General features: G+C 39.1%; 33 protein-coding genes, 17 tRNA genes, 4 rRNA genes and 2 riboswitches (2 of these 56 cut by a window edge). Of the genes, 4 read left to right on the top strand and 50 right to left on the bottom strand.

The window, feature by feature from the left end; translation table 11 throughout:
• The 15 genes from LJY09_RS02400 to LJY09_RS02330 all read right to left on the bottom strand — a co-directional run.
• Positions 1-778 (bottom strand): 23S ribosomal RNA (locus LJY09_RS02400); it reaches 2,158 nt to the left of the window's first position.
• A 225-nt stretch (positions 779-1,003) separates the two neighbouring features.
• A 16S ribosomal RNA gene (locus LJY09_RS02395) occupies positions 1,004-2,555 on the bottom strand.
• Together the 16S and 23S rRNA genes form the textbook arrangement of a ribosomal RNA operon.
• Positions 2,556-2,929: 374 nt before the next feature.
• On the bottom strand, positions 2,930-3,943 hold the full coding sequence (locus LJY09_RS02390; protein WP_028412667.1) for a C40 family peptidase: 1,014 nt from the start codon (positions 3,941-3,943) through the stop codon (positions 2,930-2,932).
• Positions 3,944-3,975: 32 nt separating this feature from the next.
• Positions 3,976-5,049 carry a dipeptide epimerase gene (locus LJY09_RS02385; RefSeq protein ID WP_028412668.1) on the bottom strand — a complete coding sequence of 358 codons (1,074 nt, stop codon included), beginning with the start codon at positions 5,047-5,049 and terminating at the stop codon, positions 3,976-3,978.
• A 59-nt stretch (positions 5,050-5,108) separates the two neighbouring features.
• Positions 5,109-6,275, bottom strand: coding sequence for a DUF819 family protein (locus LJY09_RS02380; protein WP_028412669.1), 1,167 nt, complete (start codon positions 6,273-6,275; stop codon positions 5,109-5,111).
• A 93-nt stretch (positions 6,276-6,368) separates the two neighbouring features.
• Entirely contained in the window at positions 6,369-6,692 is a 324-nt protein-coding gene (locus tag LJY09_RS02375) for a DUF3870 domain-containing protein (RefSeq protein WP_028412670.1), read from the bottom strand.
• Between the two features lie 223 nt (positions 6,693-6,915).
• A complete protein-coding gene (locus tag LJY09_RS02370) occupies positions 6,916-7,653 on the bottom strand; it encodes a glycerophosphodiester phosphodiesterase (protein WP_098112429.1) in 738 nt (245 codons plus the stop codon).
• Between the two features lie 86 nt (positions 7,654-7,739).
• Entirely contained in the window at positions 7,740-9,080 is a 1,341-nt protein-coding gene (locus LJY09_RS02365; RefSeq protein WP_154974788.1) for an ABC transporter substrate-binding protein, read from the bottom strand.
• Positions 9,081-9,093: 13 nt separating this feature from the next.
• A complete protein-coding gene (locus LJY09_RS02360) occupies positions 9,094-9,906 on the bottom strand; it encodes a carbohydrate ABC transporter permease (RefSeq protein WP_028412673.1) in 813 nt (270 codons plus the stop codon).
• The gene (locus tag LJY09_RS02355; RefSeq protein WP_028412674.1) at positions 9,903-10,838 is read right to left on the bottom strand and encodes a carbohydrate ABC transporter permease; all 936 of its coding nucleotides are present in this window, start codon (positions 10,836-10,838) and stop codon (positions 9,903-9,905) included. Before LJY09_RS02355 ends, LJY09_RS02360 begins: the two co-directional genes overlap by 4 nt.
• Positions 10,835-11,950, bottom strand: a complete 1,116-nt coding sequence (locus LJY09_RS02350) for an ABC transporter ATP-binding protein (RefSeq protein WP_028412675.1) — start codon at positions 11,948-11,950, stop codon at positions 10,835-10,837. Before LJY09_RS02350 ends, LJY09_RS02355 begins: the two co-directional genes overlap by 4 nt.
• 20 nt (positions 11,951-11,970) lie before the next feature.
• Complete coding sequence (locus LJY09_RS02345) at positions 11,971-12,549, bottom strand: glycerol-3-phosphate responsive antiterminator (RefSeq protein ID WP_028412676.1); 579 nt, start codon at positions 12,547-12,549, stop codon at positions 11,971-11,973.
• 244 nt (positions 12,550-12,793) lie between these two features.
• Positions 12,794-13,789 carry a biotin synthase BioB gene (gene bioB / locus LJY09_RS02340; RefSeq protein ID WP_034264346.1) on the bottom strand — a complete coding sequence of 332 codons (996 nt, stop codon included), beginning with the start codon at positions 13,787-13,789 and terminating at the stop codon, positions 12,794-12,796.
• Positions 13,790-14,203: 414 nt separating this feature from the next.
• Positions 14,204-16,429, bottom strand: a complete 2,226-nt coding sequence (locus tag LJY09_RS02335; RefSeq protein WP_033580863.1) for an alpha-galactosidase — start codon at positions 16,427-16,429, stop codon at positions 14,204-14,206.
• A gap of 19 nt (positions 16,430-16,448) precedes the next feature.
• Positions 16,449-16,994 carry a hypothetical protein gene (locus LJY09_RS02330; RefSeq protein ID WP_228307767.1) on the bottom strand — a complete coding sequence of 182 codons (546 nt, stop codon included), beginning with the start codon at positions 16,992-16,994 and terminating at the stop codon, positions 16,449-16,451.
• A 321-nt stretch (positions 16,995-17,315) separates the two neighbouring features.
• Here LJY09_RS02330 and LJY09_RS02325 point away from each other — a divergent pair, with 321 nt between their 5' ends.
• Positions 17,316-18,629: an APC family permease gene (locus LJY09_RS02325; RefSeq protein ID WP_028412680.1), complete on the top strand. Its 1,314-nt coding sequence runs from the start codon at positions 17,316-17,318 to the stop codon at positions 18,627-18,629.
• 334 nt (positions 18,630-18,963) lie between these two features.
• On the opposite strand, the gene LJY09_RS02320 is transcribed toward LJY09_RS02325, so the two are convergent.
• The 5 genes from LJY09_RS02320 to LJY09_RS02300 all read right to left on the bottom strand — a co-directional run bounded on the left by LJY09_RS02320 (position 18,964) and on the right by LJY09_RS02300 (position 24,393).
• Positions 18,964-19,755, bottom strand: coding sequence for an EcsC family protein (locus tag LJY09_RS02320; RefSeq protein WP_028412681.1), 792 nt, complete (start codon positions 19,753-19,755; stop codon positions 18,964-18,966).
• A 24-nt stretch (positions 19,756-19,779) separates the two neighbouring features.
• On the bottom strand, positions 19,780-20,385 hold the full coding sequence (locus tag LJY09_RS02315) for a DedA family protein (protein ID WP_013055189.1): 606 nt from the start codon (positions 20,383-20,385) through the stop codon (positions 19,780-19,782).
• A 159-nt stretch (positions 20,386-20,544) separates the two neighbouring features.
• Positions 20,545-21,576 (bottom strand): sporulation integral membrane protein YtvI, encoded by a 1,032-nt coding sequence (gene ytvI, locus LJY09_RS02310; RefSeq protein ID WP_013055188.1) that lies wholly within the window; start codon positions 21,574-21,576, stop codon positions 20,545-20,547.
• A gap of 213 nt (positions 21,577-21,789) precedes the next feature.
• On the bottom strand, positions 21,790-23,049 hold the full coding sequence (locus LJY09_RS02305) for a glutamate/proton symporter GltT (protein WP_028412682.1): 1,260 nt from the start codon (positions 23,047-23,049) through the stop codon (positions 21,790-21,792).
• Positions 23,050-23,155: 106 nt separating this feature from the next.
• Positions 23,156-23,295: riboswitch (cyclic di-AMP (ydaO/yuaA leader) on the bottom strand.
• A 273-nt stretch (positions 23,296-23,568) separates the two neighbouring features.
• Entirely contained in the window at positions 23,569-24,393 is an 825-nt protein-coding gene (locus tag LJY09_RS02300; protein WP_033580867.1) for an undecaprenyl-diphosphate phosphatase, read from the bottom strand.
• Between the two features lie 458 nt (positions 24,394-24,851).
• Between LJY09_RS02300 and LJY09_RS02295 the strand changes: the two genes are divergently transcribed.
• Both LJY09_RS02295 and thiC read left to right on the top strand, forming a co-directional pair.
• A complete protein-coding gene (locus LJY09_RS02295; RefSeq protein ID WP_014461804.1) occupies positions 24,852-25,142 on the top strand; it encodes a hypothetical protein in 291 nt (96 codons plus the stop codon).
• Positions 25,143-25,223: 81 nt separating this feature from the next.
• A riboswitch (TPP riboswitch) is annotated at positions 25,224-25,338 on the top strand.
• A 113-nt stretch (positions 25,339-25,451) separates the two neighbouring features.
• Positions 25,452-27,221 carry a phosphomethylpyrimidine synthase ThiC gene (gene thiC, locus LJY09_RS02290; protein WP_028412684.1) on the top strand — a complete coding sequence of 590 codons (1,770 nt, stop codon included), beginning with the start codon at positions 25,452-25,454 and terminating at the stop codon, positions 27,219-27,221.
• A gap of 167 nt (positions 27,222-27,388) precedes the next feature.
• On the opposite strand, the gene LJY09_RS02285 is transcribed toward thiC, so the two are convergent.
• From LJY09_RS02285 to queG, 11 genes are all read right to left on the bottom strand, one after another.
• Entirely contained in the window at positions 27,389-27,844 is a 456-nt protein-coding gene (locus LJY09_RS02285; RefSeq protein WP_228123026.1) for a VanZ family protein, read from the bottom strand.
• 199 nt (positions 27,845-28,043) lie between these two features.
• Positions 28,044-29,153: a Ger(x)C family spore germination protein gene (locus LJY09_RS02280; RefSeq protein WP_154990985.1), complete on the bottom strand. Its 1,110-nt coding sequence runs from the start codon at positions 29,151-29,153 to the stop codon at positions 28,044-28,046.
• Positions 29,143-30,234, bottom strand: a complete 1,092-nt coding sequence (locus LJY09_RS02275) for a GerAB/ArcD/ProY family transporter (RefSeq protein WP_155010765.1) — start codon at positions 30,232-30,234, stop codon at positions 29,143-29,145. Before LJY09_RS02275 ends, LJY09_RS02280 begins: the two co-directional genes overlap by 11 nt.
• Positions 30,227-31,756: a spore germination protein gene (locus LJY09_RS02270; RefSeq protein WP_154990987.1), complete on the bottom strand. Its 1,530-nt coding sequence runs from the start codon at positions 31,754-31,756 to the stop codon at positions 30,227-30,229. Before LJY09_RS02270 ends, LJY09_RS02275 begins: the two co-directional genes overlap by 8 nt.
• A gap of 104 nt (positions 31,757-31,860) precedes the next feature.
• Positions 31,861-32,757 (bottom strand): cation diffusion facilitator family transporter, encoded by an 897-nt coding sequence (locus LJY09_RS02265; RefSeq protein ID WP_014461808.1) that lies wholly within the window; start codon positions 32,755-32,757, stop codon positions 31,861-31,863.
• A 143-nt stretch (positions 32,758-32,900) separates the two neighbouring features.
• The gene (locus LJY09_RS02260) at positions 32,901-33,932 is read right to left on the bottom strand and encodes a DUF3231 family protein (protein ID WP_028412690.1); all 1,032 of its coding nucleotides are present in this window, start codon (positions 33,930-33,932) and stop codon (positions 32,901-32,903) included.
• 104 nt (positions 33,933-34,036) lie between these two features.
• Positions 34,037-35,215: a sporulation protein YhbH gene (yhbH, locus tag LJY09_RS02255; protein WP_028412691.1), complete on the bottom strand. Its 1,179-nt coding sequence runs from the start codon at positions 35,213-35,215 to the stop codon at positions 34,037-34,039.
• 324 nt (positions 35,216-35,539) lie between these two features.
• Positions 35,540-37,435 (bottom strand): PrkA family serine protein kinase, encoded by a 1,896-nt coding sequence (locus LJY09_RS02250; RefSeq protein ID WP_013055179.1) that lies wholly within the window; start codon positions 37,433-37,435, stop codon positions 35,540-35,542.
• A gap of 458 nt (positions 37,436-37,893) precedes the next feature.
• Entirely contained in the window at positions 37,894-38,367 is a 474-nt protein-coding gene (gene trmL / locus LJY09_RS02245; RefSeq protein ID WP_016762878.1) for a tRNA (uridine(34)/cytosine(34)/5-carboxymethylaminomethyluridine(34)-2'-O)-methyltransferase TrmL, read from the bottom strand.
• 64 nt (positions 38,368-38,431) lie between these two features.
• Positions 38,432-39,319 (bottom strand): amidase domain-containing protein, encoded by an 888-nt coding sequence (locus LJY09_RS02240; protein WP_028412692.1) that lies wholly within the window; start codon positions 39,317-39,319, stop codon positions 38,432-38,434.
• A 72-nt stretch (positions 39,320-39,391) separates the two neighbouring features.
• Positions 39,392-40,528, bottom strand: a complete 1,137-nt coding sequence (gene queG, locus LJY09_RS02235) for a tRNA epoxyqueuosine(34) reductase QueG (RefSeq protein WP_033580873.1) — start codon at positions 40,526-40,528, stop codon at positions 39,392-39,394.
• A gap of 129 nt (positions 40,529-40,657) precedes the next feature.
• Here queG and LJY09_RS02230 point away from each other — a divergent pair, with 129 nt between their 5' ends.
• A complete protein-coding gene (locus tag LJY09_RS02230) occupies positions 40,658-41,323 on the top strand; it encodes a B3/B4 domain-containing protein (protein ID WP_028412694.1) in 666 nt (221 codons plus the stop codon).
• 115 nt (positions 41,324-41,438) lie between these two features.
• Here LJY09_RS02230 and LJY09_RS02225 read toward each other — a convergent pair.
• The 19 genes from LJY09_RS02225 to LJY09_RS02135 form a co-directional block, all read right to left on the bottom strand.
• Positions 41,439-41,512: transfer RNA gene (locus tag LJY09_RS02225), tRNA-Gly, on the bottom strand.
• Between the two features lie 72 nt (positions 41,513-41,584).
• Positions 41,585-41,666, bottom strand: a tRNA-Leu gene (locus tag LJY09_RS02220).
• Between the two features lie 30 nt (positions 41,667-41,696).
• Positions 41,697-41,785: transfer RNA gene (locus tag LJY09_RS02215), tRNA-Leu, on the bottom strand.
• 14 nt (positions 41,786-41,799) lie between these two features.
• Positions 41,800-41,873 (bottom strand) — tRNA-Cys (locus LJY09_RS02210).
• Positions 41,874-41,910: 37 nt separating this feature from the next.
• Positions 41,911-41,985: transfer RNA gene (locus LJY09_RS02205), tRNA-Gly, on the bottom strand.
• 5 nt (positions 41,986-41,990) lie between these two features.
• A tRNA-Gln gene (locus LJY09_RS02200) sits at positions 41,991-42,065 on the bottom strand.
• Between the two features lie 28 nt (positions 42,066-42,093).
• Positions 42,094-42,169 (bottom strand) — tRNA-His (locus LJY09_RS02195).
• A 30-nt stretch (positions 42,170-42,199) separates the two neighbouring features.
• Positions 42,200-42,273 (bottom strand) — tRNA-Trp (locus LJY09_RS02190).
• A 5-nt stretch (positions 42,274-42,278) separates the two neighbouring features.
• A tRNA-Tyr gene (locus tag LJY09_RS02185) sits at positions 42,279-42,362 on the bottom strand.
• Between the two features lie 10 nt (positions 42,363-42,372).
• Positions 42,373-42,448, bottom strand: a tRNA-Thr gene (locus LJY09_RS02180).
• Between the two features lie 25 nt (positions 42,449-42,473).
• A tRNA-Phe gene (locus tag LJY09_RS02175) sits at positions 42,474-42,549 on the bottom strand.
• Between the two features lie 15 nt (positions 42,550-42,564).
• Positions 42,565-42,640: transfer RNA gene (locus tag LJY09_RS02170), tRNA-Asp, on the bottom strand.
• Between the two features lie 3 nt (positions 42,641-42,643).
• Positions 42,644-42,720: transfer RNA gene (locus LJY09_RS02165), tRNA-Met, on the bottom strand.
• An 11-nt stretch (positions 42,721-42,731) separates the two neighbouring features.
• Positions 42,732-42,807, bottom strand: a tRNA-Val gene (locus LJY09_RS02160).
• A gap of 23 nt (positions 42,808-42,830) precedes the next feature.
• Positions 42,831-42,905 (bottom strand) — tRNA-Glu (locus LJY09_RS02155).
• Positions 42,906-42,926: 21 nt separating this feature from the next.
• Positions 42,927-43,018, bottom strand: a tRNA-Ser gene (locus tag LJY09_RS02150).
• 3 nt (positions 43,019-43,021) lie between these two features.
• Positions 43,022-43,096 (bottom strand) — tRNA-Asn (locus LJY09_RS02145).
• A 9-nt stretch (positions 43,097-43,105) separates the two neighbouring features.
• Positions 43,106-43,221 (bottom strand): 5S ribosomal RNA (gene rrf, locus LJY09_RS02140).
• A 110-nt stretch (positions 43,222-43,331) separates the two neighbouring features.
• Positions 43,332-45,000, bottom strand: a 23S ribosomal RNA gene (locus LJY09_RS02135) (it continues 1,267 nt past the right edge of the window).

Raw genomic sequence — 45,000 nt, 5'->3', positions numbered from 1 at the left:
CGGGCCTCCATTCAGTGTTACCTGAACTTCACCCTGGACATGGGTAGATCACCTGGTTTCGGGTCTACAACCACATACTAAACGCCCTATTCAGACTCGCTTTCGCTACGGCTCCGCCTTATCAGCTTAACCTTGCATGGGATCGTAACTCGCCGGTTCATTCTACAAAAGGCACGCCATCACCCGTTAACGGGCTCTGACTACTTGTAGGCACACGGTTTCAGGATCTCTTTCACTCCCCTTCCGGGGTGCTTTTCACCTTTCCCTCACGGTACTGGTTCACTATCGGTCACTAGGTAGTATTTAGCCTTGGGAGATGGTCCTCCCAGCTTCCGACGGAATTTCACGTGTTCCGCCGTACTCAGGATCCACTCAAGAGGGAACGAAGTTTCAACTACAGGGTTGTTACCTTCTTCGACGGACCTTTCCAGGTCGCTTCATTTACTTCGTTCCTTTGTAACTCCGTATAGAGTGTCCTACAACCCCAAGAGGCAAGCCTCTTGGTTTGGGCTAATTCCGTTTCGCTCGCCGCTACTCAGGAAATCGCATTTGCTTTCTCTTCCTCCGGGTACTTAGATGTTTCAGTTCCCCGGGTCTGCCTTCAATATCCTATGTATTCAGATAAAGATACTGTTCCATTACGAACAGTGGGTTTCCCCATTCGGAAATCTCCGGATCAAAGCTCACTTACAGCTCCCCGAAGCATATCGGTGTTAGTCCCGTCCTTCATCGGCTCCTAGTGCCAAGGCATTCACCGTGCGCCCTTTCTAACTTAACCATTAGCGAATAAATGGTACAACATAAAGTTGTGTTATTTATTGGTTTGATTAAAGAAAAGTTTCACTTTTCCTCAGCAATTACTGTTATCTAGTTTTCAAAGAACAATCGCAACCAAAATTCTTCTTATCTAATAAGAAGAAAGTAGTGTGCTTTCTATAATTGAGAGATTGAACTCTCAAAACTGAACAAAGTGTCAAAACGTACGTCATGTAAAAATCCTTAGAAAGGAGGTGATCCAGCCGCACCTTCCGATACGGCTACCTTGTTACGACTTCACCCCAATCATCTGTCCCACCTTAGGCGGCTAGCTCCTTACGGTTACTCCACCGACTTCGGGTGTTACAAACTCTCGTGGTGTGACGGGCGGTGTGTACAAGGCCCGGGAACGTATTCACCGCGGCATGCTGATCCGCGATTACTAGCGATTCCAGCTTCATGTAGGCGAGTTGCAGCCTACAATCCGAACTGAGAATGGTTTTATGGGATTGGCTTGACCTCGCGGTCTTGCAGCCCTTTGTACCATCCATTGTAGCACGTGTGTAGCCCAGGTCATAAGGGGCATGATGATTTGACGTCATCCCCACCTTCCTCCGGTTTGTCACCGGCAGTCACCTTAGAGTGCCCAACTAAATGCTGGCAACTAAGATCAAGGGTTGCGCTCGTTGCGGGACTTAACCCAACATCTCACGACACGAGCTGACGACAACCATGCACCACCTGTCACTCTGTCCCCCGAAGGGGAACGCTCTATCTCTAGAGTTGTCAGAGGATGTCAAGACCTGGTAAGGTTCTTCGCGTTGCTTCGAATTAAACCACATGCTCCACCGCTTGTGCGGGCCCCCGTCAATTCCTTTGAGTTTCAGTCTTGCGACCGTACTCCCCAGGCGGAGTGCTTAATGCGTTAGCTGCAGCACTAAAGGGCGGAAACCCTCTAACACTTAGCACTCATCGTTTACGGCGTGGACTACCAGGGTATCTAATCCTGTTTGCTCCCCACGCTTTCGCGCCTCAGCGTCAGTTACAGACCAAAAAGCCGCCTTCGCCACTGGTGTTCCTCCACATCTCTACGCATTTCACCGCTACACGTGGAATTCCGCTTTTCTCTTCTGCACTCAAGTTCCCCAGTTTCCAATGACCCTCCACGGTTGAGCCGTGGGCTTTCACATCAGACTTAAGAAACCGCCTGCGCGCGCTTTACGCCCAATAATTCCGGATAACGCTTGCCACCTACGTATTACCGCGGCTGCTGGCACGTAGTTAGCCGTGGCTTTCTGGTTAGGTACCGTCAAGGTACGAGCAGTTACTCTCGTACTTGTTCTTCCCTAACAACAGAGTTTTACGACCCGAAAGCCTTCATCACTCACGCGGCGTTGCTCCGTCAGACTTTCGTCCATTGCGGAAGATTCCCTACTGCTGCCTCCCGTAGGAGTCTGGGCCGTGTCTCAGTCCCAGTGTGGCCGATCACCCTCTCAGGTCGGCTATGCATCGTTGCCTTGGTGAGCCGTTACCTCACCAACTAGCTAATGCACCGCGGGCCCATCTGTAAGTGATAGCCGAAACCATCTTTCAATCATCTCCCATGAAGGAGAAGATCCTATCCGGTATTAGCTTCGGTTTCCCGAAGTTATCCCAGTCTTACAGGCAGGTTGCCCACGTGTTACTCACCCGTCCGCCGCTAACGTCATAGAAGCAAGCTTCTAATCAGTTCGCTCGACTTGCATGTATTAGGCACGCCGCCAGCGTTCATCCTGAGCCAGGATCAAACTCTCCGAAGAAATGTTTGACTTGCTCAATTAAAAAATAAAAATTAACGTTGACGTTTGTCGCTTTGTTCAGTTTTCAAAGTTCAACCGCCGCTCTTAAGCGACTTTATTATCTTATCAAGTTACCGACGTAATGTCAACAACTTTTTAAAATTCTTTTTTTTAGCTTCATTGTTACTGTTATGTCTCAACGACGCTTTATAATAATATAATGCCCTGCACATAAAGTCAATATGTTTCGAGAAGAAAAACGTTTTTTTCTTACTTTACTTCTTCCCCTACTGAGAAGTAGTTAAACATAAATAATCTAAATTTTCTAATTTTTATTTATACCTATATTAAAAAAGAAGCCCTTCACAAAAAGAGCTTCTTTCTTATCTTACTAATTAAGGTAAATAACGACGTGCACCTGCATACTCTTCAATATACCCCTTCGTGTTTAAAGGAATAATCTCTACTGTCCGCTCGGAGTTCGGCGAATGAATCATCATACCATCTCCCGCATACATTGCTACATGGTGGACGCTTCCTTTTCCTTGGTTATAGGCAAAGAATAATAAGTCTCCGGGTTGAAGATTGTTCATCTCTACTGGTTTCCCTGCTCTAGACTGTGGGCCTGAGTCACGTGGAATTGTAATACCATGGGACTGGTACATCGTAAACGTAAATCCAGAGCAGTCAAATCCAAAACCACTCATGCCAGCCCATAAATATGGAAGGTTTAAAAATGCCTTTCCGCTTTCAACAAGCTCCGTGCCAGTTGGTACAGGAATATCTTTTTGAGAAGCGTAGATTTTTCCTGCTTTTGCAGAAACCCATGCTGTCTTTCCATTTGGTTTTAATACTTTATATGCACTCTTTGATTTTACCAAAAGAGGTAAGCGCGTATTATAGCTAACTTCAATACCTTTCTTTTTCAAAGAAGGCGAATGATATAAATAAGTAGTCGGAGCCGTCACCATTATAAAAGGCTTCTTTGCATACTGTTCGTACCTTTTGCTATAGGTTAATTGTTTAGTAGGCATCCACCCGGGATATCCTAATTCATTTCGAGAAGTAGGCTGTCCGTCTACAGCTACTTTGACCCAATCTCCTTGTCTCTCTAAAACCGTTACTTTGTTTCCATATAACGCTTGTGTCTCAAGCATCCCGTCACTAGATAACTGCTGCTTCTGTTTCAAATTCATCGATGTGGTCCACTTCTTCATATCTACAGGATTAGTAGCTGACGGAGCGTCCACTTCACGCAAGATGTTTGGTGCTGTCCAAAGAGTAGCTGCTGCGACATCTATATAAGCAGTTTCTTTTTCTTCAGAAGCATGAACAGAAGGAACTGCACTGACTCCAAATGTAGCTAAAATAACTGTTGTTACCGTCAAAAGCCAACGTTTTATATTCATCGTCTCTCTCCTTCTACTATATTACTATCTTTTTATTTTGAGATAGGAACGGTGATTTCTCCTATTCCAGGAAGATCTGATAAGAAAACCTCTTGACCGCTGTACTTTAACACATCCAGTTCAGTTGAAAGCCAAAGAGGAGCATCTAAGTCAAAATACGTGATATTTGGATGAGCGGCTGCCAGATGAGCAGCTGCTCCCACGGAAAGTGATGGTTCCATCATGCTTCCAATCATACACGCAACACCGTTCGCCTCAGCAATACTCGCGATTTTTCTTGCTTCATTAATGCCTCCGCACTTCATTAGCTTAATATTTAAAAGATCCACGTACCGCCCGCTTACAAGCCTTAATGCATCTTTGGCAGAAAATAGACTCTCATCTGCCATAATGGGTATGTTTACTCGTTCAGTCACAAACTTTAACCCTTCCCAATCATGAGCAACGACAGGCTGTTCTACCAGTTCAATACCGAAATTGAGAGCTTCCATTTCATTAATTAATTGCACTGCTTGTTTTGGAGTCCATCCTTGATTTGCATCCAACCGAAGTTTTACATGATCCGGAATGACAGATCGAATATGTTTAATACGCTCAAGGTCTAGCTCAGGAATTGAACCTACCTTCACTTTTAAAATGTCAAATCCGTCCGCTGCACTTTTTTGTGCGTCTTCAGCCATTTTTTCAGGTGTATCAACACTTATCGTCATACACGTAGAGATAGGCTGCTTATCGCCCAAGAAAGCATATAAAGGAATGTTGAGAAACTTTGTATAAGCATCATGCAAAGCGATATCAGCAGCCGCTTTAGCACTTGAATTGTGAATACAGCAGCTTTGAATTTTTTTTAAGAGTTTTTGAAACTGACGTATATCCTCCCCTATTAGCGCTAGTTTAATAGGTCCTTGAAGTGCAGCTTGAATGCCTTCTAAAGAATCGCCTGTAATAACATATGTTGGCGAAGCCGCTCCTTTTCCTTTTATTCCGTTTTCTAACTGAATCTCTACACTTATGCTGTCTATCTCTGTTGCTGTTCGAAGCGCTGTTTTAAACGGAACGAGCAGTGGAACGGTTTGATGCTTTACAGTTATGTCTTTAATTATCATTTCAATCGCTTCCTTTCGATTCAGCACACATGTTCTTTTATACCTATTTTGGTTTATTCTTAGATCGCCCCTAAAATTTTGGCGATCATCATACCAAAATAAGTACCTAAGAAGGAACCCATCAGAGCCATAATGACTCCTACCGGAATCAGTGCACGGTTATAAGCAGCTGCAAGCATTGGAGCAGACGCCATTCCGCCAATATTAGCTAAACTGGCTACCCCGAGCGTAAATAAATCATATTTAAATAGTTTAGCTAGCAACAGCATGATCACTAAGTGGACGAACATAATGAGAAAACCAGATACTAAGTAAATAGGAGCCTGAACTAAATTTGAAAAATCTGATTGAGAAGCAATTAACGCTACAACGATGTATAACATAACGTTTGATACATCGAGCGTACCTGGAATTTTTGCCGCTGGAGTTACAGCAAGCACTAAACCAACGACAGAAGCAATCATAATCGTCCAGCTCGTTGCATTAATAACGGCTCCCACTTCAGGCAAACGCCCTCCGATAAATGTAGACAATGCCGAAACGAACAAACCTAGCCCAAGCAAATAAAGAAGATGCTGAAACTGAGGACCTTCTTTTTCGCTTTCAGATGTTGCTGCGACTTCATCTATACTATTCTCAATAAAGCTGACGTCTGCTTTTGTCCATTTATTAAATTTAGATGCAAATGGTACAAGCCAAAACATAAACATAACCCATACGGCATAGTTAATCGTATCCATCATAAGAGCGTAGCCAAATATATTTTCTGGAACATCCAAAATCCCTTGAAGGGCAACCATGTTAGCTGACCCACCGGTCCAACTTCCTGATAAAGCACCAAAAGCTTTCCACGTATCCTCTACATAGAAATTCTTAAAGATGGCATAGACGAGGAAAAAGCCTATCATTATACTAAAAACCGCAACGATGAATCCTCCCAGCATTCTTGGACCAAGTTTAATTACACTTCGAACATCACACTTTAACAGCATAAGCATCAGCATAGCAGGAAGAAGTGCATTTTTAACGCCTGCATACATGGCGGCATTTGACTCGCTATCCCCAAATAATCCTGCCGTTTGCATAAGAGCCGCTCCTATATAAATAAGTACAATACCTGGAATAAACTTAAAAAATCCATTGGCTTTAAATCGTTTTTCAATCCCTACCATGAGCGCAGCAAAGGCAGTTAACACACTCACATACATAAATCCATCTTGAATCATTTATTCTTCCCCCTTCATCTCCCCGAAAATGTTTTTATGCAAAACAAAATCCAGCCCAACGTTTGAAAACGTCAGGCTGGATTTCGTCTAGGTCTATGTAGACAAAGCAGCTGTTATTTGCTGATATTTTTTCTGTGCATCATGAAACGCTACCACCAGCGCTTTTTGGGAAGACCCGAAGTAGCGGCTGTTAATGTCGTCTATAAGGGTGGGATCACTTATATGACGTCCAATAAAAATTGATTGAACAAATCGAACGGTTAACTCAATCGTCGCTGAGCATTCCACATCAATAATTTTTCCATTTGTTTTATCAACTACCAATCCTAAAAAATACTGATTGAACTTTTTAGTAATCGGATTGCTTTGAGGAGCTTTGGCATCTCCAATAATATAGATAGTATCTTGATCATACATGATTTTTTATTCCTCCTAAAAGAGATAACAGACGATGCTAGGGACCGGCAAATGAACGTTTGCGGAGCTACGCAACATGTATTCGCTTTCATAAGGAACATTATAATCTACTCTCAATATATCATCTATAAAACAATTTCACAATATAAATTTTATACTATTCAGAATAAAATAATATTTACCCTATAAAAAAGGCCGTACGAATACATACGGCCTTTCTTCGTCATCCTTTGAACATTGTAGAGGAAAAACGGTTAGGGTAATCTGTCATCACTACTTTTACTGAAGCCTGCTGGAGCTTCAAAAAGTCATTCAGTTCATTAATTGTATATACTCGTAAGTCTAATCCTTCTTGCTTTGCTTTTTTCCCGTACGAAGAAAGAGCAAACGACATATCACAGTGCAGGTGCGCACCTATCGATTTTGCTTTTCCAATCGCATCTTCACTCACGCCTTCAAATAAAAAACCTGTTGATATATATGAATGGAGAGATCTCACTTTAGCCAAGCTATCATAGTTAAAAGATGACAAAATAACTTGATCTTCTAAATCAAACTCATCGATTAGACGAAGAACTTTTTCCTCAAGTTTTGGATAGTAAATTTGGTCATTTTTTAATTCAATGTTCACGGTCATTTCTGTCTTTTTGTCCATCATCCACTCAAACACTTCTATTAACGTGGGAATTGATTGTTTAGAAAAACGAGAATCATACCAGCTTCCAGCATCGAATAACCGCAGCTGTTTATATGAAAATTCTTGAACATATCCCATTCCATTCGTCGTTCTGTCAATTCGTTCATCGTGAATCACTACTATTTCTCCGTCTTTGGTTAGTTGTACATCCAATTCAATACCTGAAACTCGCATTTTTCTAGCTTCTTCAAATGCAATCATTGTGTTTTCAGGATATCGTCCGCTAAAGCCGCGATGCGCATAAAGATCAATTGAATTATTCATTGTCCTCTATCTCCCCTAACTAGTCATTCACTAAATAAAAAGCTCGTCCTCAAAATAACTTGAAAGACGAGCTTCGTAATCATACGTTATTTTTGATTGGCTACTTCTAATGCTCTATTCGTTTCTTTTGCTGCTTGATCAAGTGCTTGTTTCGGCTTTACTCCCTGGTACAGGCTTTCCATTCCTGTTACTACCTTTTGGCGTGATTCCGGAAATACCGAAATTAAAGCGCCTTGTGTTGCCGGAGTTGATTTAGTTTTATGAAGCTGATCAACCGTCACTTTTAGTTGAGGATATTTTTTCCATTCCTCCTTTACGATTTCTTGATCATATGCTTTAGGATTAACCGCAAAATAGCCACTTTCCACGTGCCATTTTGCCTGAACTTCTGGTGTTGCTAAATATTTCATGAAGTCCCACGCCGCTTTAGATGTTTCATCACTAATTCCTTTAGACATCCATAAAGATGCTCCCCCGATAGCTACTCCTTGGCGATCCTCTTCTTTTGGCACAGGAAGATCTGATACACCCACATCAAATGGAGCATTGTCTACTAATGTTTTAATACCTGCTGATGAATCTAAAAACATTGCAATTTTTTTAGATTGAAATGCTGCGCGCATATCGTCCCAGTTTTGCCCTACATTGTAGAAAGTACCTTCTTTGTACATGTCATTGATTAAATTAAATGCGTTTTGTCCTTCTTTTCCATTAAATACTGCCTTCTCGGCATCCCCTTTACGACCGTTTTCGTGATCTACATACAAACCGCCTTGAGAAGCAACTAGCTCTTCAAAGAACCATCCGTAATTTAGAATTGAAAAACCGTATTGTGATGTTTTATTTCCTTGTTTCTCTGTTAGTTTCTTTGCAGCTGCCTTTAATTCATCATACGTTTTTGGTGGATTTTCAGGATCTAACCCTGCTTTTTTAAAGGCATCTTTGTTGTAAACTAACACAGGTGTTGAAGAGTTAAACGGCATTGAATATTGCTTTCCATCTACTTGGTAATAGCTTGAAATATTTTTCTCCCACTGTGAAGTATCGTAGTGGTCTTCATCAATGAATTTTTGAACAGGCTGAACCTTACCACTGTCTATCATGAATTTCGTTCCTACTTCGAACGTTTGCATGATAGCCGGTGCATCTTTAGTTCCTGCTACCGTATTAAATTTTGTTTGTGCTTCCTCATACGTTCCTTGGAAAACGGGCTTTACTTCAACTTTATCCTGAGATTTATTGTACTCATCGACTATTTTATTGAGTGATTTTTCAAGGTCACCGCTCATGGCGTGCCAAAAAACGACTTCTGTTTTACCTGATGCTGTTTTTTTAGTTTCTTGCGCTTCCGAAGAACCAGTTGAGTTTGAGCAAGCGCCTAGAATGACTAGCAAGCATGCCGTTACGATAGCCAATATCTTTTTCATCACATTCACTCTCCTATTTAATTGCACCTTGTGTTAATCCTTTTTGAAGACGTTTTTGACCTAGGAATAATAGTAATAATGTCGGTATAATAACAACTACGACAGCGGCCATAACCACTCCCCAATCAGTTGAAATCTCCTGCGTTTGCATTTGTTTTAAACCAATCTGAACGGTACGAACATCCTCTGTATTTGTAACTAACAGTGGCCATAAATACATATTCCATGTTGTTAAAAAGCTATATACGCCAAGCGTAACTAGACTTGTTTTAGAAACAGGAAGCACAACATTCCAAAAGAAACGAAAGCGGCTGATCCCTGCGACTTGAGAAGCTTCATACAGCTCGCCCGGAATGGTTTTAAACTGTTGACGCAATAAAAATGTTCCAAATGCTAAGGCGAAAAAAGGAATTGTTAATCCCAAATAGTTATTAATCCAGCCTAGCTTTTGTGCTGTTAAAAAGTTAGGAACCATCGTTGCTTCCCATGGAATCATCATCGTAGAAATAAAGAGAAAGAAAATAGCATCTCTTCCTTTAAATTTAATAAATACAAATGCAAAAGCAGCCAAACTTGAAACTAACAGCTGCCCAGCCATGACAAAAATAGATACAGCAAAACTATTAATTAAATAATGAAGCAGCGGAACTTTTTCAAAAGCATCCCGATAGTTTTCAAATGAAAAAGATGATGGCCAAATCTTCCCTTCCAACACTTCCGCTCCACTCATAAAACTAATGGAAAAAGCGTATAGAATAGGAAACATCAATACTAAAGTAGCTGCAATGAGTAACAAATAAGTTGTCCATTTTCTCGTGATGCTCATTGATAATGTACCTTCCTTTCTCCAAGCTTAAATTGAAGAGCCGTAACCAGTAGAATACAGAAAAACAAAATTGTAGCTTGAGCACTTGCAGAGCCAACATTATAGTTTACAAATGCATCTTTGTAGATTGAATAAACAATGACATTTGTGGAATCTGTAGGCCCGCCTTTTGTTAAAATGTCAATTTGTCCAAACGTTTGAAACGCGTTAATAAACGAAACGGTGATAATAAAAAACAGCGTTGGCGAAAGCATAGGAAGCGTAATTTTACGGAGCTGATACCAATAGCTAACTCCAGCAATACGCGCGTTTTCATACAGCTTTTCATCAATATTTTGTAACCCGCCAAGTAAAATTAAAAAGGTAAACCCAATGTTCATCCAAATCGTAGAGATGGACACAGCAATCAGCGCATACTTAGGATCTAATAACCACTGCACATCATGAATGCCTACAAGATTTAATACTTTATTAATAACACCGATTGTCGGGTTATACATAAACATCCAAATTACAGAAGAAGCCGCTACGCTCATTCCCATCGTAGATGAAAACATTGTTCTGAAAAAACCAATTCCTTTTAGCTTTTCATTTGCGATTAGCGCTAGGAATAATGCAATAATTAAGCCAATAGGCACCGTGTATAGTACAAATAAAAAAGTGGCTTTCATACTTTGTAAAAAGTTTGGATCTGTAAATAGATAAAAGAAATTTTGTAATCCTACAAATTTCAAGGGATTTCCCTGTGTGTCTGTAATAAAAAGACTTAAATATAAGGTCTTAATCATTGGGTAGAAAAGAAATACACCAAATAACAATAATGATGGCAGCAAGTAAGATAATCCTACCAATAGGTTAGGCATTGACTTCTTTTCTTGTGGATTTGATGAAACAGAAACAGGCGAGTTTGCTGTTTTGGTAACAGCACTCATACAAATGCCCCCTTTACAGTTAAATCTTCCGTTGATGGTTCATAGTGCAAGCATGAACCTGTATCACTATCAAATAAAAACAGGTGTTTTGGATCGATAAAAATAGGGACGCGCTCTCCCACTTTTATATTCCATTGACCGTTCCACTTAGCCATCCACTGTTTGTCTCCCATTTGAAATGTAAGCAGTGTTTCCGTTCCTAGAATTTCGACATTATCTACCTCTACGATAAAGCTGGTGTTGTCGTTTGTCGCAAGCTGAACGTGCTCAGGTCTTACTCCAACCACAACTTCCTTTTTACCGCTAAGGTTGTTGTATGATGCACTCATAGAAATAGCTCTTCTATCTTCAAAAACGAGTAAGTTATTTTCTATAGAAACGTTTGATAAGTTCATAGGGGGCGAACCTATAAACGACGCTACGAACGTGTTTGCCGGTGCATTGTAAATATCGAGCGGACGCCCAACCTGCTGAATATTACCTCCATTTAAAATCATCATTCGATCCGCCATCGTCATCGCTTCCGTTTGATCATGCGTGACATAAATCATCGTAATACCTAACTTACGCTGAATCTGGCGAATTTCTGATCTCATCTTTGCTCGCAGCTTCGCATCCAAGTTGGATAACGGCTCATCCATCAGGCAAATAGGTGAATGAGTAACTATAGCACGTGCGAGTGCTACACGCTGACGCTGTCCTCCCGAAAGCTGTCTAGGCTTTCGTTTTAAATATTCACTTAAACCAAGCATTTCTGCTGCTTCCCTGCAGCGCTTGTGCTGTTCTTGCTTTGAAATCTTCTTTGTATGCAGACCAAAAAGAATATTTTGTTCTACTGTCAAATGCGGATATAAAGCATAGTTTTGAAACACCATGGACAAATCGCGCTGACTTGGAAGCAGTTTATTTGCTTTTACATCCCCGATTAGCAACTCTCCCTGTGTGACTTCTTCTAATCCGGCAATCATTCGCAGCATTGTACTTTTCCCGCACCCTGAAGGACCTACTAATACGAAGAATTCTCCAGGTTCAATTGTGACATTAATATCTTGAATGACATTTGTTTTTTGATCGTATGACTTTCCAACGTTAACCAACTCTACTTTTTTCATTAAAAACGCTCCTTTCTCGCTCATTCATATTTTTTCCACAGCCATGATTTTCCTGTAGAAACTGCCGTAGCCCCTGCTTTTAAAGCAGCTTGGATATGGCTTTCATTTTGAATGAGTCCACCTGTAATAATAGGGATACTTGTTTTTTTAACGATTTTCTCTATCATCTCCGGAATCAATCCTGGCATTAGTTCTAATGCATCCGGTTTAATATCTTGAACGGTTTTTAACCCCTGTGCTACTGCGTCTGTATCCACTAAAAACAGCCGCTGAATAGCAACCAGCCCTTCCTGTTTTGCGTAATTAATGAGTGAACTTTTAGTGGTTACGATACCTGTGGGCTTTACAAACTTAGCGAGAAATTTAAGCCCTTCCCGGTCATAGCTAATTCCCGGAATTTTTTCAATGTGTAAGAAAACCGTTCGATTATGCTGTTTGAGTAAATCTACATAGCGTTTAATTACACTGATGTTTCCCGTTAATAAAAAGGCGGCCTGGATCTCTGTTTCTAAAAATTGCTCTAAATTTTTCGGACTTTTAATGGATGCAATTAAACGATCTTGTCCAAGCTGTTGTAAGAAATCTGCTTCCTTATTCAAAACGATTCCTTCCTTTCATTTATAAAAAAACCACAAAAAACGCATAGGATGTTTATATAGACCTATTGTTTTTTGTGGTTTCTCAATTTCATAACCTTAGTAACTATTCACTTATCGTTCACATGTTTTATAATAATGGTTATTTGTGAAGGCAATATAAAGAAGCTGTTGAGTTTTGTAAAGTAAACGTATAGTTCCTGTAAATCTGCTGAAGATAAAAAAAGCCGTTGATTTCTCAACGGCTTCACAGTGCACATTCTTCGATTTCAAATCCTAAATCTTCAATTAATCCCCAGTCAGCTGTAGGTTCTTGACCTTGAGTCGTTAAATAATCGCCTACAAAAATTGAGTTTGCAGCAAACAAACCAAGCGGCTGAAGTGATCTGAGGTTAACTTCTCTGCCTCCTGAAATTCGAATTTCTTTGGTTGGATTTACAAAACGCATCATCGCTAACAGCTTTAAGCATTGCATTGGCTTTAACGCCTTTTTGTCTTCTAGAGGCGTTCCTGGAACGGCAACAAGAAAATTGCATGGAATAGAATCTGCATCTAACTTTTTAATTTGAAAAGCTAATTCAACGGCTTGTTCATTTGTCTCGCCCATTCCAAAAATTGCACCGGAACAAGGTGACAAACCTGCTTTTTTAGATGTAGTAACCGTATCGACTCGATCTTCATAGCCATGCGTAGAACAAATATTGTCATAGTTATCAGCGTGAGTATTTAAATTATGATTATAGCGATGAACACCCGCCTCGACTAGTTCGTGTGCTTGATCATCTGTTAAAAATCCTAGACAGGCACAGATTTTCAAGTCTGTCTTTTGACGAATTTCTTTTACCGCTCCCACTACGTGCGCTACTTCTTTATCAGTAGGGCGGCGGCCTGACGCTACGATACAATATGTACCTGCTTTTCTTTTTTGAGCTTCAAAAGCACCTTCTACAATTTTCTCTTTTGTTAACCACGCATACTTATCAATCGGCGCTTCTGATACAATCGACTGCGAACAATATCCACAGTCTTCTGGGCATAAACCCGATTTAGTATTAATAATCATATTAAGCTTTACTTTTTTTCCATAATGATGATGACGAATTAAGTACGCGGCATTCATGACCTCTAACACTTCTTCATCCGGTACATAAAGAAGTTGAAGCGCTTCTTTATATGTAATTTCTTTCCCTTTAATAATAGACTGAGCAAGTGCTTTCCAATCTCTTAAACTTGTGGTTTCCATCGATTCCCCTCCACTTTAGTAAACTAAAAAAATATAAAGTTAACAATTATAACTAAAAGTTACCATTATCACGCCTTTTATGTCAACACTTCATAAATAATAGTTAACTTAAAGAGACTGGGACAAAAGTAGTTGAGCCCAAGTAAAAAACGAACCATTCATCAACCTGTTTGATGAGTGGTTCGTTTTTTTTTTGGATGATGCATATCGTTTTATTTGTTTCGTTCCTTCTAGCAGTTGATTGGAGGGCAAGGCGAAGACTCCTGCGGGAAAAGCGGAACAGGTGAGACCCCGCAGGAGCAAAAGCGAAGCCTTGCACGGAAATCAATTGCGGTGTCATAAGCAGTCCAGCTCATGTATCTCATTTGTTCATCTTTCGATTGGATTTATTTCGTTATGTCCCAGCCTTTTTGCTTATTGCGCTTGCAGTGTGTAAATAACCGATACAAAGTCTCCAGATTTTTTATCGTATGCTTCAACACCCGGATATTCATGAGTTAGAGCAATTCCTGCGTACATGAGCTCATCTCCATAAGCTGTTTGGTCTGTTTCCATCACTGTATATTCATAATCAGGATGAAGCCCTTTTAGCTCAATGCGTTCATAAGAAGGATTTGATCTAGCTAATACTTGATAATAACCGATGATTGCCTGCTTTTGATCGGATGAAACAACCATCCAGCTCGTCACATTTCCATCTTGTTCAAACGGACTTTTTAATCGATAGAATCTTCCATTTTGAATAAGAGATCGGTATTTTTTATAATACTGAATTTGTTTTTTTACCGTTTCTTTTTCATCTTCTGTCATCAGCGTAACATCTAACTCATAACCGAATGCGCCAAAATACGCAACGTCTCCTCTTGTTTCTAGACTTGTTACTCTGCGTACTTGATGATTTGGTACGGCTGATACGTGTGCTCCCATTGAACTGATTGGATAAGCAAAAGACGTGCCGTACTGAATTTTCAGACGTTCAATCGCGTCCGTGTTATCGCTCGTCCAAGCTTGAGGAGCATAATAAAGCATTCCCGGATCAAATCTAGCGCCCCCGCTTGCACACGATTCAAATAAAATATCCGGAAACTTCTTTGTTAGTCGCTCATACAAATCATATACTCCTAAAATGTAGCGATGTACTACTTCAAACTGGCGATTCGCGGGTAGCCCAACAGATCCAATCTCCGTTATATTTCGGTTCATATCCCATTTTATATACGAGATAGGTGCCTCACTTAAAATAGCTTCCATTCGTTCATAAATATAATTCACTACTTCTTCTCGTGAAAAATCAAGCACATATTGATTTCGTCCATGAGACTGATGACGATTTGGCACATGAATCAACCAATCTGGATGCTTTTCATACAAGTTGCTTTGCTTTGAAATCATTTCAGGTTCAAACCATAATCCAAAGTCCATACCTAAATCCGTTACTTTTTGAGCCAATGATTTCATACCGCCCGGAAGCTTATTTTCATCTACAAACCAGTCTCCAAGAGAAGTTGTATCATCATTACGTTTACCAAACCAGCCGTCATCCAATACAAAAAGTTCAACGCCCAGCTTTTGTGCTTCTTTGGCAATGTGTACAATTTTCTCTTCGTTAAAATCAAAATACGTCGCTTCCCAGTTATTAATTAAAACTGGTCGCTCTAAATCCCGCCATTTTCCTCTAGCGAGACGCTTGCGATAAAGCTCATGATACTCTTGGCTAAGACCGTTTAGCCCGTTATTTGAATAAGCCAATACTAGTTCTGGTGATTGAAAAGTTTGTCCACTTTCTAGTCGCCACTGAAAATCAAAAGGATGAATACCCATAGTTATTCTTGATACATTATAGTGATCTACTTCCACTTGTCCAAGAAAGTTTCCGCTGTATACAAGACTAAAACCGTACGCTTCTCCACTGTGTTCAGTTGCAGCTGGATTCTTTAAAATTAAAAATGGGTTTTGCTGACTGCTGCTTGTACCTCTCGCACTAGAAATACTTTGAATACCCGGCTGAAGCATTCTTGTTTTCACGTGTCTCTCTCGAATCCAAGCACCGGAAAGCTGAACCATTTCATAGTTTGATGTGGGCAAATCAATGCTGCCGCTCATGATACGCAAAATATCGACTGGTTCTTCTCCTCTATGTTCAAATCGTGCGTGACGCGTAATAATATTTCGGTCTTCGTAAACGGTATACGTTAAAATAAGTGATGCATTGAGCAATTTATCAATCAGTTCAACTTCTACACTCGTGGCTTCACTCTCTTCTTCTACGTATGTAGCAGGTAAGCCGTTTAATGGCTTCTTGCCCTTGTAAATTTTATGGTTATCGTATTCAAAATTGGTGACTCGGCTTCCGTTTTGCTGAAGAAGTTGGTAGGCTGGCTCTCTGAAGTCTGTTGTCCCATAAGAAGGATACTCTTGTTTGATTGTTTCAAGAGAAAATGCTAGTTCTCCTTCATAGACCGAAGCGCTAGCTCCTCTTGTTTCCACACGTAAAAAATGCTGAAAAGACGGACGGTGCTTAAGCTTTTTTCCATAGTATAAGTGACCAAGCTGCTCGTTTCTCAACACTGAAAAGATATAACTTACATCGCGGCCCTGCAGGTGAAACTCCTTTGTACGTTCATTAAATAAGATCCCCACTTTATCTCTCTCCTCACCATCAAATATCTAACGAGACATTTCCTTTTTCATCTATTGCCGTTGCATGCTCAACAGTAGATGCTAGATTAATCTCTTTTCTTTCATACCATTTCGCTAAATCTTTGAATAACTCTTCTGTTTCAATCATTCTTGTATCTACTCGCAGTTCAGTTTCGTAGCTATGAAGAGACCAAGTGCTTTCACTAAATAAGTTCATCTCCACATCTAGACACATTTCCTTCCAATTGGGGGCACACCGAATAGGGTGAAGTATGTCTGAACATGCAATAGTGTAGCGGTTAGAGCCATTTTTATTCATAAAACAATGAACAGAAGAGGTACTCACATGTCCCTGACTAGTTTGTATAGATTTATATAGCTGGATATCTAACAACGGAACGCTCCATTTTAACGCCATTTTTGGAAGACTTCTTTTTTTAATCGACTTGACCGTTAATTTAATAAAATAAACACCATCTTTTTTTGTTTCATCCAATACAACATGCACACCTGGTCCCTTGTTTATCTCCAAGTTTATATAGGGTGTAGCAATCACTTCCTTCATCTCCTTTATCATCATTATAAGTTTATACACCCGCAAAAATGTAACCGCATTCAAAATTTTGTTTTCGTATTTATTACAAGTAGATCATACTAATCGAAAGCTTTTTTACTTTCTTTCATTTTATGTAAAATGCTTTCTAGACTCAATGGTAAAAATCAAAGTGAAAAAAAGCATTTTTTTGCTTTATCTAGTAATTAACTAAACGCTCTTTATCTCTTAGCGCGCAATTTTCTCTTCTTTTTCAAAAAAAGATGACAAATCTAACAATATAGTATAATAATAAATATTGCAGAATGATTATACACAGAAAGGATGACAAATATGAATCATGGACCTTCTCTTCTTAAACAACTAAAATTATGGCATATCGTCGTGATAGGATTAGGCTACATGGCACCCATGGCCGTTTTCGATACATTTGGCATTGTAACTGAATCCACAGATGGACATGTTTCAGGTGCTTATGCATTCACGTTGATTGCTATTTTATTCACAGCCATTAGTTATGGAAAAATGGTAAAAGCTTTTCCTGGAGCTGGTTCTTCTTATACATACGCACAGCAAGTAATGAATCCAAGCATTGGTTTTTTGGTAGGATGGACGGCTCTTCTTGATTATCTATTTCTACCGATGATTAATGCACTTTTGACAAATATTTACCTAAGCTCTCTGTTTCCAGGTGTTCCAAAAGCCGTATGGATTATCAGCTTTGTGGTCATCATGACCATAATGAATATTTTTAGTGTTCATTTAACCGTTTCTTTTGGTACGCTATTAGTTGCTTTTCAAATTTTAGTAGCTATCATCTTTATTATTTTAAGTGCTACAACTCAAGGGCAAGAGCTATCATTTAAACCGTTTATAAGTGAATCGGCTTCTATATCTCTTTTATTAAACGGAGCAGCTATTTTATGCTTTTCTTTTTTAGGGTTTGATGCTGTAACCACCATGGCTGAAGAAACACTTAAGCCTGAGAAAACCATTCCCAAAGGGATTCTCATTATTGCATGTACGGGAGGCGCCTTATTTATTACGGTTTCTTACTTTGCTCAGCTTCTTTTCCCTTCAGCCTCTTTGTTTCATGATTTAGAAGGTGCATCGGCTGAAATCGCTTATAAAATTGGCGGCCAGCTGTTTCAATCTATTTTTGTAGCAGCAGCCTTAACATCAACTATTGCTTCTGGACTTGTCTCACATATGAGTGCATCAAGACTTCTCTACGCAATTGGGAAAGATGGTTATCTGCCGCGGAGAATTTTTGGCTATATTCACCCTAAAACAAAGACGCCTGTTTGGAACGTAGTCATTATTGGTGGTCTCTCTTTAATTTCACTAAGTCTGTCTCTTGAAAAAGCTACCTCTTTAATTAATTTTGGTGCTTTAATTGCGTTCAGTTCAGTTAACATAGCGGTTTTTATCCATTATTTTATTCAACAAAACAAACGATCTCTCAGTGGATATATTTCATATGTACTTATGCCTTTACTCGGCAGTTTATTTTTATTTTTTATGTGGCTTAACTTAGAAAAAACATCCTTATTTATCGGTATTGTATGGAGTATAATTGGAATTATTTATTTACTGATTGCCAGACGAAAAAATACTATTACCATTCCTACTTTTCATTTTGATTAAGAAAATAGGCTTAACACACCTCGACATATTTCCCCAGAAATAATGTCGAAAAAAAGTAATTGAGACATAAACAAATCAATCCCATCTACACACGAACAAAAAGGTAAACGATCTAATATGAATCGCTCGTTACACCGCTGTTGATTTCCGTGCAAGGCTTTGCTTTCCGCGGGAGTCTTCGCCTTGCCCTCCAATCAACACCTAGAGGCAACTAAATACATGAAAGCTACATTTACTATATCAGTAAAAAAATCCGAACGTATTTGATTCTCAACAAAGAATCAAACTCGTTCGGATTTTTTTTCAACTAAAATACTTTCATACCAGCCTATTTTTATTTTTTAGATTGTGAGACTTTTTCTAAAATGCGTCTTTTACGGTAAAGCATCATTCCAACTTCTCCTATATCGCTAATCGCTTGTTTGTTAATATACGCCCCAAATACCATCCCTGCTATAGGAATCATTTGAAATAGCTTTTTCCATCCCAAGTTGTCTCTATAGGTTAGAAACACTTCTCTCCAACCTTGGAGCTGCTGCAAGCTCTGCGTTCGATTGCCGCTTGCTAATTCTTCTAAAATCGCACGCTTTCCTACAATATCAGAGGATGAAAACTGCATGCATTTGACCATAAAAATGCGTTCCTCTTGCTCAGTGGGATCGTAACCATAAGAAACAGCCACTTCTTGCAGTGTCTTAAGCGTAAGTCCCAATACAAAAGGAATATCAATCGCCAGTGTGAAAATTCCACCTACTCCGGTTGTAGCTCCTTGCAGCTGCGCATTCTTTTTTCGGACTTCAATAAAATACTCCGCCAACTCATCCATTTCCTGCAGAGATAAATGCTGAACATCCTCTATTGACAGCTGCTTATTTTCTTGTAATTGGGCTGATGCTTTCTCTAGCGTGGCAGACGTATTAGCTAAATACTGGCCTCCATTATCAACATACTTAGCAATTTCATCTAATAATTTTTCTATTTTTTGATGAATGAACTTTGGCGTTACTTTATCTAAAGCTGAAAAAGGCAAGCGAGCCAGCCGCTCCCAGAAAAAAAGTCCTTTTTGGTCTTTCTCCCACTTTTCAATTTTTCGTAATTCTATTCTCAATTGTTCATGCTCTGACATATCCTCACTCTTTTCCTCGATTTATCAGCTCTGTCCTACTTGTTTATTCCGCACATATTTAATGATAAAAAACAACGCAATTAAAACAACAATTCCGATTCCAATAGGCTGCATGTATTGAGAAACAATCGGACCCACCTCTTTCCACTTAGGTCCTAACTTATATCCTAAATATACGTAAATAGCCGTTACTGGAAGCATCGCAACAAATGTGTAAATAGAAAACAGCCATACATTCATTTTTGCCATCCCGCATGGAAAAGAGATAGCCGTACGCACTCCTGGAATAAACCGTCCAAAAAAAGCGACCCCGCTGCCGTACTTATTAAAAAAGCGATCGGCAGCGTCAATTTCTTTTTCTTTCACCAAAAAATATTTTCCATATTTTAAAACTAACGGTCGTCCACCGTAACGTCCCAGTGCGTAAAGAGTCAACGGTCCACATACACCGCCTACTGTACCTGCAAGGATAGCCAGATACAAGTTCATATCACCTTGGTACACCCAATACCCTACTAAAGGTAAAACAAGCTCTGCGGGGACAAACTCAAACGTTAATGCTAAAATTACGCCAAAATAAGAGAGCTGTTTTAGCGCTTCAATTAAAGAAAGTAAAACCGACTCTAACAAAAATTCTCCTCCTCATGTCATTAAATCTAAGACTGCAAAACTATAATTTAGCCGATTGATAGATAAAAACCAACGCGACATAGTTTTTTCCTTTCCCTCTTTACGTATGACGTACTACAAAAGTTTCAATAAAAAAAGCGCTAGTTTTATCCAGCGCTTTTATAGTTTAAAGTTAATTTGAATAATACCTACTTTACGAAGAGCATCGTATAAAATAACTAAAGCCGGTCCTAAAAACAACCCGACAAAACCTAAAAGTTTAAATCCAATGTACAAACTAACTAGTGCAGCCAAAGGTGAAATACCCATATTTGTAGAAAACACTTTTGGTTCTACTACACGTCTTACTACCGTAATCACTCCAAATAGAATAAATAAGCCGATTGCTAATGAGTCATGCCCTTGCGTAAGAGCAAAAATCCCCCATGGAACGAGCACCGAGCCCGTCCCAAGGATTGGTAAGATATCGACAATTACAATTAATAAACTAAGCAGCGCGGTATACGGAACATCTAATAGCCAAAGCCCTACATAAGCCATTACAAACGTCATGACACTTAAAATAATTTGTGCCTTAATAAAACCAACCCCCGCTTGGATAAGCTGAGTGATGACAACTTGTAGCTTATATTTCGTTTCTTCTGTTAAAAATGACTTAATTTTATTTTTAATAGCAGGCAGCTCAAGGCTGATAAATACAAGCGCTACTAAATAAATAAGAAACTCTAGTAGAAATCCAGGAACAGTAGCAGCAAAGCTAATGATGATTTCCACGGTACTTTTTAATAGAGAATCTAATGAATTTACGGTTTTTTCAAGCGTGCGCTCGATAGAAGAAATCACTTCTGTAGGAAGAGCGTTTGAATAGTATTTCCACTTGATAATAGTTGGATAAATCGCGGTTTCATAGATTTCTTTTACAAATGAAGGCGCTATCTTTGAAAGAGCTACCACTTGCGTAACGATTGTCCGAACAATAAAAAATCCAATAAGTATGAGCGAAACAACATATAAAATGAAGGTCATAAGCACTGCGTAGACTCTCTTCATTTTAAAAGATTGATGCAATTTTTGAACAATACCCTCAAGCGCTAATGCTGTTAATAAAGCAAACACAATCGGTAAACTGTAAGGGATTAACAAACATACGATTACTATCGAGGCAATGACCCATATTCGCTTTTTCCACATACTCTACTATCCCCCAACTAGCTAAGCTATCTCTATATTTATTGATAAAGAAAGGAACCAGTGACTGCTTTTATGTAAGAATAAAATTTGGATATATTTATACCTGATGTTACATATTATAGGGTCAATTTCCATAATAATAAAGGAATTATTATGAAAAAAGCTACTTATTCTAATTTTTTGAATAGAATAAGTAGCTTTTTAATTTATAAATTAGCCGGCTCTCATGACCTCTGTACCTTTTTTAGGGTCAAATTTGCCTTCAGATTTAGACATCACAATTGCTGCTAGTGTGTTTCCTACTAAGTTAACAACCGTACGTGCCATATCCATGATTCTGTCTACTCCCGCAATGAAGGCTAATCCTTCTGCCGGAACGCCGATTGTTCCAAGAGTAGCCAGTAATACAACAAATGATGTTCCTGGCACCGCAGCCATTCCTTTAGATGTAACCATCAATACCAGAATGAGCGTCAGCTGTTGAACGATTGTTAAATCAATACCATACACCTGCGCTAAGAATAACGCTGCAATCGCTTGATAGAGAACAGAACCATCTAGGTTAAATGTATAACCAATTGGTACAACGAACGATACGATAGCTTTTGGACAGCCCATCTTTTCAAGTTTTTCCATAATTCGCGGAAGAACTGTCTCAGAACTAGATGTACTGTATGCTAACAACAGTTCATCTTTCATATAGCGGAATAAGTGGAAAATGTTAATTCCTGCCCATTTCGCAATTCCTCCTAATACAACAAGTAGGAAGAAAATTAACGCTAAGTAAACTAAGATAACAAGCTTTCCTAATGAAAGAAGTGACTCTAAACCGAATTTCGAAACTGTTACACCAATTAAAGCAAATACTCCAATCGGAGCCACTTTCATTACTAGGTTTACCACGTGAAACATTGCGTGAGAAACGCCGTCAAAGAATTGAACAACAGGCTTTCCTCTTTCTCCAATTGCCGCTACTCCAAGTGCGAACAATACTGTAAAGAAGATAATTGCTAGCATGTCCCCTTCAACAATTGACTGGAAAAAGTTTGTCGGAACAATGTGTAAGAACGTTTCAGCCACTGACTTTCCTTCTTGCTGTTCGGATGTTTCAACGTATTGTGAAATATCACTCTTCTGTGCTGAATGAATGTCTACACCTTGTCCAGGATGAAAAATATTAGCAATCAATACACCGATTACAATTGCGAAAGTTGTAATAATTTCAAAATAGAGAATGGTTTTAACGCCAAGCTTTCCGACCTGTTTACCGCTACCTGCTCCTGCAACTCCAACGACTAAACTTGAGATAACAATTGGAATAACAATCATCTTAATCAATCTTAAGAACAAGTCTCCCAGCGGCTGCAGGTATGTTACTACACGCGGATCGTTAAACCAAATTACTCCTACAAGAACACCGAGGATTAAACCGGTAAAAATCTGCGTAGCCAAACCAAAACGAATTTTTTTCATAGATGTACCTCCCCAAAGATGTATGACATTTGTATATACTTTTCTGAAAAAACAAAAAAAGACTATTCTTAAGAAAGAACAGCCTTTTACTTACGCTATTTTGGGCTCTTTCTCTCAATAAAGCAAACGAGGTTAACTGTCGGATTCGGAATTGAGAGTTTCCTACCTTTTGTAAGGATTCACCCCAAGGCAGCTTTACTGCCGATAATGATTCCCCCGCTCTATACGATTAAGCTTATTATTCAATTTTTATAAAATTAAAACGATCTATACGTTGTCATACGTTTTTTACAGTCAATAAAACTAAACAGAAGTCTTACTTTTACTTAACTTTATACTGCACAAATATTAATTTACTATTTTTCGACACGTTTTGTCAATACCCATGTTTATAAAACGCTTTCAAAAGACAATAATATATATTTATGCAAAAAAGCTATTGCAATGTTGCAATAGCTTTTTCTTGCTTTTTAAGTCTTTATCAGAAGTTTAAATGGCTATAAAATACGCTTATTTATTTTATAAAAATACAAAATATAGAATAGCCGCTAAAATAATTCGATAAATGGCAAACGGAACTAATTTAATGCGGTTGATTAATTTTAAGAAAAAGCGAATCGATATAAGCGCAAAAATAAAGGCGCTGATAAAACCAGCAATAAAAAACGGTAGTGCATCTGATGTGAAATACTGCCAGTTTTTAACCAATGAAAGTCCACTTGCTCCTGCCATAATTGGCACTGCCATAATAAATGTAAAATCTGCGGCTGCCTTATGGCTCATTCCAAGAAGAACCCCTCCTGAAATCGTTGAGCCTGAACGAGAAAAACCTGGCCAAAGAGCAATACATTGAAACAGTCCTATACCTAGTGCTTGTCCATAAGACATTTGGTCCACCGTCTCTACACGCGGACGTTTAGGTCCAAACAAATCTGCTAGAATCATTAATACAGCTCCGACCACTAAGCCAATTAGCACCGTATTTAAAGAAAACAAATGTTCATCAATGTAATCATCAAACAAAAGTCCTAACACTCCTGCGGGTAACAAACCAACAATTACCTGCATTAAATTTAAGCGATTTGTCGGTCCAATTGCAGCAGCTGGTTTTTTTCCCAATCCTAATAAATTAATAAAACGATCTTTAAAAATAACAACTACTGCTAAGATCGACCCTAGCTGAATAACAATCTTAAATGTATTAGCTACTGGAGATGAAAATAATTCTTTTGAATTTAACCACAGGTCATCCACAATAATCATATGCCCAGTTGACGAAACGGGAGCAAACTCTGTTAAACCTTCTACAATCCCTAAAATGATTGCTACAATAATTTCCCACATAAAGCTATGTACCTTGCCTTTCTTTCAAATTAATAAGCTTATCGCTTCGTTTTACATGCTCAACTATTTTCCTATTTTGACACTTGCTTTTTTATCATAATTGTTAAAACTATGAAATACAATGTGTATTTGCAAAAAGATAAGAATCTTTAATAATTTGTAATAAAAAGCTTACATGCTACAACCAAAAAACACGATATCAGCTTTTATTTATTTTAAAAAGCAGTCACTATGTTCAGTATAAATTCTGGTCCCTTAGCTAAAAATGAATCATCTAGACTATTTTTCTTTAGTGTGAAAAAATGACTAAATCATTATGTTTTTTCCATCCCCCTTTACTGTCATCTATCATTTTAATCCAATAGGGCTGACTTATACGACATATCCCCTAAGTAATTTGAAACTTTTTTCTCTCTTTTCTCGTATATAGTAGTATCTTTTTTAGGAGGCTTTTTACTATGAATGGAAATGTACGTACAATGAAATGGGTCACTGCTGGGTATGAAGCCTTGCTGGGAATTCCTTTAATTGGCGCGGGAATTGTTATGGGCTTTAGCTATACTCCTCTTTTTATTGGATTTATTCTTCATGCTATCACACTCATTTTAGCTAATAGACGAGGGTTATCTGCTTATGGAAACATACTAGGGCTTGTTACCTCACTGGTTGCTTGGATTCCATTTTTGGGATTTATCATGCATATTATTACAGCTATTGTGATTGCAATCGATGCTGCTAGACAACGCTAATTGTCTAGCTTTTTTTATTTAAGGGTTGATTTTTTACCGAATGATGGTAAACTTAAGCCGTAAATTGAATAATTTGAATGTTATTTCTACTAGGGGTGTCTGATAGCTCAGACTGAGAGAAGAGTGCAATAAAACTCTTTAACCCTTTGAACCTGATTTGGGTTATACCAGCGGAGGGAAGTAGTCTTGAAAAGAATAGTATAGTTTTATTCTTTTTTTGCCTATTCCATCGGGTTCTGTCTATCACAGAACCCGATTTTTTTATGGTTCGGTATAGCTACACTTTATGCGAAACCGGAGGAATATGTAATGTCAAAACAAAATGTATCAGTTTCTATGAAAAAGCCTTTTCCAAACAGTCACAAAGTATATGTCCAAGGATCCAGACAAGACCTTAAAGTACCTATGCGTGAAATTCATCAGTCTCCTACTACAGGGTCTTTTGGTGAAGAAGAAAATAGTCCCGTACGTGTATACGACACGAGCGGTGTTTATACAGATCCCTCTTATGAAATTAATTTACAAAAAGGATTACCGGCTCTGCGCGAAAAGTGGATTGCAGAACGAAACGATGTAGAAACATATCAAGGCCGTACGGTTCAGCCACAGGATAACGGTTATTATGACGGTGATCCAAGAGATCAGTACGAGCGCTTTATCACTAAACGTTTACCTTTGCGCGCGAAAAAAAATCAAAATGTAACGCAAATGCACTATGCGAAAAAAGGAGTCATCACGCCCGAAATGGAATTTATCGCTATTCGTGAACAGATGAATCCTGAAATTGTGCGTGAAGAAGTAGCAAGAGGACGTGCGATTATCCCTAATAATATCAATCACCCTGAGAGCGAACCGATGATTATCGGCCGCAAATTCCATGTGAAAATTAATGCTAATATCGGAAATTCAGCTATTCGTTCAGCTATTGAAGATGAAGTAGAAAAAATGACATGGGCAACGCGTTGGGGAGCCGATACAATTATGGATCTATCAACAGGAAAGGATATCCACACAACACGCGAATGGATTATCCGCAACTCGCCTGTTCCTGTAGGGACCGTTCCTATTTACCAAGCGCTTGAAAAAGTAAAAGGCGTAGCAGAAGATCTAACGTGGGAAGCATACCGCGATACATTAATTGAACAAGCAGAACAAGGTGTTGATTACTTTACTATTCACGCAGGTGTTCTTTTACGTTATATTCCTCTGACAGCGAAACGTACGACAGGTATTGTTTCACGCGGAGGATCCATCTTGGCGCAGTGGTGTTTAGCTCATCATGAAGAGAATTTTTTATATACTCGCTTTGAAGAAATCTGTGAAATCTGTAAAGCATACGATATTGCTATTTCGCTTGGCGATGGGCTACGTCCTGGTTCCATTGCAGATGCTAATGATGAGGCACAGTTCGGTGAATTAGAAACGCTTGGTGAATTAACTAAAATTGCTTGGAAACACGATGTTCAAGTTATGATTGAAGGTCCTGGACATGTTCCAATGCATCTCATCAAAGAAAACGTAGATAAACAAATGGAAATATGCCAGGAAGCTCCCTTCTATACTCTTGGACCGCTTACAACCGACATCGCTCCAGGCTATGACCATATTACATCAGGTATTGGTGCTGCAATGATTGGCTGGTTTGGGACAGCTATGCTTTGCTACGTAACGCCAAAAGAACATTTAGGACTCCCGAATAAAGAAGACGTTCGCGAAGGCGTTATCACCTATAAAATTGCTGCGCATGCTGCTGACCTAGCAAAAGGCCATCCAGGAGCACAAAAACGCGATAATGCTCTGTCTAAAGCAAGATTTGAATTTAGATGGAATGATCAATTTAACCTGTCACTAGATCCAGAGCGCGCAAAAGAATATCACGATGAAACACTTCCCGCTGAAGGTGCTAAAACAGCCCATTTCTGTTCAATGTGTGGACCTAAATTCTGTTCGATGCGTATTTCTCAAGATATTCGTAACATGGCTCAAGAAAATGAAAAAGATGTAAACGAAGTAAGAAAAGAAGGAATGAAAGAAAAAGCTAAAGAGTTTGTTAACAGTGGTTCAAATATCTATCAATAATGAAGTAGAACAGCTAAAAAAACAAATTAAGCAGCTTGAAGGAAAGTTATTATTTGTTCAGCAAAATTGTCAGCACATTATCGTTGAATCCTCACATTCTTCCGTAAGACGCTGCATTAAGTGTTTCTATCAACAAGATGCAAAAAGGACTTCGTAAAGAAGTCCTTTCATCTTTTTTTGAAACGTGCTTTCAGCATGTTCTTGATCCAATATAGTATTTTAATAATAACCCAGCCTATAAATGTACCTAGCGTATTCAAAAAGATATCATCAATATCAAATACTCGTTCCGTTAGCTTGTACTGTAAAATTTCAATCAGAAAACTGATTAAGAAACCAGTCGTAAAGACTTGAATAAAACCGTCAAACCACTTCATAAACAACGGAATAAACATTCCAAGCGGCGCAAACATCACGATATTTCCCAGTATATTTGTCAGAGTGAGCATTATATTACCGCTGTCCCACATCAGACGGATTGTACTAAATAAATCCAAGTTCATTGCTTTTCCGTAAACATGTTCGTTTTCCCGTATGAGAGTAGCATAAATGACCACTGCCCCGTACGCAATAAATAGAATGAACATGACTTTTTTAACGATTGACCTGATGCTTACATTCACTTCAACATCACCTTCTTTGACTCCCCAAACCATTTATTATTATCTATATGTATATGTCCACTGCTTTCATTCGTAGTGAATGGATTTACATGCTTTTTTTATCCTATCACATCAATAAATAAATACAATTCCCTTTTTATTATTTTGTAAACTAACATTTTTCCACTTAAAAAAAGCCATGCGTTTCGCATGACTTTTTTTAATTAATAATTCCACGATGGATAATTTCCACTTGTACTTTCGGATTAATCGAGATGTTTTTATAGTCCTGTCTCCATTTAAGCCTTTTCCATATACTCGGATGATAAGCAGCTGCTTCTCTTCCTATTTCCAGAAAATCACAGTTAGCTTTTTGTAGCTTTCCAACTACTTTTTCAGCTTTTTTTTGTAGAATCTTTTCAATTTCTTCCTGCACCTTTTTTGTCAATGCAGGAGATGACATTTCATTTTTGGTAAATTCATTAATGCTTACTTTTACATGTAGCGGTATGGTTACTTTCGCTCCGTACATCGCATCCGGTTTAAGGTGCATTTTTGCTTTAGCGCCTGACACATCATACGATACTACATACTGTTGATCATGTATGGTAATTTTGTGACTCATAATCATATATTTACCTTTTTGATTTCCTAATAAAAGAAGCACCTTGGATTCCTCAGGATTTAATGTAATGCCTGAAAATTTATCTTCATTAAATAAAGCTGTACCGATTACATCAACGGTCTTATTTTCAGTATTTAATTTCACATAAGGGAGTGCTAGTCCTTTTCCTTCATCAAATAAAACGGTACAAAGTGACTGAAGAGTTTCAACAGGCACTAAAGAATTGACTTCAGCCGTATGAACAACTCCGTCTAAATACTCTCCAATTAGCTCTTCTCCTACTTGCTGTAATTCAACTATGGTACTCGGCTTTCCTTCTACAATGACATACTTAGCTGTCAAAGGACTTTCTGATGTGCGATATAAAACGTCGGATAATTCTAATACACCCTCCTTAGCTAATTGATTTTCAAATAAAACAATTCTTTTTTTAGCAGACATAACAATTCCAGAAACCTGCTGGTTAATTTTTGTACGATCGTCTCGAGGTGAATCCCCTGCTACATGATAGGTTTTATTCACTAATGTCCCTTCTTTAGACGTATAGGAACGGATCGCAATAGTAGAAATCACCTTATCTTTCTTTTTTTCATAAGCCACTGTAGACAAAAACATCGTATCTTTTAACAATTTTTGATCCCAACATCCTGTTAGAAAACTTAAAATTAAACATATGCTCAATACCTTGATAAGTTTATACTTCATTTTTTACTGTTCCTTTTCTTATCCATGATAGAATTAACAAACAAATAGGAATACAGAAAATGAATACGTAAATTAAGTAGTTAGTTGCCTGTGACAAAGCTGCCACAAGATTATCCGTTCTTGAAAAATAAATAGAAAGACCTGTTACGAATATCAATACAATTGGAACAAACGGACGGTGAGTTTTCTTTTTGAATATTTCCTGCATGCCTACACTTGAAATATACACGTACATAATAAGGGACGTAATAACAGAAATAATCCAAAAAGTAATAAAAACCAAATCGATTCGTTCAATCACTGAGTTTTGTGTCGCCTTCAAAATGTATAAAACCGGTTCTGGTACGATTAAAATTTCATCTGGGCTAAAAAACAAATAACAAGCAATGATGATATAAACATATAAAACGGTAACGATACAATTACTAAGCATGACCATTTTCAATGTCATAGTGGATTTTGCCTTTACAAACGGTGCTAAAATCAAAATGGCTTCAAAGCCTAGCATTGAGATACTTCCTTCTTTTGACGCTAGCAAGATATTTTGAATACCGCTGTGCCCAATCGGAAATAGATACCGGACATCAGCCTCTTTATAAGCATTTGACACCAGTAAGACTAAAATGATTAAAAATACAGATACAATTGTAAAAAAACGCCCTATGTTTCGAACATTCTCTTTTGCAAAATATAGGGCAATAACAACTAATAAAAGGACCAAAACATATGCTGGGGTTAAGTGGTACAGCCAGCGCTTTAACACGTTTACATACAAAACAGTAATAACACTTGAAACAATGATGTAATAAAATACATATCCTACATTTAGAAAATTCCCTATCCACTTACCAAGCAGCTTGCTGGTCATTTGATATAAAGTTAGACCTGGCAACCGATGCGTTAGTCCCCAGTGGAACAATGTAATGACTTGAATTATACACCCGCTAATTAACATGGAAATCCAGCCGTCCGTATGCGCCGTCTTAAATAAGTTATAAGGTAACCCTAAAACACCAATACCAATTTGAGTTTGCAAAATGATAAAGAACAGCTGGCTGGCTGAAATACTATTTTTATTCATTTGAATCCCAATTCCTTATCGCTTTTTGACGTTGGCGTTTTTGAGGCTTAGCGTTAGCAGGCCTTTCATTCAAATAGAGCTGATGCATCCTTATAAAAACATCCTTTAAGCCAGAAAATTTAAATGGCGCAAAAGGGATTAAGTAAGGCATCGTAATAGACTCTAAAATAACTAAATGCATAACAATAAGAACTAGTACAAAAACAATACCCAAATAGCCAAAAGCGGCTGCTCCGATCATCATAGGAAAACTTAAAATTCGCAGCGTTGTGCTCATTTCGTTTGATGGCACAACAAAGGAAGAAACGGCTGTTAGAGCAATAACAATAATCATCATATTTGAAACTAAACTCGCTTCAACAATTGCTGTGCCGATAACTAATCCTCCAACTACCCCGATGGTTTGAGCAATGGATGAAGGCAGCCTGAGCGATGCTTCTTTTAATAGTTCCAATATCAATACCATAATAAATGCCTCTACTATCGGAGGAAACGGAACGTTCTCAAGAGATCCTTTTACCGTAAATACTAAGTCCAAAGGAATTAACTCGTAATGAAAAGAAATCGTTGCAATATAAATCGCAGGTAAACTCATGGCAACAAAAAAACTGAACACGCGTAAAAGTCGAAAAAATGAGCCATAAAGTGCACGTGTATTGTAATCTTCAGGCGATTGATAAAAAGTAAAAAAGTTAACAGGAGCAATTAACGCAGAACTATTTCCATTTGTTAAAACGGCCATTCTGCCTTCTAACAGATTACCCATTACCCGGTCCGGCCTTTCTGTGTTCAACAGCTGAGGAAAGGGTGAAAGAGGCGAATCTTCTAAAGCCTCTTCAATGATGCTCCCACTATCTACTCCATCCACTTCAATTTGTTTGATACGATCAATAATCATATTACAAATTTCTGCGTTTGCTATATTTTTCAAATATAAAACTGCCACTCGAGTGCGTGAAATACTGCCTACTTCGATATAGCGTACAATAAGGCTTCCATCTAAAAATTTTTGCCTCATCATGTTTAGATTTTTGTCCAAGCTCTCGACAAAACTTTCCTGTGAACCCCTAATCACTTTTTCATTCAGCGCTTGATTAACTTCTCTTGTAGCCGTTTTGGTAGAATCAATTGCATAAACAAACGGATCATTCTCTATTAATAAAACAGACGCACCTCGGCTCATTAAACTAATCATTTCATTCAAATCTTTTGTAGGAGTAATTGAAGCGGCCTGAATAATTTCACTTATCTTTCCTTCTTTTTCGATTAATAAAGGTTTGATCACATGCTCATTTAATTTCACTGAATCCATAAGAGGAACAAAATAAACTAAAAGCGCACGCTCATAATTGAACTTTAGCCACCTTTTCCCTATATCGCTCGTATAGTCTAACCGTTCTTCTAGCACATTTAGAGTTTCTTCTATGTTTGTACCAAGTTCAATTTCTATTTTTGGCTCCTTTTCTTCAAGGGAGATAGGACTTTTTTTTCGCTTAGGCCTTCGTTTAATTAACAGTGCCACTCACCTGCCTCGATGTCTCTTGTTAATATTCATTGTTTCTAAAAAAATAAATAGTATGTAAAAAAATGCAAAAAGACGCAGCGAAAAATTTTCGCTGCGTCTTTTTAATCTGGATAATAAGGATTCAAATGGATTAATACTTCCTGAATATTATCATGCTTTTTCATAAGTGTAGCTTTGATTTCTCGTCCTAAATCATGACCTTCCTTAATTGTTTTAAAGTGGTCAATTGAAATACGTACATCCACTAATATGTAATGGCCATGTTCTCTTGCTCGGACGCGATCAATCCGCTTCACATCTTCAAATTCATAAATACTTTCTTCAAGTTCTTTCAGTAGCTCTTCATCAATATTGCCTTCCATTAAGATTTGAAAAGACTCTCCCATCATTTGTCTGGCAATGTTAAAAATTAAATAAGCAACAAAGATACTTGCTATTTTATCTCCGTATAACAGCAGTTGAACATCCATTTTATCACCAATAATGGATAATAAAACACCAATTGCCGCTGCAATAGAAGCAACAATATCTGCTTTATGATCAAATGCAATTGCCTCAATTGCCTTACTGTGGTGCTGCTTGGCTACGTTTAAAGAATAACGGTACAATAATACCTTTGCTATGTATGAAATAACAGCAATCCACATGGCTAAAATATTTGGAGATTCAACCGGATGGAATAAACCAACGACTCCTTCAAATACCACATAAAATGATACAAGCAATAAAATAATTCCTACAATTCCTGAGACAATTACTTCTGCTTTTCCATGCCCGTATGGATGATCATCATCTGCTGGCTTATTTGCTACTCGTATAACCAACAAGACAATAATAGAGGCAAATACGTCCGCTGCAGAGTGAATACCATCAGCAAATACGGCATCACTATTTCCAATCCATCCTACTATTACTTTTCCTAGCGTAAGGGCAATATTGCTCCATACGCTAATCCATGCTACTTTTTTCGCAATGGACTCCCTTATACTATTATTCATTTGCACACCTCGACTTACTTCTTGAAAAATCAGCTTTTTTATCTTATCACTGTTCATTCAAGTGGGTCTAGAGCAACCTATTTTCATTTAGCTATATATGTTTCAGCACCGCAAAATTACTGATAATCCACAACATATCTTTCTTATTTCTCTGCCAACTTCTTACGATCAGTTGCCATTGGAGGTTCTTCCATCCACCCTTGCTCAATCATAATTCGAATTCCATCTTTTCCGTACTTCCCTATACGCCCAATTAGCTGAGAAAATTCTACTGCTACATCCGAACGGAAGGCCATAGACAAACCAGCACCGCAGTTATCAATAGCGATCGTCACCGCTGTAGAAGTATGATACATCATCAGCTTATCTGAAAACGGTGAAATCGTTGAGTTGGTTACATATGCATCAAGCAACCTCGGACTTGGTAAATCAGCTTCAGACAGTAATTCGGTGAAGTGCTTGATTTGCTTACTTGCAAGCTTGACTCCATCAAAAAAATAAGAGCGTAATTTTTGTGTGGTAGCTACTTGACTAAAGGCCAGCATCAGCGTTTTACCTAATACATTTGTATTAACAATTTCTTGAATAGCGGTAACCTCTAAAGAAGTTAAAGGATGCATTTGAGAGAAAAATGGTGATATAAATGTTTTTTCGTCCACAAAATTCACTTTTACAGGATAAGGAATAACCGGAGGTCTCATCAGCATGCTTTTTCTTAAAATAACGTGGTTAGAATTCTCTAAAAGAATGTCGCTTTCTTTTACACATCGAGATAGGTGGTCATAAATATCTTGCCTTCTCACTGCGCTTAGCGCTCTGGCATATTTCTTCATACCTCCAATGGCCATTTCGTTTACATAAATAGCCATAAAAATATCATCGAATAAAGCAGGAACTCCTTTGTTCACATCTTGTTCCCCAAACCCTACTGGAATTGGAATTTTTTCTGAACTGAATAATTCCGTCAATTCGTCTACATGAGTTTGTGAAAACTGATGTGCTTTTTTTAAAAGTTCCTTAATCTCTGGATCTTTTACAACAGATAGAAAATATCCAAGAACGCATACATACAGCGTATCGCCTAAATATTGCGCCCATAAGTAACCTAACTCGGCTGCATTCAACCGCTGATTTTGTTGATGTTTTTGCATTTCACTCTTTATATTTTCGTTCATTCACTTATTCTCCTTTTGGATAAAGTCGTACTTTTACTATCTCCAAAGAAGCGCTGAATAAACCGCATAAAAAAGACCTAGATAACAAGTCTAGGCCTTTTAGGTTATGCATATTTTTGGTCTTCGGTCTCTTTTCTAAAAAAGCTTTTCATCGCATGAAAAACGTCTGATTTTTGTTTTAAAATAAAGTGTCTAAAGCTTTCGTCTTGAATGTTTTTGTACGCAGACATTAAAGTGGAATGTCGATTGTACTGATTTACTTCCCCATACCCAAACATATTTGACACTTTCATTAATTCATTTACTAACTTTACACACCTTGCGTTATCTGAAGTTAAGTTATCACCATCTGAAAAATGAAACGGGTAAATATTGTAACGGCTCGGATCATACTTTTGGTTAATTAATTCAAGCGCTTTTCGGTAAGCAGATGAGCAGATGGTTCCTCCACTTTCTCCTTTGGAGAAGAAGTCTTCTTCTGACACTACTTTTGCCTCTGTATGATGCGCAATAAATTCAATTTCCACCGTTTCGTATTTCGTACGTAAAAAGCGTGTCATCCAAAAGAAAAAGCTTCGTGCCATATATTTTTCCCATATGCCCATCGAACCGCTCGTATCCATCATAGCTAAAACGACTGCTTTCGATTCTGGCTTTATAACTTCATTCCACGTTTTAAATTTTAAATCCTCCGGATAAATAGGATGAAAAGCAGGCTTTCCTGTCATTGCGTTTCGCTTATAAGCGCTCATCATCGTTCGTTTTTTATCAATATTCCCCATCAAACCTGTACGTCGTATATCATTAAATTCAATGTGTTCCACAACAATTTGATCAGATTCTTTTCGCTGAAGATTAGGCAGTTCTAATTGAGCAAATAAAGCCTCTTGAAGCTCCATGAGGGACACTTCCGCTTCAAAGTAGTCTTCTCCAGCCTGATCACCTGCTCCTTGACCTTTTCCTGCTCCTTTTTGACCATCTCCAGCAGATCCGTCACGTGCTACTACATCCCCAACTTTACTGTCTCCATCACCTTGACCCACATGTTTGTTTTTATCATAATTGTACCGAATTCGATATTCATCCAATGATTTGATCGGGATTTTAACAACTTCTCTTCCATTGGACATCACGATATTTTCTTCTGTAATTAAGTCCGGTAAATTATTTTTAATGGCTTCTTTAATTTTTTCTTGATGTCTTTTTTGATCATCGTGGCCTTTACGATGGAGGGACCAGTCTTCTTTTGAGACAGCAAAACTTTTATCTACTTCTTTTCCCACGCTATTCCCCTCCTTATTTAAAAAACACCTGCACGTTTTTACTCGGCATGCATAAGCTATACCGAAAGTTTCTGACAAATACCTTTAGTTCAAAGGTTGGTTACTCTTATCCTATGCGCAAGAATGGTATACTTGCTAACTAATTCTTTTACTATTAACTATTCATTTTATAGTGTCTAGTGTCATGTATATGTTTATGACTTATCATATGATGGTTAAGTGCAATGCGTACTACACACTAGCCTAATTATGCAGAGTTTATTTTAAGAGATAAGAAAAACATGGCACAGATCGGAAGTGCCATGTTTTCTTGTTAGTACTGAGTTATCGATTTAACAAACTTCCTACATAGCGCAGCAGTTCATTAGCAGATACTGAATTGTACCCATGCTCATCAATCAATCGAGCCACTACTTCATTTACTTTCTTCAGCTGCTGCTCATCTGGTGTTTTAGTGGACGTTGTAATTTTCACTACGTCTTTTAAATCTGCAAACAGTTTTTTCTGAATCGCTTCACGTAAGCGTTCATGAGAATTATAGTCAAATCGTTTTCCTTTACGTGCATAAGCGGAAATACGAATTAAGATTTCTTCGCGGAATGCTTTTTTCGCATTTTCTGAAATACCAATTTGTTCTTCAATTGAACGCATTAATTTATCATCTGGATTTAGCTCTTCTCCTGTTAGCGGATCACGAAGCTTATTTTTGTTGCAGTATGCTTCGACATTATCTAAATAATTATCCATTAATGTTTTAGCAGACTCTTCGTAAGAATAAACGAACGCTTTTTGCACTTCTTTTTTAGCAATTTCATCATATTCTTTACGCGCCAGAGAAATATAATTCAGGTAACGCTCTCGGTCCTCAGCAGAAATAGACGCATGCTGTGCTAATCCTTCCTTCAATGAACGCAGTACATCTAATGCATTGATTGATTTAATATCTTTTCGAATGATGGTAGATGAAATGCGGTTAATGACATAACGAGGATCAATACCGCTCATTCCTTCATCCGTATATTCTTTTTGTAACTCTTCTACGTCTGCATCATTATAGCCTTCTACAGATTGACCGTCGTATAAGCGCATTTTCTTTAACAAATCGATATCGCCTTTTTTAGGCTCTTTTAATCTTGTTAACGTAGTAAAAATAGACGCAATACGTAGTGTATGAGGGGCAATATGAACATCTGATACGTCACTTTCACGAATCATTTTGTCATAAATTTTTTCCTCATCACTCACTTTTAAGTTATATGGAACAGGCATTACAATAATTCGTGAATGCAAAGCTTCATTTTTCTTATTGGAAATAAACGAGCGATACTCTGTTTCATTTGTATGCGCTACGATTAATTCATCTGCACTAATTAAAGCAAATCTTCCTGCTTTAAAGTTTCCTTCTTGGGTTAAAGAGAGTAAATGCCATAAAAATTTCTCGTCACATTTTAACATCTCCTGGAACTCCATCATTCCCCGGTTTGCTTTATTAAGCTCTCCGTCAAAGCGGTAAGCGCGCGGATCTGACTCAGATCCATACTCTGCAATTGTTGAAAAGTCAATGCTTCCTGTTAGGTCAGCAATGTCTTGAGATTTCGGATCAGAAGGACTGAACGTTCCAATTCCAGTTCGTTTGTCCTCTGAGAAGAAAATGCGTTCGATGATGACGTCTTCAATTCTGCCTCCATACTCTTCCTCTAATCGCATTGTATTTAAAGGAGATAAGTTTCCTTCAATTCGGATACCATACTCTTCAAAGAAGTCTTTACGTAAATGATGTGGAATTAAATGCAGCGGATCTTCATGCATTGGGCATCCTTTAATAGCGTAAACAGCTCCTCGATCAGTAAGCGAATAAGCTTCAAGCCCTCTTTTTAACATGGTCACTAGCGTCGATTTACCACCACTTACTGGACCCATTAAAAGTAAAATACGTTTACGAACATCTAAACGCTTTGCAGCTGGGTGAAAATATTCTTCCACCAAGCGTTCTAGCGAATCTTCAAGTCCAAACATTTGTCCACTGAAAAATTTATAATGTCTTTTACCATTTACCTCTTCAATTCCTGCATCCTTTATCATGTTGTATACTCTAGAGTGTGCAGGCTGAGCAATTAAAGGCTCATCTTTAATCAGCTTTAGGTACTCTTCAAATGTCCCTTCCCACTTAAGACGATTCTCTTCTTCGCGGTATCTTTCAACTTTCTTTAATATATCCATTAAAGGACCTCCCCTACTAGTTATGGTGCTAGTGAACAAGATTAATACAATCTATGCAGCAAAATGTTTGAACATGCTTTTTAAATTGTAAAATTCAGAAATTTGTCCTTGCTAGGCATTCACAGTGAAGTATTTATTAGCTATAATAAAAGAGTAAGAAGGAACGGTTAAATTTTATTAGAGAACTTACGTCTCTAGAAGAGTTATTTTGTCATTATTATCATCATGAGATATGGGAAGTCGGTTTTAACTGCAGTAGCTGTATAATCCTTTTAATTAGATTGAGGAGGAAAATCAATGCGCTTACTTTTAGTATTAGGAGTAACAATTGCTTTTTTAGCATCCATCTTCAGAGCGGGATACAATGATAAACCGGGCGTTAAAAAATAACCACTACATATCATCGTCGACATAAATAAAAAAGCGAGGTTCAAATTTTATTGAACCTCGCTTTTTATTTAAGATAAACCAGCGTAATTTTGTTGACGCAGCGCTTCATAGATTAAAATAGCTGCTGTATTAGATAAATTTAAAGAACGAACATTTTCTGTCATCGGTAAACGAAGACATCTTTCCATGTTCTCTTCAATAATGTGCTTTGGCAGACCCTTTGTTTCTCTCCCAAATACGAAGAAATGATCCTGCTCTAAGTCACTATAATCAAATGTTGTATGTGGCTGTTGACCAAATTTTGTGATGAAGTAAAAGCCTGCTTCAGGATACTTTTCAAATACTTCTTCTAATGAATCATGATACACCACATTTACAAATTCCCAGTAATCCAATCCAGCTCGCTTTAACATTTTATCATCTGTTGAAAAGCCTAACGGCCGAACTAAATGCAGCGTCGTATTTGTTGCTGCACATGTTCGCGCAATATTTCCTGTATTTGCTGGAATTTCTGGTTGAAATAACACTACGTGTACTCCCACAAATTTTCACCTCTGCTAACAAATCTATTCATCATTATACCACTAACTTGCTAAAACGAAAGACTTACCGATCAACGATATGGAAAAAATCATACTTAATCTTTGGCGTGTAAGCCGTTGAATCTTCATAAGCCCAATATCTCATTCGACTATTATACGTGTTCGCATTCACAAGAGGCATACCGTGACCGTCTTTTGCTACAACAATCGTCGTATGATTCCATCTTCCATCTCCTTCAAAATCGTAGCAGATAACGTCTCCCGGGACAAGTTCGCTTGCTGAAGATTTCCTCACAGCCCGAAGTCCTGATTTGGAGTTACTTAAATAGCTGTGCATGGAATGAGCAACGGCCCAGCTATAGCTCCAGGCGTTCCCTCTCATCCACCATCCGTTTGCTTTTTTAGGATACCCCCGCATCGGCGCCTTTCCTGCATGCAAACACTGTGAGATATAGTTGGTGCAGTTTACCTCAAACTGCTTATAACTTTCATTAGGTTTATCCCAATGTTTTTCTGCATACTGAACAGCTGCAAGACGATCATAATAAGAGGCTCTTTCTTCGTCTTCCTCTACTTCTTCTACATCCATTTCAACCTCATCTTCAGAAAAATCCTTTACCAGCAGCTCATCTTGAATAAGTGTATCTTTATAAAAAAGAGCTAAACGATCTTCAATTTCTTCTTCTATATAGAAAAAATCGTTTTGTTTTAAAAATGCCTGAATGTGCACCTTATATAATACTCTTGTTTCTTCCTGATCCGTATGAGCAGATTGAATAGAACCTTTCATATTACATTTTAAAACATCAACTTCTCTTTTTTTTACAAGAGACCGCTTTAGCTCACACTGCTGTTCAATGAAAGGCTTAAAGTCTTCATGAAGCTCACCTTTTACATAGCTGTCCGCACGCGCTTTAATTAAAGTATATAATACATTCCTTTTTGTTAGCATAATGTCACCACTTTTCTAAGCGTTTATTATACGCTATGACTCATTAGCTAACTTTATCAATAAAAATACGGTTTAGATCTCTTGAAGCATCTCTATACCTTTTGACATTTCTTCAATTACTTCTTGATCCTTTTCTTTTTCTCTTAAGTTCATAAGTGTATCTAATGCTTCTTTATCACCAATTTTGCCTAACGCCCATGCCGCCGTTCCTCTAATGACAGGGCGAACGTCATTTTTAATTAACTCAATTAAATCTGGAACAGCGGTTTGGTCTTTAAAATGGGCAAGTGCAATAATGGCATTACGCTGAATTGGCTTTTTCCCTCTCCATGACCCTGAAACATGTCCAAATTTCTCTTTGAACTCACGATTACTCATCGTTAAAAGCGGTTTTAATTTAGGCTTCGCAAGTTCTGGGTCAGGCTCCATCTCAGGGTGAAAATGAAAGTCTTTGCCTTTATTTTCAGGACACACAGTTTGACATGTATCACAGCCATATAAACGATTGCCTAATTTACTTCGAAATTCTTCAGCTAAAAATCCTTTTGTTTGGGTTAAAAAGGCAATACATCGCTGCGAATTCAGCTGACCGCCTGTTACAAGCGCACCGGTAGGGCACACATCCACGCACTTATTACAAGTACCACAGCCGTCTTCTATCGGTTTATCAGGAGGAAACGGGATATCTGTAATCATTTCCCCTAAATACACGTAGGAACCGAATTCAGGTGTGATAATGGCACAGTTCTTACCGCTCCAGCCAATACCAGCTCTTTCTGCTACAGCTCGGTCCGACAGCTCGCCTGTATCTACCATCGATTGAAGGATAGCTGCAGGTACTTTTTCTTTTATGAAAGCTTCAAGCTTTTGAAGCCTATCACGTAAAACCGTATGATAATCTTGTCCCCAAGAAGCACGGCAAAAGATCCCTCGGCGATCTTCCTTTGTGCTCTTTGGTGCATCCTTTAATTTAGAAGGATACGCAAGTGCAATTGAAATAATGGATCTAGCTTTTGGAACAACTAATGTGGGATCTACTCTTTTTTCAATATCAGGTTCCTCAAAGCCTGAAGCATAACCTAACTCTTGCTGTGCTAACAATCGATTCTTTAACTCATCAAACATAGAAGCACTCGCAAATCCAATCTTATCGATTCCAATCTCTTTGCTGTATGAAATAATTTCTTCCTTCAACTGATACGCATTCATAGTGAGTAATAGCCTCCTTTCTAAGAAATTCTATATATTCATGCATTGAACTGTTTTCTCACTCAATGAAATGATAGGATGGTATCTATAAACGAACAAATACTAATTATAATAGAAAGGATCAAAAAAATGAACTTTACATTATCACCCGCTATTAAACAGCTTTGCCCTTCTTTTAAAATGGGAATCATTCAGTATAAAAATATTGAAGTTGGCGATTCTCCTCAAATGCTAAAAGGACGTCTGCGCCTTTTTCAAGAATCCATTTATTTTGACCTTGAGTCAAAAAAAGTAACAGAATTTGAAGGTGTTAGCGAGTGGAGAAAGCTTTTCAAAACATTTGGAACGGATCCAAGTAAATACCGTCCTTCTATAGAAGCTTTAATTCGACGGATAGGAAAACAAACGTATCTTCCTTCTATCAATTCTGCTGTGGACATTAATAACTTTTTTTCATTGCAATATGAAGTACCAATTGGAATTTATGATTCTTCTAATTTAGAGGGCCACGTTGAATTTACTATCGGTAAAAAAGAAGAGTCTTACGAAGCTCTAAATGAACGTAACATTTCTTTAGAAAATAAAATCATTTCAAAAGATGCCCTAGGAGCTTTCGGAAGCCCTTATGTGGATTCTAACCGAGCGTACGTAACTGAAAAGACAACACAAGCTGTACAGTTCATCTATTTAAAACCTTCACTTTCAGAAGAACAGGCTTATAAACTAACTAAATCCTTAAGTGACATGTTCATTCAAATTCACGGCGGCGAAGCAACCTATCAAGTCATTAACTGATGTACGTAAATATAGCGTCTATCTTTTCAAGATAGACGCTATATTTACGCTAAAAATAAAAAACGCAACATCTCAGCTTTGAAAGCGAGACACTGCGTTGTGATAACAATATGTATGGAGCGGGTGATGAGAATCGAACTCACGACATCAGCTTGGAAGGCTGAGGTTTTACCACTAAACTACACCCGCAAATATTATCAAAATTTGTCGACCAATAAGTAAAAATAAAAACAGGAATCATCCTGTCAAGTAAAGCTAAAGTACCGATGGTCGGGGTCGAACCGACACTCCCGAAGGAACACGATTTTGAGTCGTGCGCGTCTGCCAATTCCGCCACATCGGCAAAATAAAAAAGGCAAGTTAAAATTATAAATGGTGCCGAGGGCCGGACTTGAACCGGCACGGTAGTCACCTACCGCAGGATTTTAAGTCCTGTGTGTCTGCCAATTCCACCACCCCGGCAGCTTGTAAATAAATGGAGGCGGCAACCGGATTTGAACCGGTGATAAAGGTTTTGCAGACCTCTGCCTTACCACTTGGCTATGCCGCCATTTACTCAAGACTAAATAAATTTATTAAAATTAAATTGGAGCGGAAGACGAGGTTCGAACTCGCGACCCCCACCTTGGCAAGGTGGTGTTCTACCACTGAACTACTTCCGCAAATATGGCTGGGCTAGCTGGATTCGAACCAACGCATGACGGAATCAAAATCCGTTGCCTTACCGCTTGGCGATAGCCCAATATTGGAATATGCATATCGTTTATAAATGGGGCGACTGATGGGAATCGAACCCACGAATGCCGGAACCACAATCCGGTGCGTTAACCACTTCGCCACAATCGCCACGTATATATGCAATGTTAATTTTATAATTGGCAGGGGCAGTAGGAATCGAACCCACACTGACGGTTTTGGAGACCGTAGTTCTACCTTTAAACTATGCCCCTGTAAATGGTGGAGGGGGGCAGATTCGAACTGCCGAACCCGAAGGAGCGGATTTACAGTCCGCCGCGTTTAGCCACTTCGCTACCCCTCCACAATAACTGTGGTGCCGGCAAGAGGACTTGAACCCCCAACCTACTGATTACAAGTCAGTTGCTCTACCAGTTGAGCTACACCGGCATTTTAAAAACAAATGTTTTTAAAATGGTGGCTCGGGACGGAATCGAACCGCCGACACAAGGATTTTCAGTCCTTTGCTCTACCAACTGAGCTACCGAGCCTTATTAAATTTAAAATGGCGGTCCCGACGGGAATCGAACCCGCGATCTCCTGCGTGACAGGCAGGCATGTTAACCGCTACACCACGGGACCACTTGGTTGCGGGGACAGGATTTGAACCTGCGACCTTCGGGTTATGAGCCCGACGAGCTACCGAACTGCTCCACCCCGCGATGATAATATATGGTGGAGGATGACGGGATCGAACCGCCGACCCCCTGCTTGTAAGGCAGGTGCTCTCCCAGCTGAGCTAATCCTCCACTATTATGTAGATAAAAATAAATGGTGACCCGTACGGGATTCGAACCCGTGTTACCGCCGTGAAAGGGCGGTGTCTTAACCGCTTGACCAACGGGCCACTGTGCTAATTAAATAAAAATGGCGGAGAGCAAGGGATTTGAACCCTTGAGACAGCGTTAACCGCCTACACGATTTCCAATCGTGCTCCTTCGGCCACTCGGACAGCTCTCCAAATGGCTCCACAGGTAGGACTCGAACCTACGACCGATCGGTTAACAGCCGATAGCTCTACCACTGAGCTACTGTGGAATAATAACAGCCTGGCAACGTCCTACTCTCACAGGGACAAAGTCCCAACTACCATTGGCGCTAAAGAGCTTAACTTCCGTGTTCGGTATGGGAACGGGTGTGACCTCTTCGCTATCGCCACCAGACATATTATATTATACATGATTTAAAAAAGAAAGCAAGACTTTTTTTGAAAAAGTTTTGTTCTTTCAAAACTAGATAACAGGTTGCTGAGTAAAGCTTACGCTTTTAAAGTTTGGTTAAGTCCTCGATCGATTAGTATCAGTCAGCTACACATGTCGCCACGCTTCCACCTCTGACCTATCAACCTGATCATCTTTCAGGGATCTTACTAGCTTGCGCTATGGGAAATCTCATCTTGAGGGGGGCTTCATGCTTAGATGCTTTCAGCACTTATCCCGTCCACACATAGCTACCCAGCGATGCCTTTGGCAAGACAACTGGTACACCAGCGGTGTGTCCATCCCGGTCCTCTCGTACTAAGGACAGCTCCTCTCAAATTTCCTACGCCCACGACGGATAGGGACCGAACTGTCTCACGACGTTCTGAACCCAGCTCGCGTACCGCTTTAATGGGCGAACAGCCCAACCCTTGGGACCGACTACAGCCCCAGGATGCGATGAGCCGACATCGAGGTGCCAAACCTCCCCGTCGATGTGGACTCTTGGGGGAGATAAGCCTGTTATCCCCGGGGTAGCTTTTATCCGTTGAGCGATGGCCCTTCCATGCGGAACCACCGGATCACTAAGCCCGACTTTCGTCCCTGCTCGACTTGTAGGTCTCGCAGTCAAGCTCCCTTGTGCCTTTACACTCTACGAATGATTTCCAACCATTCTGAGGGAACCTTTGGGCGCCTCCGTTACATTTTAGGAGGCGACCGCCCCAGTCAAACTGCCCACCTGACACTGTCTCCCGGCCCGATCAGGGCCGCGGGTTAGAATTTCAATACAGCCAGGGTAGTATCCCACCGACGCCTCCACCGAAGCTAGCGCTCCGGCTTCTCAGGCTCCTACCTATCCTGTACAAGCTGTACCAAAATTCAATATCAGGCTACAGTAAAGCTCCACGGGGTCTTTCCGTCCTGTCGCGGGTAACCTGCATCTTCACAGGTACTATAATTTCACCGAGTCTCTCGTTGAGACAGTGCCCAGATCGTTACGCCTTTCGTGCGGGTCGGAACTTACCCGACAAGGAATTTCGCTACCTTAGGACCGTTATAGTTACGGCCGCCGTTTACTGGGGCTTCGATTCAGAGCTTCTCCCAAAGGATAACCCCTCCTCTTAACCTTCCAGCACCGGGCAGGCGTCAGCCCCTATACTTCGCCTTGCGGCTTCGCAGAGACCTGTGTTTTTGCTAAACAGTCGCCTGGGCCTATTCACTGCGGCTCTCTCGGGCTATACACCCTACCAGAGCACCCCTTCTCCCGAAGTTACGGGGTCATTTTGCCGAGTTCCTTAACGAGAGTTCTCTCGATCACCTTAGGATTCTCTCCTCGCCTACCTGTGTCGGTTTGCGGTACGGGCACCTCCCGCCTCGCTAGAGGCTTTTCTTGGCAGTGTGGAATCAGGAACTTCGGTACTATAATTCCCTCGTCATCACAGCTCAGCCTTTATGATGAGCGGATTTGCCTACTCATCAGCCTAACTGCTTGAACGCGCATATCCAGCAGCGCGCTTACCCTATCCTACTGCGTCCCCCCATTACTCAAACGGCGGGGAGGTGGTACAGGAATATCAACCTGTTGGCCATCGCCTACGCTTTTCAGCCTCGGCTTAGGTCCCGACTAACCCTGAGCGGACGAGCCTTCCTCAGGAAACCTTAGGCATTCGGTGGACAAGATTCTCACTTGTCTTTCGCTACTCATACCGGCATTCTCACTTCTAAGCGCTCCACCAGTCCTTA

This window comes from Priestia sp. J2 (assembly GCF_020790095.1).
Taxonomy (GTDB): domain Bacteria; phylum Bacillota; class Bacilli; order Bacillales; family Bacillaceae_H; genus Priestia; species Priestia zanthoxyli.
The sequence above is the reverse complement of the archived record's forward strand: the minus strand, read 5'-3'. Positions and strand labels throughout refer to the sequence as shown.

Bases quoted from the DNA above. Each gene is read 5' to 3' on its own strand.
- LJY09_RS02240 (WP_028412692.1), bottom strand. From the start codon at position 39,319: ATGCTAACAAAAAGGAATGTATTATATACTTTAATTAAAGCGCGTGCG.
- LJY09_RS02275 (WP_155010765.1), bottom strand. From the start codon at position 30,234: ATGAATAAAAATAGTATTTCAGCCAGCCAGCTGTTCTTTATCATTTTG.
- LJY09_RS02280 (WP_154990985.1), bottom strand. From the start codon at position 29,153: ATGAAGTATAAACTTATCAAGGTATTGAGCATATGTTTAATTTTAAGT.
- LJY09_RS02320 (WP_028412681.1), bottom strand. From the start codon at position 19,755: ATGTCAGAGCATGAACAATTGAGAATAGAATTACGAAAAATTGAAAAG.
- bioB (WP_034264346.1), bottom strand. From the start codon at position 13,789: ATGGAAACCACAAGTTTAAGAGATTGGAAAGCACTTGCTCAGTCTATT.
- LJY09_RS02380 (WP_028412669.1), bottom strand. From the start codon at position 6,275: ATGATTCAAGATGGATTTATGTATGTGAGTGTGTTAACTGCCTTTGCT.
- LJY09_RS02385 (WP_028412668.1), bottom strand. From the start codon at position 5,049: ATGATAATTAAAGACATAACTGTAAAGCATCAAACCGTTCCACTGCTC.
- LJY09_RS02330 (WP_228307767.1), bottom strand. From the start codon at position 16,994: ATGAAGGAAGTGATTGCTACACCCTATATAAACTTGGAGATAAACAAG.
- LJY09_RS02295 (WP_014461804.1), top strand. From the start codon at position 24,852: ATGAATGGAAATGTACGTACAATGAAATGGGTCACTGCTGGGTATGAA.
- LJY09_RS02325 (WP_028412680.1), top strand. From the start codon at position 17,316: ATGAATCATGGACCTTCTCTTCTTAAACAACTAAAATTATGGCATATC.
- LJY09_RS02365 (WP_154974788.1), bottom strand. From the start codon at position 9,080: ATGAAAAAGATATTGGCTATCGTAACGGCATGCTTGCTAGTCATTCTA.
- LJY09_RS02265 (WP_014461808.1), bottom strand. From the start codon at position 32,757: ATGAATAATAGTATAAGGGAGTCCATTGCGAAAAAAGTAGCATGGATT.
- LJY09_RS02300 (WP_033580867.1), bottom strand. From the start codon at position 24,393: ATGTGGGAAATTATTGTAGCAATCATTTTAGGGATTGTAGAAGGTTTA.
- queG (WP_033580873.1), bottom strand. From the start codon at position 40,528: ATGAATGCGTATCAGTTGAAGGAAGAAATTATTTCATACAGCAAAGAG.
- LJY09_RS02230 (WP_028412694.1), top strand. From the start codon at position 40,658: ATGAACTTTACATTATCACCCGCTATTAAACAGCTTTGCCCTTCTTTT.
- thiC (WP_028412684.1), top strand. From the start codon at position 25,452: ATGTCAAAACAAAATGTATCAGTTTCTATGAAAAAGCCTTTTCCAAAC.
- LJY09_RS02250 (WP_013055179.1), bottom strand. From the start codon at position 37,435: ATGGATATATTAAAGAAAGTTGAAAGATACCGCGAAGAAGAGAATCGT.
- LJY09_RS02375 (WP_028412670.1), bottom strand. From the start codon at position 6,692: ATGTATGATCAAGATACTATCTATATTATTGGAGATGCCAAAGCTCCT.
- ytvI (WP_013055188.1), bottom strand. From the start codon at position 21,576: ATGTGGAAAAAGCGAATATGGGTCATTGCCTCGATAGTAATCGTATGT.
- LJY09_RS02360 (WP_028412673.1), bottom strand. From the start codon at position 9,906: ATGAGCATCACGAGAAAATGGACAACTTATTTGTTACTCATTGCAGCT.
- LJY09_RS02305 (WP_028412682.1), bottom strand. From the start codon at position 23,049: ATGAAAAAAATTCGTTTTGGTTTGGCTACGCAGATTTTTACCGGTTTA.
- LJY09_RS02370 (WP_098112429.1), bottom strand. From the start codon at position 7,653: ATGAATAATTCAATTGATCTTTATGCGCATCGCGGCTTTAGCGGACGA.
- LJY09_RS02355 (WP_028412674.1), bottom strand. From the start codon at position 10,838: ATGAGTGCTGTTACCAAAACAGCAAACTCGCCTGTTTCTGTTTCATCA.
- LJY09_RS02350 (WP_028412675.1), bottom strand. From the start codon at position 11,950: ATGAAAAAAGTAGAGTTGGTTAACGTTGGAAAGTCATACGATCAAAAA.
- LJY09_RS02390 (WP_028412667.1), bottom strand. From the start codon at position 3,943: ATGAATATAAAACGTTGGCTTTTGACGGTAACAACAGTTATTTTAGCT.
- LJY09_RS02260 (WP_028412690.1), bottom strand. From the start codon at position 33,932: ATGAACGAAAATATAAAGAGTGAAATGCAAAAACATCAACAAAATCAG.